The organism is Bacteroides sp. GM023 (assembly GCF_014750685.1).
Lineage (GTDB): Bacteria > Bacteroidota > Bacteroidia > Bacteroidales > Bacteroidaceae > Bacteroides.
This window is the reverse complement of the sequence record NZ_JAAXGE010000004.1, coordinates 1-57,671: the sequence shown is the minus strand read 5'-3', so window position 1 is coordinate 57,671 and position 57,671 is coordinate 1. Positions and strand designations below refer to the sequence as shown.

General features: G+C 42.0%; 36 protein-coding genes and 1 tRNA gene (1 of these 37 running past the window's edge). 9 read left to right on the top strand and 28 right to left on the bottom strand.

Features of this window, described 5'->3' with window-relative positions:
* A protein-coding gene (gene secDF, locus HC965_RS10450; RefSeq protein WP_191031449.1) for a protein translocase subunit SecDF crosses the window boundary here: on the top strand, positions 1 to 797 show its final stretch. It extends 2,221 nt beyond the left edge of the window; 797 of the gene's 3,018 nt are visible here — the last part of the coding sequence; its start codon lies beyond the left edge, outside the window; the stop codon is at positions 795 to 797.
* A gap of 176 nt (positions 798 to 973) precedes the next feature.
* Here secDF and HC965_RS10445 read toward each other — a convergent pair.
* Positions 974 to 1,045, bottom strand: a tRNA-Arg gene (locus HC965_RS10445).
* A gap of 203 nt (positions 1,046 to 1,248) precedes the next feature.
* Between HC965_RS10445 and HC965_RS10440 the strand changes: the two genes are divergently transcribed.
* Entirely contained in the window at positions 1,249 to 3,099 is a 1,851-nt protein-coding gene (locus tag HC965_RS10440) for a 2-oxoacid:acceptor oxidoreductase subunit alpha (protein WP_191031448.1), read from the top strand.
* Between the two features lie 3 nt (positions 3,100 to 3,102).
* Positions 3,103 to 4,113 (top strand): 2-oxoacid:ferredoxin oxidoreductase subunit beta, encoded by a 1,011-nt coding sequence (locus tag HC965_RS10435; RefSeq protein ID WP_191031447.1) that lies wholly within the window; start codon positions 3,103 to 3,105, stop codon positions 4,111 to 4,113.
* 174 nt (positions 4,114 to 4,287) lie between these two features.
* Here the strand turns inward: HC965_RS10435 and HC965_RS10430 are convergent, their stop codons facing one another.
* Genes HC965_RS10430 through HC965_RS10390 form a run of 9 tightly spaced genes read right to left on the bottom strand, consistent with a single transcriptional unit; the run spans position 4,288 to position 18,859 of the window.
* On the bottom strand, positions 4,288 to 5,478 hold the full coding sequence (locus HC965_RS10430; protein ID WP_191031446.1) for an AGE family epimerase/isomerase: 1,191 nt from the start codon (positions 5,476 to 5,478) through the stop codon (positions 4,288 to 4,290).
* A 12-nt stretch (positions 5,479 to 5,490) separates the two neighbouring features.
* Positions 5,491 to 6,864, bottom strand: coding sequence for an MFS transporter (locus tag HC965_RS10425; RefSeq protein ID WP_191031445.1), 1,374 nt, complete (start codon positions 6,862 to 6,864; stop codon positions 5,491 to 5,493).
* Positions 6,865 to 6,893: 29 nt separating this feature from the next.
* Complete coding sequence (locus HC965_RS10420; RefSeq protein WP_191031444.1) at positions 6,894 to 8,066, bottom strand: glycosidase; 1,173 nt, start codon at positions 8,064 to 8,066, stop codon at positions 6,894 to 6,896.
* Positions 8,067 to 8,109: 43 nt separating this feature from the next.
* A complete protein-coding gene (locus HC965_RS10415) occupies positions 8,110 to 10,320 on the bottom strand; it encodes an alpha-galactosidase (protein ID WP_370539972.1) in 2,211 nt (736 codons plus the stop codon).
* Positions 10,321 to 10,326: 6 nt separating this feature from the next.
* A complete protein-coding gene (locus HC965_RS10410; RefSeq protein WP_191031443.1) occupies positions 10,327 to 11,427 on the bottom strand; it encodes a glycoside hydrolase family 26 protein in 1,101 nt (366 codons plus the stop codon).
* A 17-nt stretch (positions 11,428 to 11,444) separates the two neighbouring features.
* On the bottom strand, positions 11,445 to 12,527 hold the full coding sequence (locus HC965_RS10405; protein WP_191031442.1) for a glycosyl hydrolase: 1,083 nt from the start codon (positions 12,525 to 12,527) through the stop codon (positions 11,445 to 11,447).
* Between the two features lie 19 nt (positions 12,528 to 12,546).
* Positions 12,547 to 13,722: a glycan-binding surface protein gene (locus HC965_RS10400; protein WP_191031441.1), complete on the bottom strand. Its 1,176-nt coding sequence runs from the start codon at positions 13,720 to 13,722 to the stop codon at positions 12,547 to 12,549.
* A 50-nt stretch (positions 13,723 to 13,772) separates the two neighbouring features.
* A complete protein-coding gene (locus HC965_RS10395; protein ID WP_191031440.1) occupies positions 13,773 to 15,584 on the bottom strand; it encodes a RagB/SusD family nutrient uptake outer membrane protein in 1,812 nt (603 codons plus the stop codon).
* Between the two features lie 26 nt (positions 15,585 to 15,610).
* On the bottom strand, positions 15,611 to 18,859 hold the full coding sequence (locus HC965_RS10390) for a TonB-dependent receptor (protein WP_191031439.1): 3,249 nt from the start codon (positions 18,857 to 18,859) through the stop codon (positions 15,611 to 15,613).
* Between the two features lie 254 nt (positions 18,860 to 19,113).
* Between HC965_RS10390 and HC965_RS10385 the strand changes: the two genes are divergently transcribed.
* A complete protein-coding gene (locus HC965_RS10385; RefSeq protein ID WP_223854816.1) occupies positions 19,114 to 23,121 on the top strand; it encodes a hybrid sensor histidine kinase/response regulator transcription factor in 4,008 nt (1,335 codons plus the stop codon).
* A gap of 101 nt (positions 23,122 to 23,222) precedes the next feature.
* Here HC965_RS10385 and HC965_RS10380 read toward each other — a convergent pair whose 3' ends face one another.
* Positions 23,223 to 23,717, bottom strand: a complete 495-nt coding sequence (locus HC965_RS10380; RefSeq protein ID WP_191031438.1) for a hypothetical protein — start codon at positions 23,715 to 23,717, stop codon at positions 23,223 to 23,225.
* 10 nt (positions 23,718 to 23,727) lie between these two features.
* Here HC965_RS10380 and HC965_RS10375 point away from each other — a divergent pair, with 10 nt between their 5' ends.
* Entirely contained in the window at positions 23,728 to 23,871 is a 144-nt protein-coding gene (locus HC965_RS10375; RefSeq protein WP_223854814.1) for a hypothetical protein, read from the top strand.
* Positions 23,872 to 24,960: 1,089 nt separating this feature from the next.
* Here the strand turns inward: HC965_RS10375 and HC965_RS10370 are convergent.
* The 17 genes from HC965_RS10370 to aroQ form a co-directional block, all read right to left on the bottom strand.
* The gene (locus HC965_RS10370) at positions 24,961 to 26,091 is read right to left on the bottom strand and encodes an ATP-binding protein (RefSeq protein ID WP_191031437.1); all 1,131 of its coding nucleotides are present in this window, start codon (positions 26,089 to 26,091) and stop codon (positions 24,961 to 24,963) included.
* A 189-nt stretch (positions 26,092 to 26,280) separates the two neighbouring features.
* On the bottom strand, positions 26,281 to 28,734 hold the full coding sequence (locus HC965_RS10365) for a glycoside hydrolase family 3 protein (RefSeq protein WP_191031436.1): 2,454 nt from the start codon (positions 28,732 to 28,734) through the stop codon (positions 26,281 to 26,283).
* A gap of 115 nt (positions 28,735 to 28,849) precedes the next feature.
* Positions 28,850 to 31,057, bottom strand: coding sequence for a glycoside hydrolase family 3 N-terminal domain-containing protein (locus HC965_RS10360; RefSeq protein ID WP_191031435.1), 2,208 nt, complete (start codon positions 31,055 to 31,057; stop codon positions 28,850 to 28,852).
* Between the two features lie 74 nt (positions 31,058 to 31,131).
* A complete protein-coding gene (locus tag HC965_RS26855) occupies positions 31,132 to 33,201 on the bottom strand; it encodes a DUF4886 domain-containing protein (RefSeq protein WP_191031518.1) in 2,070 nt (689 codons plus the stop codon).
* Between the two features lie 21 nt (positions 33,202 to 33,222).
* Entirely contained in the window at positions 33,223 to 35,019 is a 1,797-nt protein-coding gene (locus HC965_RS10350) for a glycoside hydrolase family 2 protein (protein WP_191031434.1), read from the bottom strand.
* Positions 35,020 to 35,032: 13 nt separating this feature from the next.
* Positions 35,033 to 37,111 carry an alpha-galactosidase gene (locus HC965_RS10345; RefSeq protein ID WP_191031433.1) on the bottom strand — a complete coding sequence of 693 codons (2,079 nt, stop codon included), beginning with the start codon at positions 37,109 to 37,111 and terminating at the stop codon, positions 35,033 to 35,035.
* A gap of 155 nt (positions 37,112 to 37,266) precedes the next feature.
* Positions 37,267 to 38,850, bottom strand: a complete 1,584-nt coding sequence (locus HC965_RS10340) for a DUF4832 domain-containing protein (RefSeq protein ID WP_191031432.1) — start codon at positions 38,848 to 38,850, stop codon at positions 37,267 to 37,269.
* A gap of 64 nt (positions 38,851 to 38,914) precedes the next feature.
* Positions 38,915 to 40,150: a SusE domain-containing protein gene (locus HC965_RS10335; protein WP_191031431.1), complete on the bottom strand. Its 1,236-nt coding sequence runs from the start codon at positions 40,148 to 40,150 to the stop codon at positions 38,915 to 38,917.
* 28 nt (positions 40,151 to 40,178) lie between these two features.
* Positions 40,179 to 42,113, bottom strand: a complete 1,935-nt coding sequence (locus HC965_RS10330) for a RagB/SusD family nutrient uptake outer membrane protein (protein WP_191031430.1) — start codon at positions 42,111 to 42,113, stop codon at positions 40,179 to 40,181.
* 11 nt (positions 42,114 to 42,124) lie between these two features.
* Entirely contained in the window at positions 42,125 to 45,526 is a 3,402-nt protein-coding gene (locus HC965_RS10325; RefSeq protein WP_191031429.1) for a TonB-dependent receptor, read from the bottom strand.
* A gap of 156 nt (positions 45,527 to 45,682) precedes the next feature.
* Entirely contained in the window at positions 45,683 to 46,798 is a 1,116-nt protein-coding gene (locus tag HC965_RS10320) for a FecR family protein (RefSeq protein WP_191031428.1), read from the bottom strand.
* A 162-nt stretch (positions 46,799 to 46,960) separates the two neighbouring features.
* Positions 46,961 to 47,509: an RNA polymerase sigma-70 factor gene (locus HC965_RS10315; RefSeq protein WP_191031427.1), complete on the bottom strand. Its 549-nt coding sequence runs from the start codon at positions 47,507 to 47,509 to the stop codon at positions 46,961 to 46,963.
* 124 nt (positions 47,510 to 47,633) lie between these two features.
* Positions 47,634 to 48,860, bottom strand: a complete 1,227-nt coding sequence (locus tag HC965_RS10310) for an FtsX-like permease family protein (protein ID WP_191031426.1) — start codon at positions 48,858 to 48,860, stop codon at positions 47,634 to 47,636.
* Between the two features lie 17 nt (positions 48,861 to 48,877).
* Positions 48,878 to 49,210, bottom strand: a complete 333-nt coding sequence (gene rbfA, locus HC965_RS10305) for a 30S ribosome-binding factor RbfA (RefSeq protein WP_191031425.1) — start codon at positions 49,208 to 49,210, stop codon at positions 48,878 to 48,880.
* A gap of 12 nt (positions 49,211 to 49,222) precedes the next feature.
* On the bottom strand, positions 49,223 to 49,861 hold the full coding sequence (locus tag HC965_RS10300; protein ID WP_191031424.1) for an O-methyltransferase: 639 nt from the start codon (positions 49,859 to 49,861) through the stop codon (positions 49,223 to 49,225).
* Between the two features lie 12 nt (positions 49,862 to 49,873).
* Entirely contained in the window at positions 49,874 to 51,331 is a 1,458-nt protein-coding gene (pyk, locus tag HC965_RS10295; protein WP_191031423.1) for a pyruvate kinase, read from the bottom strand.
* Positions 51,332 to 51,360: 29 nt separating this feature from the next.
* A complete protein-coding gene (gene aroQ, locus HC965_RS10290) occupies positions 51,361 to 51,783 on the bottom strand; it encodes a type II 3-dehydroquinate dehydratase (RefSeq protein WP_191031422.1) in 423 nt (140 codons plus the stop codon).
* Positions 51,784 to 51,855: 72 nt separating this feature from the next.
* Between aroQ and xerD the strand changes: the two genes are divergently transcribed.
* The 4 genes from xerD to HC965_RS10270 all read left to right on the top strand — a co-directional run bounded on the left by xerD (position 51,856) and on the right by HC965_RS10270 (position 57,381).
* On the top strand, positions 51,856 to 52,815 hold the full coding sequence (gene xerD / locus HC965_RS10285) for a site-specific tyrosine recombinase XerD (RefSeq protein ID WP_191031421.1): 960 nt from the start codon (positions 51,856 to 51,858) through the stop codon (positions 52,813 to 52,815).
* A 136-nt stretch (positions 52,816 to 52,951) separates the two neighbouring features.
* Positions 52,952 to 54,646 (top strand): tetratricopeptide repeat protein, encoded by a 1,695-nt coding sequence (locus HC965_RS10280; RefSeq protein WP_191031420.1) that lies wholly within the window; start codon positions 52,952 to 52,954, stop codon positions 54,644 to 54,646.
* 112 nt (positions 54,647 to 54,758) lie between these two features.
* On the top strand, positions 54,759 to 55,826 hold the full coding sequence (locus tag HC965_RS10275) for a thioredoxin-like domain-containing protein (RefSeq protein WP_191031419.1): 1,068 nt from the start codon (positions 54,759 to 54,761) through the stop codon (positions 55,824 to 55,826).
* A gap of 16 nt (positions 55,827 to 55,842) precedes the next feature.
* Positions 55,843 to 57,381 (top strand): YifB family Mg chelatase-like AAA ATPase, encoded by a 1,539-nt coding sequence (locus tag HC965_RS10270; protein WP_191031418.1) that lies wholly within the window; start codon positions 55,843 to 55,845, stop codon positions 57,379 to 57,381.
* Positions 57,382 to 57,671: the final 290 nt, after the last annotated feature.

Here is a 57,671-nt window from a genome sequence, read left to right as displayed (position 1 = left end):
TCGCAAGCAAATTCGGTGATGCCAACGTTAGCGTTATCGCTATCGGTACAGACAAGAAAACGGTTCGTATCAGCACAAACTACCGTATCGAAGATGCTGGTAATAACGTTGACTCGGAAATCGAATCCTATCTGTATGAAACACTGAAACCGGTATTGACTCAAAACATTACACTGGCTACTTTCATCGACCGTGACAATCACACAGGTGGTAGTATCGTAAGTTCACAGAAGGTAGGTCCGAGTATCGCAGACGACATCAAGACAGGCGCTATTTGGTCAGTTGTTCTGGCACTGATCGCTATCGGCCTGTATATCTTGATCCGTTTCCGCAATATCGCATACAGTATCGGTTCTATCGTAGCCCTGACATGTGATACAGTCATGATTATCGGTGCTTACTCACTGTTCTGGGGTATCTTGCCGTTCTCTCTGGAAATCGACCAGACATTTATCGGTGCTATCCTGACAGCTATCGGTTACTCTATTAATGATAAGGTGGTAATCTTCGACCGTGTACGCGAGTTCTTCGGCTTGTATCCGAAACGTGACAAGCGTGTGTTGTTCAACGACTCTTTGAACACGACACTGGCTCGTACCATCAATACATCATTGAGTACATTGATCGTGTTGCTGTGTATCTTCATCCTCGGTGGTGACTCTATCCGCAGCTTCGCATTCGCGATGATTCTCGGTGTGGTTATCGGTACATTGTCTTCATTGTTCATTGCATCTCCGATTGCATACAACATGATGAAGAACAAAAAAGTAGTAGCTGTCGCTGCTACGGAAGAATAATATATTCCTGAAATAGAAAAAGCCTCTTCCGAACATTCGAAAGAGGCTTTTTCTATTGATTATTAAAACAAATAGAAGCTATAAGACGTTAATCTTTAAAGAAGCCATTGTAAAACTTAAAACTTGATACAGCATGAAAGACTACAACACAACTTCCCATAGATTCTTCTTCGTAGTAGCCCCGAGGGGAATCGAACCCCTATCTAAAGTTTAGGAAACTTCTATTCTATCCGTTGAACTACAGGGCCGCTTCAAATTTGTTTGCAAAGATAACGGTTTCTGTCGATTTAACAAGAATAAAAATACAGGTTCCTTTCATATAGGCTTAATATTTTGCGTCAATAGGACAATAAAGTACGTTTTATTTTGATAATTCGATTAACTTTCCGACCTTTGCGCTCACAAATTGAAAGTAAAAACAGTTTTTAAATTAAATATAGTAATTAAAGTTATGGCAGACGAAATGATGGTTAAAGAATTGGAGGAAGTCGTAGTACGTTTCTCCGGCGACTCCGGCGATGGCATGCAGCTGGCCGGCAACATCTTCTCGAACGTGTCGGCTACGGTAGGAAATGACATCTGTACATTCCCCGACTACCCGGCAGACATCCGCGCCCCGCAAGGTTCGCTGACCGGTGTTTCCGGTTTCCAGGTACACATCGGCGCCGGACAGGTTTACACTCCCGGAGACCGTTGCCACGTATTGGTAGCAATGAATCCTTCCGCACTGAAAACACAAATCAAATTCTGTAAACCGCAGGGACTTATCATCACCGACTCCGACTCATTCGAAGCCAGAGATTTGGAAAAGGCACAATTCAAGACTGACAATCCTTTTGAAGAACTGGGCGTTAAACAGGAAGTACTCGAAGTACCTATCTCTTCCATGTGTAAAGAGAGCCTGAAAGACTCGGGACTGGACAACAAATCAGCGCTCCGCTGTAAAAACATGTTTGCACTCGGACTGGTTTGCTGGCTGTTCAACCGTAACCTGGCAGCAGCAGAAAAAATGCTGCGCGAGAAATTCGCCAAGAAACCCGAAATCGCAGAAGCTAATATTAAGGTATTGAACGATGGTTTCAACTATGGAGCCAACACTCACGCTTCTGTCTCCACTTATAAGATTGAAAGCAAAGCTCCGAAATCCAAAGGGCTTTATACAGATATTAATGGTAATAAGGCAACGTCATACGGCTTGATAGCTGCTGCCGAGAAAGCAGGGTTGGAACTCTACCTGGGTTCTTATCCTATCACTCCGGCTACTGACATCCTGCACGAATTATCCAAACATAAATCACTGGGAGTAAAAACCGTGCAGTGCGAAGACGAAATCGCAGGTTGCGCTTCTGCCGTTGGTGCCGCTTTTGCGGGTGCTTTGGCGGTAACTACGACTTCCGGCCCGGGTGTTTGTCTGAAGAGTGAGGCGATGAACCTTGCTGTAATCGGCGAACTTCCGTTAGTGATTGTCAATGTACAGCGTGGTGGCCCGTCTACGGGTCTTCCTACCAAATCAGAACAGACCGACTTACTGCAAGCTCTCTACGGACGCAACGGCGAAAGCCCGATGCCCGTTATCGCTGCAACGTCACCGACCAACTGTTTTGACTCCGCATACATGGCAGCCAAGATTGCCCTGGAACATATGACTCCAGTTGTATTGCTGACCGATGCTTTCGTAGCAAACGGCTCCGCTGCCTGGAAACTTCCTAACCTGGACGAATATCCTGCCATCAACCCGCCATACGTAACTCCGGACATGGCCGGCAACTGGACTCCTTACCAACGTAACGAAGAAACAGGTGTACGCTACTGGGCTACTCCGGGAACGGAAGGATTCACACACCGTATCGGTGGCCTTGAAAAGAGCAACGAAACAGGAGCTATCTCCACTGAAGCGGAAAACCACGATAAAATGGTTCACCTGCGCCAAGCCAAAGTAGACAAGATTGCCGACTATATCCCCGAACTTGAAGTGATGGGCGATGAGGACGCAGACTTACTGATTGTGGGTTGGGGTGGCACTTACGGTTATCTCCGTCTGGCTATGGACCATATGCGCGAACATGGAAAGAAAGTGGCTTTCGCACACTTCCAGTACATCAATCCGCTGCCAAAGAACACGGCTGACGTATTGCGTAAATATAAGAAAATCGTGGTTGCTGAACAGAATTTGGGACAATTCGCAGGTTACCTGCGCATGAAGGTGCCGGGACTGAACATCAGCCAGTTCAACCAAGTGAAAGGACAGCCTTTCGTTACGAGAGAATTGATAGATGCATTTACTAAATTATTGGAGGAATAAGAGATGAGCGATAAAGTATATACCGTACAAGATTATAAATCAGGCCAGCCCCGCTGGTGTCCGGGATGCGGTGACCACGCTTTCCTGAATTCACTGCACAAGGCTATGGCCGAACTGGGAACAGCACCGCACGATATTGCCGTAATTTCCGGTATCGGTTGTTCTTCCCGTCTGCCTTACTACGTAAATACGTATGGTTTCCACACCATCCACGGACGTGCTGCCGCTGTTGCCACAGGTGCAAAAGTAGCTAACCCGAATTTGACTATCTGGCAGATTTCCGGTGACGGTGACGGCCTGGCAATTGGTGGTAACCACTTCATCCACGCTTTACGCCGTAACATCGACTTGAATATGATTCTTCTGAACAACCGTATCTATGGTTTGACAAAAGGACAATATTCACCGACTTCGGAACGCGGGCTCGTGACTAAATCTTCTCCTTATGGAACAATAGAAGACCCGTTCCACCCTGCTGAACTTGCTTTCGGTGCCCGTGGACGCTTCTTTGCCCGCTGCATAGCAGTGGATGGCGCCGCTTCTATCGAAGTATTGAAAGCAGCAGCCAACCACAAAGGTGCTTCTGTTGTAGAGGTTCTGCAAAACTGCGTTATCTTCAACGACGGAACTCACGCTTCTGTCGCAACTAAAGAAGGACGTGCCAAGAATGCTATCTACCTGGAACATGGCAAACCCATGTTGTTCGGTGAAAACAAGGAATTCGGATTGATGCAGGAAGGCTTCGGACTGAAAGTGGTGAAACTTGGTGAAAATGGCATCACAGAAAAAGATGTCCTTATCCATGACGCACACTGTCAGGACAATACGCTTCAATTGAAACTTGCCTTGATGGAAGGGCCTGACTTCCCGATTGCACTCGGTGTAATCCGCGATGTTGATGCTCCGACTTACAACGATGCAGTTACAGAACAAATTGAGGAAATCAAAGCCAAAAAGAAATATCACAATTTCCAGGAGCTGTTGATGACGAATGATACTTGGGAAGTGAAGTAATTCACTGCTCATCAATAATATAAAAGCTGGAGGAAGGACGAAACATCTCTTTCTCCAGTTTTCATTATAAATACACCTCAAATTTGCCAAAAGGCCATCTTCAGTCATCCCACAGTATACTAAGTGTCACACCACAGCTTACTGGTACACCCACACAAACCGGCTGCAATGAAATCAAAAACGCTCCATAATCTCTATACACATACGCCCGTTATGGTAAGGACATTTCCAAAATCCGGCTTTATCATCCTCACGGTTGACAGCCCCATCAGCCGAAAGGCTCCAGTACCATTCTCCGTTTGCATAATCAATCAAATGCTTTTTGATGAACTCCCAGCACCGGACAGCGCGTGACAAAGATAACTTGTCACCGAAATGCTGATATAGATTCATGAATCCTACCACTGTTTCAGCTTGTACCCACCAATGCCGGTCAGCATCAATAGAAGAACTGTCAGTCCGCAACTCATAAATCATTCCACCGTCGGAAAGAAAACCTTCCGCAGCAGCCTCAGCAATCTCGACGACGTACATTTCTATTTCGGACAATAGCTGGCGGTCAGCAAGTACGAGTGCCGCCTCATGGATGAGCCACGACGCTTCAATATCATGACCGTAAGATATAATATGGTAATTGCTTTGCCAGTTGTCATCAAAGAAAAGCTGTAGATGCCTTGTGTCCATATCCATAATCTCATCAACGAATAAACGGATAAGATTATGTAATCGGCTTTTCAGTATTTCATCCTTCCATACTCGAAAAAGATTGGTGTAAGGCTCAAGAATATGCAAATGAGTATTCATTGTCTTACGTTCATTCGCATCCTTGTCACTGAGACGCATATCCGCTATTTCTTCCCATTCTCGGGAAAAAGCTTCATAATACCCATTTCTTCTTTCGTCAAAACAATGCAATTCGATGTCATGAAAAAGGCGGATAGCATACTCCAAAGCTTCGTTGTCTGCCGTTGCCCGATGATATTCACTCAGTCCATAAATAGCAAATCCGATAGCATAGACCTGCTTCTTTGTATCCAAAGGCTGCCCATGAGCATCTATGCTCCAATAAATTCCCCCAAATTGTTTATCATAAAAACGGTCGATTATTTCACGTTTGGCACGAGTGGCAATTTCCAGATATTCGGGCTTATGCAACAGACGGTAAGCGGCGGAAAATGTCCACAAGATGCGCGCATTCATGACAGCTCCCTTCTCTGCTTCTGCAACCAAGCATTCTTGCCCTGTGATACGACCATAAAATCCTCCGTTCCCTCTGTCCTGCATTTTCTCTATCCAGTAAGGGAGAATATTAGTGGTAAGCACTTGTTGTACTTCCTCTTTCAGGCGTTCAATAGTGGTTTCCATAATCCTAAATGTTTAATGATGATTTCTTTTCTGTTCCAGTTCCCCGATGATTTCTTTCATTCTTTTTTCGGACAGCGGATACATACTGATGAACAAAATGCTCAATAAGGTACCTATGGCAGGCAAAAAACTGAGAAACATCCTGATACCGTTAATAGCCTGGTCGTTTTGCACCACATTCGCCTGGAAACCGAAGTACCCCAACAACCATCCAGTGACAGCACTGCCGATTGCCCAACCAAACTTCTGACTCATCGACGAAGAAGAAAATATCAGTCCGGTAGCCCTGTTACCCGTTTTAAGTTCGGAGTAGTCTACACAATCGGCATACATGCTCCATAAAAGAGGGAAAATACTGCCGGCACAAATACTGATAAGTATCTGGAAAATAAAAATGAGTACAAGATTCTCTTTCTCGAACCAATAGAAAACGATACTGAGCACCGTAGCAACTACCATAGCCCACATATAAGTTCTTTTTTTTCCGATGCGGTTGCTGACCGGAGCGGCCAAAATCACTCCGATGATATTAGCCGCTTGTCCAATAGCCAGATACAGTCCGCTTAGTACAAAGGGGATACCCAGAAGGGTAACCGGTTCATTACTATTTTCCACAATAAAGTACTTGAAATAATACACAGTGGCACCATCACGAATGGAATTGAAAATCAAGGCAGCAATACCCGCTCCCAACAAAATCCACCAGGGGCGGTTGTGCAGCAAATCTTTCAAGTCATCTTTCAGCGGTGCCTGCTTCTCCCTGATAGGTTTCACACGCTCACGGGTCAAAGCAAAACAACCGATAAAAAAGACGGTACACATTACAGCTATCACGGTTACAGCCATTTCCCAACCGTATTGCTCACCATGCCCTTCACTAAAAGCATTCACCATAGGCATGAAGAGCAGCAATGCGATGAAACTGCCCAAATAGGCAAATACCATGCGGTATACAGACAGCACATTGCGATCATGCGGTTCGGCACTCATCACGCCCAACAGAGAAGCATAAGGCACATTGATAGCCGAATAAACCATCATCATCAGTGAGTAAGTAATATAAGCATATACAATCTTCGCCGTCATGCTCCATTCGGGAGTAGTGAAAGTCAGGATTCCGATGAAGGCAAACGGAAAAGCAAGAAATAGCAGATAAGGGCGGAACTTTCCCCACCTCGAACGAGTGCGGTCGGCAATGATTCCGACAATAGGGTCGAATGCCGAATCCCATACACGAGTGACGAGGAACATAGTCCCCACAACGGCTGCCGGCATTCCGAACACATCCGTATAAAATATCATCAGATAAGAGCCGAACAACTTCCAGAACATGGAGGAAGCCATGTCTCCCAAACCGTAGCCAATCTTTTCTTTTAGTTTTATCATGGTAGACCGTTATTTAAGGATGCTGGGCATCAACTCATCAATTTCAGGTTTTTCGCAATTTGCCGTTTCAGTGTTTCGACAGAGGCAGATGAACAATAACCGTCTTGCGGAGTATTCAGACAATAATCCACCAGCCTGTCTATGGTAGAAGTTGCCACATGCATACGTGTATCACTCGAAGCGTAATAAATGAATACTTTTCCGTCTTCATCTGCAATCCAGCCATTGGAAAACAGTACATTCGAAACATCTCCCACACGTTCCCCGCCTTCGGGAACCATGATTGCCCCGGCAGGAGAAGCTATCACACGAGTCGGGTCTTCAAGAGAAGTCATATACATATAAAGAACATATCTTAACCCGGCGGCACATCCGCGAACCCCATGTGCCAGATGCAGCCACCCTTTAGGAGTCTTGATAGGATGCGGCCCTTCTCCGTTCTTCACCTCTTTGATTGTATGATAATAGCGCCGGTCGATAATCGTTTCCTCTCTTACCTCCGCATGAGTCATATCGTCCACCAATGCCCAGCCGATTCCCCCTCCGCTTCCGGCATCGATGAATCCGTCCTGCGGACGGGTGTAAAGTGCATATTTCCCATTGACGAATTCGGGATGAAGCACGACATTGCGTTGCTGGCTTCCGGTCTTCAAATCAGGCAGCCGCTCCCAGTTCACAAAATCTTTGGTGCGAGCTATGGCAGCAGTGGCAGTTGCCGATGACAAGTCGCCCGCCGGCGCTGCCGGGTCATGTCTTTCCGCGCAGAAAATGCCGTACACCCAGCCGTCTTCATGCGCCGTAAGGCGCATATCATAAATATTGGTAGCTGGAATCACATCTTCGGGCATCGTAATAGGATAATCCCAAAAACGGAAATTGTCAATGCCATTAGGACTCTCGGCTACTGCAAAAAACGATTTACGGTCGGCACCTTCCACACGTACTACCAACAGGTACTTACCGTTCCATTTAATGGCTCCGGAATTCAATGTAGCGTTCATGCCGATACGCTCCATCAGATAAGGGTTGGATTTGGGATCCAAATCATAACGCCAGAAGACGGGAGTATGGGCAGCCGTCAGTATCGGATACTTGTAACGGGTGAAAATGCCGTTACCATCTTCCAAAGGCACATTCTTGCGGGTAATCAGTTTATTGTAATCATCAAACAGAGTATTCAACTTCTCTTTAAATGTAATCATATCAATCGTCAAACTAAATATCGTTATTCTCTTATATATATATTCACTTAACCTCTTCCAGATAAAGTATCCGGCTGGAATAATCACTCAACTTATGGTAATCCACTTTGTGATTATAAGGCATTTCCAGTCCGTTCGCCATCAGATACGCGCCGCTAAAAGCTTTTCCTTCGTAATCCAGAGGCTGGTTGTCTATCCGGTTCAATTCAGTCACTTTATAAATTTTATCAGGATGAAGCCCCGCCATCCTGATACGAGGCAAATGCTGGTTGCAGAAATGTTCAGTCTTCCACCAATAGAACACAGCTTTCTCTTTTTCCGGAGAGACGTACATCAGTGAAGCTACTCCCAGTCTGTCATACGGAGAAAGTAACCGGTAAATATCTCCCAATTGTACCACAGGACGAATCATCTTATAGTCAGCAATAGCCTTACGACATAGTTCTTTCTCTTCGTCCGTCATATTCTTAGGCTGTATTTCCATTCCCAAACGACCGCTCATAGCCACATCGATACGATATTTCAAAGGAATGGTGCGGAAAGTCTGATGATTGGGCGCAGCACTGATATGTGAAGCCATAGCTATAGCCGGAAAGAAATAAGAGGCTCCCCATTGCATATAAATTCGCTGCAACGCATCTGTATTGTCACTCACCCAAAACTCGTCAAAGTAAGGAAGCACTCCATAATTGGCACGCCCGCCTCCACTGGCACACGCCTGTATGGTGAGTTCCGGATATTTGGCACGTATCCGGCGGCACACATTCTCAAATCCCCGATGATAGGCAATATACAGATGACTTTGTTCATTCTTCGGCAGATAGTTCGACCCATGATTCATGATAGCCATGTTCGCATCCCATTTGATATAGTCTATTTCCGGATAATTGGTCATCAAAGTGTCTACAAGATTGAATATAAAATCCTGCACCTGCGGATTGCCCAGGTCAAGCACCACTTGCGTCCCTCCACGCCCCAATACCGGTTCGCGCAAGGGAGCTTTCAATATCCATTCCGGATGCTTTTCGTAAAGCTCACTAGTGGTATTGGCCATTTCCGGTTCAATCCATATACCGAACTTCACCTTATGTTGGCGGGCATCGTCCACCAATTTGCGAATACCGCCGGGCAGTTTCCCGGTATCCACCTTCCAGTCGCCCAATGAAGAATTGTCTGAGTTACGTTTGTACTTATCACCAAACCATCCATCGTCCATCACAAACAGTTCACCACCCATAGATGCGATATCTCCCATCATCTGGTTCATACCGTTCTCGTTGATATCAAAATACACTCCTTCCCAACTGTTCAACAATATTTTGCGGAGAGAATTTCCATGCGCCAGTTTGTATTTGCGTGCCCAACGATGAAAGTTACGGCTGCATCCGCTCAGTCCCTCGGCGCTGTAAGTCAATGCTAAAGCCGGAGTGATGAAAAGCTCCCCTTTCTTTAAGTTATAAGCTGAGTTCTCTTCATTTATGCCGGCATAAAATTGATGATATTCACTGTCATCCGTATCAATGCGTAGTTTGTAGTTTCCGCCATAACAAAGAGCTGCACCAATGACATTGCCGTAGTTCTCCTGTGGTTTGCCATCAAGAGAGAACATCACTTCGGCATGCGCCGTATGCGAATTTCTCACGCCATCCCTATTCTTTATCACTTTCATGCCCGGTTCGAGAGGTTCCTGCACAAGTTTCCCCTCGTTGGCCCATGAACCGTACAAACTTGACAACCATACATTCCCCCTCCTCACAGGCAGAAAAGCCGAATCAAACTTACGTAACGTAACATTCTTTTTCTCCGCATGGGCTATTTCTGTCCAAGTCTCTATGATATCTACATCAGAGTAGGCCTTGTAGCACACATTTACAGAAAACGGATAGACCTTGTCTTTCAGTTTAATGACGGCAATAACTGCTCCGTCGGTGTTCTTGATTTCCGTACCGGTCACTTCCATTTGCAAAGTCATGTTTCCGTCGGCATGAGTCACTGCCAACGCCGACTCACCCGGACAGTTCATACCATATACCGGATAAGCCGTATGTTGCATGACAGGTGCATTATAAACTTCGCGATAATCGTTTTCAGTAAGCTTACTGCCATAATATACATACTTCAATTCTCCTCCCACCGGAGCCGAGAGTACCAGTGAAGTACGAGGGGTTGACACATGCACATTTTGAGCAACCAAGTCTCCTGTTACAAACAAAAGAGTAGTAAACAGGCAGATTCTAATCAGATTCTTCATCATGTTTCCTTATTTATAGAGTTCAAAATTGTCTCCGACAAACAACATTTTCGGAGACTGACTGAATTTCACGAAATCATCGGCAGATACTTGTCCGGGATAGGGAGCATAATAATGAGTGGACTTTTCGCGCGCATTACGCCAAACCAGTACATAACTGAGGGGATATTTCTCGATGACCGGCAACAGCGTCCCTGTCCACCACAGGGAATCGGGAATGCCTTCCAATCCCGTTTCGGTCAGGGCAATAGGCTTATCGTGCTTCCTGCCCGCTTCAGTCAGAATCGTCAACATCTTGTTCAATTGCCTGATATACTGAGAACGTTCATACTGATAGACATCCGTACCAAGAACATCTATAATATCATCCCCCGGATAGCGTTCAAGATATTCTTCAACCGTATCAGATTCCATTCCCGGCGAGTAAGCTAACAGCACATTATTCACTCCCTTCAGACGCAAACGGTCGTTGGTCATCCGCCAAAGGGTCTTGTATTGTTCCGAAGAACACAAATCCTTGCCCCACCAAAACCAGCTTCCGGTATGTTCATGCCAAGGGCGAAACACCACAGGAACGAGTGTCCCCTCCTTTGTCTTCAGTGAAAGCAGGAAATCGGCCACACGGTCTATCCATCCGAGCATTTTCTCATGATTCTCTCCTCCCTGCATAACAGAAGCCACTACAGTGCTATCGGTCACATCCCATGAGTCACCACCCGTTTTCGGATTACGTGCATGCCAACTGAGCGAAATCATGCCGCCACGGGCATACTGCTCAATAATATATTCACGAAGATGCACAAAGGATACTTTGTCAAGATTATGTGTTCCTCCGAGCTCAATCTCTCCCAAATCGAAAGACATCACCCCCGGATAAGCACCGCAGACACTCTTGACATCGCTACGTCCCTTATCACCTTCCCAACCTATTCCGTAAGCAGTATCATCATGATGCCCGAAAAGAATGCCTTTCCGTTCCGCCTGTTTCAAACTCTGGAACAAGGCGACTGTTTCCGGCGTTTTTCCACCGGCTTCTCCTCCACCACTGCACGCAGTCGGTAAGAGGATGCAAAGTATCACATTAATAGTCAGAATTATATATTTCATCATAAAAGTTGAATAGTCTGTTATTTAAACGAAGGCAAATCACTACGGCAAATCACACCAGGCTGACTGAAAGCGTTGCTCCACCATGCCTTGTCGGCATGTTCATGCCGACCGGAATTAAAAACAGGCGCAGTAGTATCCTTTGTCACTTCATAGTCATACCAGGTCATGAACCACGCCCATTGAGCTCCGGCTGCCAATTGCTTGTCTATGGTTGCCACATTACCACATTCGCTAAGTGCAATCAGCTTGTCCGGGAAAGTTTTTTTCAGCACATCAAAATCTATGGCCAGTCCGGCAGCGTCGGTCTTGTGGTACACGTCCCGTCCGATAATATCCACGTATGCATCACCGGGATACCAGTCCTTGTCGTTCGTTTCGCTCGTCCATACCCAGATAAGATTGTTCAGTCCTTTCTGCTTGAACATCTCATATACAAGTTTCCAGAGCCGTTTGTATGAAACTGCGTCTTTCCCCCACCAAAACCATTTGCCTGCCGCTTCGTGCAACGGTCTCCAGATGACAGGAATATTCTTTTGCTTCAAAAGCAGCAAGTAACTTGCCAATTCTTCCAAATCAGCTTTAATGATCTCATTTTCCCTGGTTCCCTCCTGCAATGCCTTGACAATATCAAAATCCGTTTCGCTAACCATACATTTATACTCACTGCTGTTTTCCGTGACCGGCACATTCCAATGCCAACATGCAGCAACCAATCCTCCGGCATTCCACCAGTCTTCAACAACCGATGTCTTATTATAATCAATCCAGTCGGCCGGCGAAGCGGGAAGGTTCATGTAATCGAAGCAGACAATGGCGGGATACTTCCCGGTCTGACGGTTTACCCATACTGCTTCATTGACGTTCCATGCCACATTCGCCATTGTGCTGCTCAAAGTTTTTTTCCCCCAGCAGTTTCTCAGATATGTATACACTTTCTTAGCTTCGACGGATGCGTCCACGGTGCAAAGTTCTTTCTTTATCAACGAATTGTCCACCGGTTCCGGCTCCGTAGCCGGAAAGTCTTCCCCGGACGAGGAAGAGCATCCCGCTCCTATACCACAAAAGATGAAATAAATCAAAAAGTTATATATATTCTTCATACCTATTTTCTATAATCATTTACCTGATTTTCTTCTCAATACGAATATTGGCAAAACTGTGGTCTACGCTCCAATCCGAATTGGGTTGGAGGATGAATGACAACCCTGTCCATCCTTCCGAGAAAGCATTACCCGACACGCTCTGCAAATCAATTGAAACAGTACACCACTTCCCGTATGTATTGAAACTACCATTCGCTGAAGGATTCCACGGATAATTGCCATTATTAAGCTGAATCAAATAACCATATTCAGCCGAATCATAGAACGGATGCCCCGTCGGAGAGTAAACCTCAAACTTAAAGTTGTAATCGGCAGGATTTGCCGCCACATCAGCCGGGCAATTAAATCCTCCGCAAACAAGATTCGTCCAGTTCCATGCACCATAACTGCCATTCACCCTAAAATAAGGGCCATAGAGAATTTCAGGCTCGTTGTCGCCTGCTTCATTGACGATAAGTTCTTTGCCTGCCCAGAGTCCGTAATCATCAGGACGAGAAAGGTTCCAGATAATCGCATCCGTCATACGATAAGGGATTCTCTCGGTATGGGCAACAGAACCCGCTCCCACATAACTCACTTCGATGACAGAGTTATCCTGTGCATTCTCTGGAATGACAACCGACATATATTTGTCCGAGATAGAATCTACCTCAAGTTCTACACCGTTCATTTTGACAGTAGAAGTAGAATTCCCGCCTCCGAATCCATAGAGGTCGAAGTACTTACCTTTCAACTGTACAGATGTGCCGGGAAGAGCAAATTCGTTATATAGACCGTCCACCTGAACCAAGGGTACAGACACCGTGAAATCATACGTGGTACTTCCCAACTCCGTTTCATAATAGAGTTTATTATTCACTTCCAACGGAATCTGACGGGGAATGGGAAGATAGGCACTGCCGGCAGTCGCATATACCTCACCGACAGGGAGTTCGACATCATTGAACATCACTTTCCTCACACGGCTTAAATTGGAACCGTCAAGCACAATCATCTGCTCCAGATTTCCGTCAGTGATTGGTAACAATTTATCCCTGTCTTTGGAGTCATATACAGCGTCAATAACGGGGGCACCGCTTGACGCCATTTCGTCGTCATAATTATCATTATAGGTCACTATGTCCTGACAAGCACTAAAGCTCAACGCCATACAGCACATAAGAGTTATGGATTTGAAAGATAATCTTTTCATGAAATATTGATTTTAAATTTCTGACTTTATTCTAGAATAGGGAAGGTACTTTAACTCCAACCCGGATTATTGCTGTCAATCGCTTCATTAGTAGAGACCTCATCAGAAGGCAATGGGAAAAGCAAATGACGCTGTTCACGATGTTTATTCACACCGGCTTCATCATAGTGAGTTTGAGAGCCGTCCTTGTTGATTCCACCAATAGAGTTCATCACTTCCACATAGATTCCCCAACGAATCAGATCCCATCGCCTGTCTCCTTCCAGCGCAAGTTCTTTGGCACGTTCTTCAAAAATGGCGGAACGCAGGGCTTGTTTGGAAGCAATGGCTCCATCACCGGAACTTGACGCAAGAGTGGCGTTCGAACGGTTACGTACCCTATTCAATGCACTGATAGCCTCGGAAGATACTCCGTTATCCAATTCACATTTCGCTTCTGCGTAAATCAGCACGATGTCAGCCAGACGAAGGAAAGGCCAGTAGGCATCCGATTTTTTCTGTGTGGCGTCTGTAACGTCTGCATATTTGTTAGTAAATGCCAGACACTCGTTCGATACGTTAAAGTAATAGTTACGTCCGTCGTTGTAGGGAGCTTCCGGTTCCGCTACATAATTTCCATTAGCATCATAGCCTGTGGCTTTCAGCACATACTCCGGTGTGTTCGGATAGAAAAAGCCGCTCTTCGGTTTTCCCTCTTCGTCCTGATAGCTTACTATAAAACGATGTTTCACTCCTTGTGTGACACGGTAATCCTGAGAGGTGAACAGAGTATACCAGTGATAACGGTTGCCGATATACAGACCGCTGGCTACTACACCGCGTCCATTGTCGATGCCATTGTACCATTCAAAGATACTGTTTCCATAAAGCTCGTCACCGTTGGCACCTTGCAAGGCAAACAGATGTTCGGTACTTTGCCCCAGTCCGGAGCGCTTCCACAGTTGGTCATAAGGAAGCAAGTCATGGCTGCCGTAGTTGTTGTCCGGAGAAGGGTACACCAGATATCCGGCCCATTTGGCAGCTTTTTCATAGCAATCCCTCCAATCGAAACTTTCGTAACCTTTCACCTGAGTCTTCACAAACTCCCGTCTTACAGGCATGTCCAAAACCTTATCGTCCCCATTGTATGAATAAGACGAGCCGGTCATTACTGTCATTTTCTCACCTGCCGGAAGTGCACCGGAAGCCATGGTTGCATACACTTTAGCGAGTAGTCCGACAGCTGTTCCCGCACATACATGTCCGGTTTGATATCCCGCATCCGTATTCTTATAAAGACGTGGAATGGCTTCCTCTTCCAAAAGACGAACTATTTCAGCATAGACATCGGCTATCGGACGGCGAGGATTGTTGTATCCCGCCCCGTCCGTGACAGCCTTGTTAAACAACGGAATCTCACCGTATGCCTTCACCAGCATAAAATAGGCAAAAGCCTTTTGGAAATACACCTCACCCAGACCGTTAGTCTTTACCTGTTCGTCGGCACCCGTGATTGCATTGATATATTTGATAGCCACATTAGCGCGATTAATCAAGTTATAACAACCTTTCCAAATGGTGTTGGTCACATCATCTCCCTGATAATTGCCGGCACCTGCGTTGCTGAATGCCCAGTCAGGACCGGAAGCATAGTCACAGTCCATATCAAGCACGCGGGGGAAATTCCCCCAACGGAACATATCGTCCGCCCATTTACTGTACACGCCGGTCACCCATTGGCTGACTGCAGCATCATCGTTGCCCACCTCTTCCGGGCCCACAAAAGAATATGGCTTTTCGCTCAAGAAATCCTGGCAAGCGGAGAAAGTTGTCATACCTGCTAAAGAAAGAGATAACAGGATATATATTTTTTTCAGTTTCATGGAGTTACATTTAATTGTTTATCATCTTAAAAATCTACTTTTATACCCAATGAGAATGTGCGGCTGCTGGGATAGGAATACACATCAACACCACGCCGGGAGGCATCCGAACCGAAAGCATTCACTTCGGGGTCGAACCAGCTATAGCCGGTAATGGTGAAGAGATTGGTTGCGCTGGCATACACATTGACATTGCTGATACCCTTGAAATTAGGTTTCCAGACATATCCGATATTCAGGCTTTTCAACTTCAAGTAAGAGCCGTCTTCCACATAACGATTAGAGATGAGCATATTACGCTCGTAACCCGAAACCGCTTTCGGCCATTTTGCCTGGGCGGCATTGGTTTCTGTCCAGCGGGTATTATAGGCTTCACGGGTGATATTACCCACATTCCCCATCTTCATATCCATCAGGTTGCCATTGAAAATGTCGTTTCCCTGACTTCCTTGCAGGAAAAAGCTCAATGTAACACCTTTCCACTCGAAGTTGCTGGTAAGGCCATAGACAAAATCAGGATTCGTGTCTCCGATAATCACACGATCGGCCGAAGTAATATCGGGATTATCATCAAAGTTCCTGTATTTTATTTCACCAATCATACCGGCGCCTTTTGCGCGGATATCTGCACTGGGCGAAGCCATCACCTCTGCCAGATTATCATAGAATCCATCTTCTACATAACCATATATAGCGCCGATAGGACAACCATTGCGCTGTATGAACACCTCATCAGCCGAACTCCATAATTTCTGCGCAAACTGGTCAGCTTTCAGTCCGCCGATCCTGTTGCGGTTGAATGAGATATTCGCATCGATATTCCATTTCAGCGGTGTATTCTGCAACACATAGAACTTACCGGTCAGCTCAAGCCCTTCATTAGTGATGTGTCCGCTATTGACCATCATGCTACCAAAACCGGTACTTGAAGGGATTTTCACATCCTGAAGCAAATCGCGTGTTTTCTTATGATAATAATCCACCGTCAGGTTAATGCGGTTATCCAAGAATCCCATATCGATTCCCACATTATACTGGGCAGTCGTCTCCCAGCGCAAGTCGTCGGACACCGGGCCTCTCCAGTCCACTTCGGCAAAACCGCTGTTGATAGCCCCGCCAAAAGGATAGTTTGCCATATTAAGCATCGGCAGCGTACGATAACTTCCGATACCCTGATTACCCGTTTCACCATAGCTCAGGCGCAACTTCAAGTTACTGAATATCCCCAAGTCTTTGATAAACTTCTCTTCCGATATACGCCATGCGATAGCTCCGGAAAGGAAACTAGCCCACTTGTTTTTATCGGTAAACTTACTCGAACCATCAGCACGACAGGAAGCGGTAAAGATATATTTGTCCATAAGAGTGTAATTGACACGTGCCAGGAATGAAGCTAAAGCTGCATCTCCCCTGTCAGACCTCAATTTGCCCGGATTGGCTCCTAAACTCATATCGAAGTCCTGAGTGATGTCGTTGGGAAATCCCGTGGCCGACATCGCTTTGCTTCCCCAACTGTTTTTTTCTGCCGTAAAACCTGCCACCGCATTAATGCCATGGATACCGAATGTTTTATCAAACGTCAGCAATGATTCAGTGGTAATTCCCAACCACCAGTTGCTTGACTGTTCGGCCTTGCCATTGATATTAGTAGTGGACGAACCTTCCTGCGTTTCGCGACCATAGTACATGCCACGGTCATTGTTGGTGTAACTGATACCCAAATTCTGTCTGAACTTCAGAAAAGGCAGCAGTTTAACCTCCATATAGCTTGAATTGAACACGTTTATGCTGCGCAAATTATCCTTAGTGTTGGTAATATAAGCCAATGGATTGGAGGCAAGCCAGCTCAATTCACCAGTTTCCGCCTTATTCTTCTGCGGGTCATACGTTGAGGGAAACACCAATGCAGAACGGATAACACCACAATCAGAAGAGTTGGTCTTCGAGAAATCCGTATCAGTATGTGTGAAACTGGTATTCATGCCCATTTCCAACCATTTGGTTACATACCTGCCTATATTGGAACGCAATGAATAACGGGTAAAACCGGAATTCTTGATGATACCGTCCTGTGTGAGGAAATTACCGGAGAATGAGTGCCAACCCTTGTCCGAGCCGCCCGATACACTGATATTATATTCCTGCGAAAAGCCGTTCTGATAAATCAAATCCTGCCAGTCGGCCACGCCTACATAGGAAATGTTACCATATTCATCCACATAATCACCCGGTCGGAGGAAATCTTCCGGTGCCGGCAGGTATTTGCCTGCAGAAGTATCGTTTCCGCCCCCCGGCAAAGCCGGATATTCCCAAGCTCCGGGATACGGCAGCTTGCCATAAGGCTTATTACTATATTTATAATCATTGAGCACTTGCTCGTTTTGATAATTGGCATAAGTGAATGCGTCGAGCACATCCATACGTTTCGCTATCTTTGAGAATGTAAAGTTGGCACTGAATTCCACCTTTTCATTTCCCTTCTCACCCCGTTTGGTAGTTATGATAACAACTCCGTTCGCACCACGGGAACCATATATGGCAGTCGCGGAAGCATCTTTCAAGACATCAATGCTCTGAATGTCGTGCGGATTGATAAATGCCAATGGGTTTGATTTATTCTGACTGTTATTCGTATCGCTTGCAGGAGTATCTCCCGTATCAAACGGTACGCCGTCTACAATATAAAGAGGTTGTGAGTTGGTAGAGAAAGAGTTCGTACCGCGAATCTGAATACTGATGCCGCCGCCCGGAGCGCCGTCACTTTGATTTACCTGTACACCGGCAATCTTGCCCGCCAACCCCTTACTCAAATCAGTAGGATTGCCTTTCATCAGATCGTCACTTTTTATCTGCGAAACGGCGCCACTCAAATCACGCTTCTTCATTGTACCGTAACCCACTACGACAACCTCGTCCAGTAGTTCCGTGTCATCCTTGAGAATAACAGTCACCCGGGTCTGTCCATTCTTTAAGGATACTTCCTGCTGCTTATAGCCAATAAAGCTGACCTGCAAAACCGCCCCTTGCGAAACGGTTAATGTAAAATCACCGTTCAAATCAGTGATAGTTCCGTTTGTCGTACCTTTCTGTACTACATTTGCACCAATCACCGGTTCTCCCGAGGCATCTGTCACCCGTCCTTTTATTTTAACGGATTGCTGTTGTATCATTTCTGCCGTGTCGGCAGACGCATTAGCGGAAAGAGGAATACCACTAACCAGAGAGGCCAGGCAGAGCCCTGTGATAAATACTGTTTTTCTGGATCTTAGATTCATAATATAAATATTTGATAGGTTTTTATTCTGTCGATTTAAGGACTTCCTTTTGACTGTGGCAAATGTACGAATAAAATAGTACCACCTGTTTCTCATTTGATTTTCAAACTATCCGGTTTGTATCCCGACCGGAGAATAATCGATTTGGGATAGAAAAAGATACAAAAGACACATACCTTCCCTTAAAATGATACATTCGGGATAAAGGATTTATGAACGGAATTCTTAACTTAGCAACGTGAAAAGATACAGTTATGAAAAGACACTTACAAATTCCTTTGTTTCTTCTTATCTCCTTGCTGAATAGCCTGGCATCATACGCTTCAAACGAAATGAGTTTTCACCAGTTGGGAGTAAAAACAGGTATGTCCGACAATTATATTCAGGCGATAGAACGAGATAAATATGGGTTCATGTGGTTTGCCACCCGCGACGGACTGAACCGCTATGACGGTTATCATTTCAAAACTTATACCACCCTCCGGCAGGGAGCATACAACAATAGCGTAGAATGGGTAGCAGAAGATGCAGCCGGCAATATATGGATAAAAACTCCGGTTAACTATTGTTTTTATGACCGTGAAATGGACGAACTGGACAACAGGACGGACCTTCTTCTACACAAGATAGGTATCTTTGAAAGCCCCAGGCAATTATTCGTAGATGACGACAAGAACCTGTGGTGCGTTGCAGACAACACATTGTATTACTACATATTCTCCGACGAAACGTTGTACAAACAGTCACTTCCGGGCAGCGTAAACATTGCCGACATGGCTTGCCGCAACAAGAAATGTTATATTCTCATGGCCGATGGAAATGTGATTAACATAGACTGGATGCATAAATCCATAACAAAACTGTTTCATACGGAAATACATACCACTTATGTGCCTCACATTTATCTGGACTTTTCTTCCCGGCTTTGGATATACGCCCCGCACAGCGCGGATGTTAAATGTTATTCTCTGACGGAAAACAGCTGGATTGACTTTGCCGCCCGAACGGAACTCAGTAGAGAACGAACCATGATTACCACTATAACCGACGATGGCAAAGGGAATATCTGGATGGGTACCGATGGCAGAGGAATATTCATATGTCCGTATGATAAAGAAAAGGGCAAGGTGACACGGCTATTCAAGGATGTCGACAAATTATATTCCCTACCAGACAATCACGTGACTTATATCTATAAGGACAACCGCGACGTGATATGGATAGGAACCGGCAAACAGGGCGTAGCTTATTCAGGATTGAACAATCTAATATTCGAAAACCATTATTGTCCCCAACTGGAAGATGTCAGTTGTTTCTACGAAGAGCGAGAGGGCAAACTATGGTTGGGATTTGACGGTGAAGGCATAGCCAGTTACGACAAGGATAAAAACACCTATACTTATTATAAATCAAAGAATAAAGAGATTCCTTCCGACTTGATTGTTTGTTCCTTCCATGACAACAAAGGCAGAGTGTGGTGGGGAAGTTTCGGTGGTGGAGCGTTTTATTATCAAAACGGTCAGTTCACCCCACTCAAAGCACCGGAAAATAATCCGGTGGAATTGCCTCAGTACATACGTCGTATTACACAAGATAATGCCGGTAACTTATGGTTTGCCACTTACTCGCAAGGACTCTATTGCCTGGAACCTTCCGGAACGCTTAAAGACTACACCATGAGTAATTCGACTTTACTGACCAATTACATTGCCGACCTGGCATATGTTGAAGGTTATTCTCTCTATGTGGCTACCAGTTCGGGAGTGTACCACATGAATACTTCCACCCGGGAAATGACGATATTGGAACAAACAGCCGATGGTGAAGAAGTGATACAAGATAAATTTGCCAATTGCATCTATCAAGATTCACGCGATCTGCTATGGATAGGCGGACGAAAAGGGGTCAACGTGTATAGCCCGAAGCAAAATAAACTAATCAATTTGAATACCTCAAACGGTGTTTCCCATTCATATATACGTGCCATTATCGAAGATGCATCTCACAATATGTGGCTCACTACAGACCATGGCATCACTCACGTGGAAGTAGTGAAATCCGATGATGCCGATATGCCCGATTTCCGTTGCCACCCTTATTATGAAGAAGATGGAATCGGTAACCTTACCTTCAATAATTTTTCAATCTTCTGCAATCACAGGAATGAAGTAATTGCCGGAGGCGGAGGAGGGTATGTAAAAATCATCGCACGCGGCAATGACTTGTTTTACTTTGACCGCCAAGTGATATTCACTGATTTATATATTGACAATGAGTGTGTCAATGCAAACAGACCTGCACACAACGGACACATCATTCTCACAAAAAACATACAGTTGCTTAACAACCTTAACCTGAACTATTCAGACAATAGTTTCGCTGTGGAAATTTCGGCTATGGACTATGGAAATCTGCACAAGTTGCAATATGAATACAGGCTCAATAAGAACGAAGAATGGACAAAGCTGGAGGGAAACCGGATTTATTTCAATAAACTGGCTCCCGGAACTTATCAACTTCAAGTACGGGTAATGAAGGTTCACGATTATGAAAACGATGCAAGTGCTACACTTTCCATCAATGTGTATCCGCCATTCTGGCTTTCCAACTTAGCTTACAGTATCTATGCATTACTGTTGGTGAGTGCCATATCACTTATCTTTATCCATATGAAACGGAAGCACCGTCGATTATTGCTTCAACAAAAACGGGATATGGAAACGGTACAGCAGCATGAAATTGACGAAGCCAAATTACGATTTTTCACTAACGTAAGCCATGACCTGCGCACTCCTTTGTCTCTTATCATCACTCCCCTTGAGCAAATACTGGCTACTAATACAGCACAAGACATAAAAAAAGAATTGAAGTTGATTCATCGCAATGCATTGGCACTTCTGGACGTTATCAACCAACTGCTTGATTTACGCCGGCTGGACAATGGTAAAGCACAACTCAATCCTTCCCACGGTGATTTGGCAAATTTTATCAAAGAGATATGTGATTCTTTCTATTCGTACGGCGACAAAAAGGATATTACCTTCAGTCTTTCATTGAAAACCGATAGTCTGGAAACAGACTTTGATAAGAATAAAATGCAGCGCATAATGCTTAACCTACTATCGAATGCGTTCAAATACAACGTGAATCACGGAAGCGTGAACGTAGTGCTGAATCGTATCATACAAGATGAGAGAGAGTATGCCTGCATCCAAGTGGCGGATACCGGAATCGGTATACGTGAAGAAAACAAAGCTAAAATATTCGACCGTTTCTATCAAGAAGAACACTCGTCCACTGATTATATCGGCAGTGGCATAGGTATGCATATAGTCAAAGAATATGTTACTCTCCATAATGGTGACATTCAAATTCGCGATAATCATCCCCAAGGTACTATCTTTGAATTTATGTTCCCCATACGACATGAATGTAAGAACATAAATACCACGGCAACGCCAACTGAAAGACTAGACATTCGGGAAGAACCGGAGCAAGCAAAAACGCCAACAGGTTGTTCACTACTTATTGTGGAGGACAACGAAGATTTCCGACAGTTCATTGTTGACTGCCTGAAAGACCGATTCACTGTTTATGAGGCCGAACAAGGTGAAAAGGCAATGGAGATATTAGCCCTACATGATATCAGCCTTGTGATAAGCGATGTCCGTATGCCGATAATGAACGGACTGGAGCTATGCAATAAGATAAAGGGAGACATCCGTTACTCACATATCCCTGTTATTTTACTGACTGCACGAACCGCCCAGGAACATATGCTGGAAGGATTGCGTGAAGGTGCCGATGACTATATCACCAAGCCTTTCAACCTGGATATTCTTCTACTCCGTATCCAAAAGCTGCTAGAATGGAGTAGCCGTAACCATCAACGATTCGGAAAAGTAGAAGTGTCTCCTGCCGAAATTACCATCAGTACTATTGATGAAAGACTTATTGAGCGAGCCATACAAGCAGTGGAAGAGAATATGGACAATACCGATTTCTCTGTCGAAGACCTAAGTACGGCCGTCGGAATGAGTCGTGGTCACTTATACAAAAAACTAATGACGATAACAGGTAAGTCACCCCTTGAATTTATACGTGTCTTGCGCATAAAAAGAGGAAAGCAATTATTGGAACAGAGCCAGGAAAGCATTTCTCAAATCGCTTATCAAGTGGGACTGTCACCCAAACAATTCGCTAAATATTTCAAGGAAGAGTTCGGATGCCTTCCTTCAGAGTTCAACTGTAAAAAGGATTGATTCCCTATAAGAAAGCATACTTTTGTTATAATGAAAAATTAAAGATGGAGAAAGGGAACTGAGTCTCTTTCTCCATCTTTTTTATACTTTGAAACTCATTACTATATCTTTGGATAAGTATCAGGGTTATTGAGCTGATTCATCTCTTTTGCCATTTGTTTAAGCAAACCTTCTACACGGTTGTAATGTAGAGAGTAATTCTTATACATCTGTTTAAGCATAGGACTATCCATAGTTGTTTGAATGAGAAACTGTAAATGTTTTCCCATAGAAATATTCATTTGCATACGCTCTTTTTTACCCAAATTATCCTGTATGGAGTAAGCACCACATAAGGTTTGAATTTCTGCTATGCCTTCATGCCATACATGCATATTGAGACGATTCAGTACTTCCATGTTTTTCCTTAGGTCTTTCAGTAGAATGTTCAGCATTTCAAATTCAGTGCGATTTGCAGAGCAGGCATCCGGATTCAGGAAGTGAGCGAATTTGAGATAGAAGTCTTTTAATTCTTCAACAGGAACATAAAATACTTTTTGGGGAGCTGTTACCATACCTCCCACCGTTGGTTGAACGGTTACTTGGGTTGTTTCCATAATAATGATTATGAGTAATGTGGCAGGCGAAGATTTTCTGAATAACAAGAGCGGTTTCGCCTTTCCCGTTACTCTTCACCAACCAGGCAGTGGGTGCATTAACACTCCACACGGGGGTACGAAACCGCCTTATGGAGTATCTGGACAGGCATAAAAATGCCCGCCACAAAAAAGAGGCAGGTTTCCTGCCTGGTTGTAAGAAGAGTACTACAAAGGTACAATAAATTTCTTCTTTGCCAAGAATTAAACAAAAAAACAAACTGACAGAGGAGAAGAATTATAATGCTTATATATTTGCTTCGTCGCTTCGCTCGTCTGAGTAATTAATTAAATCGTTTGATTCATAGCGGTACCGATTTGAATCAAACGAACATCAGGAATGATTGGTTATCGAGAGGATATATAGTTCCAACGTGCAGATCATATAGACCCAATGTACAGCGTATATAGATTCAATGTACAAGGCATATATAGCTTGTGTCTTGGATGTTAATAGCTGATGTATCAAGTATTAACACCTGACGCATCAACTATTAATACCTGACATCTCAACTATTAACAGTTGATGGGCAGTTTATAGCATTTCTTTTTAACTCAATGATACTCAGATTATTAGCTAAATCATAACTTATTTATGCATTTCTTCTATAGAGTTTAAAAACGAGAAAGTATCTTACACCTTACACTATATGCAACTATTATATTGATATACAATTGATTACTACTGTGCAAGATATGGTTGCAGATGCGTGCAAGATACATCTATCTTGCACTAACTTTTTCATCATTGCTTGCTGTTTTATTTCCTGTTAACAGCAGGTTAAATTAGTTTCATGCGCTTGAAACAAAGTGTTTAGTACCGGGAAACAAAGTGTTCAAAGGCGCGAAACAAAGTGTTTCAAGGCACTAAACACTTTGTTTTCCCGCATGAACAAGTCATTCATACGTGGTATTATTAATTACTCAGTGTACTTCTATGGATATGACACGATTCTTACAGATAAGACATAGTGCAAGATAGATGTATCTTACACACATCTGCAACTGTATCTTGCACTATGGTAAATCACTATATATCAACGACATATACTCAACAAGTGTAAGGTGCAAGATACTTTCCCATTTTCAACTTTATTGTAAGCTATCTAAGTTAGTTATTATTTGGTTCATTCCCGTGCCGTTTTAAACAAAAATCATACTATTCTATTGGTAAATAAATTAGCATTTGTACATGAAAAGGGCATCAGATAACTGTATCTTTCAGCCATTTCCCAAAAAAACGATCGTAGACAATGTAGCCATCGGGAGTATTATATATCAGTTCTTTATTTAGTAGAGATTTCAATGCAACATTTACACTGCTGGGTGTTTTCAAATGATGCCTTTTGATAAAGTCGCCAGCATTGATACTTTTTACGCAACCTTCTGTTGCAATGGCTTTTAGTAGTTCCACCTGGTTGTTGGTCAGTAGCGTCAGGTTGCTTTGATATACGGTTTCCTGCTCATCCAGAATGTCATTTATGCAGCTATCTACCAGTTGGTTGTCAATAGGATTGATTCTTTTCTCATACAATCGGTTGAGTATACTTTGAATGTACCAGGTATGTCCGCTCTCAAGTTGGTAGAGGTAAGAGAATGTCTCCAACGGTAACTCTCTTTTTTCCTTAGCAAAGAATGAATGTGCGAATGAATAATAATTTTGCAGTGGAATTTCTTTTAATACAATGAGTTGGGTACTTTGATAAAAAGGCCGTTTGGCAGAGGTGAACATTTCTTCCATCACATGCTTTTTACTTCCTGAAAATATAAAGTGGACATTAGGCATGAACTGGATATGAGAACGGAGTAATGCTTCTACACCTTTTTCCGGATACTCTGTAATTTGTTGAAATTCGTCGATAGCAAGGTAGCAATGTTTTTTCGAAGCTACCATATAGTCGAGTATTTCTTTCAAGGTTTGTTCGGCATGGGCGGGTGCAAAGTCCAACGACACGATAGGCATACCACTTCTTTCATCGGCACTAATGATGGGACGACATGACTTGAAGAAAGCGGTCATTTGCCGGAGTATGTTTTGGGACAGAGTGTCCAGTTCTCCAAGAACATTTTGGGCAAGTAGCTGTATGAACGCTCTTAAATCACGTGTAGAGTAGATGTCCATATAGAAATAGGCGGCATTCGGATTCTCTTCCCGCTTCATCCGGTAGAATACATTTTTGATAAGTCCTGTCTTTCCCATGCGTCGGGGAGATATTAAAGTCAGATTGCGTTCATTTAGCAAAGCTGAAATCATTTTATCTGTTTCTTTCTCCCGGTCACAAAAGTATTCAGGGCTATTGTAACCATACACAAGGAATGGATTATAGGGCTTCATGGCTTATTACATATTTTACGTTACACATTTTATGTAATACAAAGAACGTAATAATTTCGGGATATTCAATAAAAAGACTCATAAAATTATCGACCCCACAGAACCGGATAGCATAGAGTTCGCTCCGCATTTCTATGGGGTCGATTAAGTCTTAATGATTCAGTTATTTGCTAGCTGACCATTCAGTAGTTATAATTCAACCGTAGCTTTTAAAGGTAATTGGTTGGAAGCCGGACCGATGAGAATCTCAAATTTCCCCTTCTCTACTACAAAGCGATGTTGATTCATATCGTAATAAGAGAATGCGTCTTCATTCAGCACAACGGAGAGACGTTGGGTTTCTCCTTTCTTCAAGAATACCTTCTCATAACCTTTCAACTCTTTCAGAGGACGGGGAACGGAAGACTCTACATCATGCACATATACCTGGGCTACTTCCGAAGCGTCCATCCTGCCTGTATTCTTGACATCAAAGCTAACTTTCACCTGATGCTCACCAATTTTCTCCGCAGACACATTGCTATAAGCGAAAGTGGAATAAGACAAACCATAGCCAAAGGGATAAAAAGGTTCTTTTCCTGAACGGTCATAACCCCGATAACCAACGAATACACCTTCTGAATAGTCTACACGTTTGATTTCCGCTTTCAGGTTCTCATAATAGCTGTCATGTACCGGATTATCTTCCCATTTCTTTTCAATAGAAATAGGTAACTTGCCGCTCGGGGAAATCTTACCGGTAAGGATTTCAGCAATAGCCTGTCCACCTTCCTGTCCGGGATACCAAGCCATCAAAATGGCTTTTGCCGCATCAAACCAGGGAGTAAAGTCCACTCCACCACCGGCATTCAACACCACAACCAGGTTAGGATGCATGGAAGCAATCTTCTTTATAAACTGTTCCTGATAATGTAACAGACCAAACGGACGGTCGAAGCCTTCTCCTTCCGTATTACTGTTGAAGCCTGTGCAGAATACCACATTGTCAACCTTTGCCAATCCCTGACGCAGCTTATCTTCATTCAGTCTGAAAGCATTGAAGCGGATAATTGCCGAGGATATATTATCGAAAAATTCTATACGGAAGCGATATTCCTTACCTGCTTCAACAGGGAGTTCAACTTCACGGCTCGAGTAAGAGTGATTACCCCAGTCACCTGTGATATGCTTGTCATTCACAAAAAGGCGGTAACCGTCATCACCGCCAATGTGGAGTTTCAATTGGCCGTCCGATTGGGAGATGTAGCTGGCTGCCCAACGGATAGAGAAGCCGTCTTCCGGGAAACCATCCAGTGGGGCGCCATATTGCCAGTCATAATCTATAGAAGGCTCTACACGGGTCACTTCCGGCGCGCCGGAAAGTGTCTTGTTCTTAAAGTATTCGGCTTTGAAGCCTTTCGTCTGACGGGTGGCGTCGGTATAGAATTCATGGACGATATTTTCATAAATCACATCGTCAGTCAGCATGACAAGGTTCTTCTTTTTCAGTTCCTTCAGTCCCTGACTGACGGATACTGTAGAGAACGGAGTAACGAAACCACTACCCCCACCCGTAGGGATACGGTCTGCGTTAGGGCCCATTACGGCGGTCTTTCCTTTCAACGGGAGAAGATTTTCTTCATTCTTCAGCAGGACTACGCCTTCGCGGGCAAGTTCTAAAGCGGTTTGGCGGGAGAAAGGATTATCCTCAGCGATGCTGCTGTCTTTCTGTTCCTTATCAAGCATGCCGTAAGCAATCAGTGTTTGCAGGATATGCTGTACTTTAAGGTTGATGGTTTCTTCTGTCACCGTACCCGTCTTGATAGCGGGGATAAGATTGTCGGCATTCATGAAACGCCCTTTCGGCATTTCAAGGTCAAGTCCGGCGTTAGCCGCGCCGACGGCGGAATATACGGAAGTCCAGTCAGACATAAGGATGCCTTTGAAACCCCAGAGATTACGCAAGATGTCAATATTAAGCCATTTATGTTCAGTAGCATGGACACCGTTCAGTAGATTGTAGCTGTTCATTACGGCGCTTACATTGGCTTCCTGCACGGCTTTTCGGAAGGCGGGGAAATAGATTTCATGTAACGTGCGCTCGTCTATATCAGAGCTGGCGTGGTGACGGCTCCATTCCTGATTATTGGCGGCGAAGTGCTTGATTGTGGCAATCACGCCTTCCGATTGTACGCCCAGGATATATTGTTTGGCTGTTTCACCTGTTAGATAAGGGTCTTCACCAAAGTACTCAAAGTTACGTCCACACAGGGGGGCACGGTAGATGTTCACGCCGGGGCCCAGCAGGATACTTACTCCACGGGCTTTGGCATCCTGTCCCAAGCCTTGACCTAATTTGTAAAGCAAGTCACGATTCCAGGTAGAGGCGGAAAGGATACCCGACGGATAAAGGGTGCTTTTAGGGGCATGGTTACGGATTCCCTGAGGACCGTCAGCCAGTCGTATTTCAGGTATACCCAAACGGGGGATAGCACGAAGGGAAAAGCTCGTATATCCGGAGATATAATCTATTTTCTCTGGCAAAGTCATTTTGGATACAATTTCCTTTGCGCGTTGTTCAGCCTGGGGAGTGATTGTCTGTGCACAGGTCAGGATGCTGCATGCAAGCATGCATAGGCTTATGATACCTATTTTCTTTTTCATGGTGGTTATGTGTTAATATAGAATGTGTCAAAAGCCAATCTGATTATCAACTTTGGTTATTAGCTTTTGACACACTTTCGTTCTTTATATCTTTAATCTGTCAGTTCTACTTTCTTTAGTCTGTCAGTTCCACTTTGACCGTTTGTCCTTGCACCAGAATATGATATTCTCCTGCTTCGAGGAAACGTTTGCCGTCATCATTGACAAAGCCGAAATCACGTTCAAGATCTATGTCGAAACGGAATGTTTTCGTTTCTCCGGCTTTGATGAGTTGTTTCTCGAAGTGCTTCAATTCTTTGACAGGACGCGTGATTGAGCAATACGGGTCGGAGATAAACCAGTGGACTGTTTCTGCTCCGTCACGGTCACCGATATTGGTGACGGTGACTTCTGCTGATAGTTTCTCACCGCGTTTCACTTTTGTAGCGGAAGGGGTGAGAGTGCCATACTTGAATTCTGTGTAGCTCAAGCCGTGGCCGAAGGGATACAATGGGTCACTGGTGATGTCTTTATAGAATCCCTGGTGTCCGCGGCCGCTTTTACGGCGGTTATAATAGATAGGAATCTGTCCTGTTGAGTAAGGGAAAGTCATGGCGAGTTTACCCGAAGGGTTGATACGTCCTGACAATATGCCCGCCATCGGAAGAGCGCCATTTACGCCCGGTTGCCAGATTTCCAGTATGGCATCAGAAACAGATTCCAGGCGGTTCAGTTCCAATGGACGTCCGTTTACCAATACCAGTACAATAGGTTTATCGGCTTTCTTCAGTTCTTTCGCTAGTTCTTCCTGAATCTGTGGCAGTGCGATGGAAGAGCGGGAAGCGTTCTCACCACTCCAGGTCATCATCTCACCCAGGCAAAGAACTACTACGTCAGACCAGCGCGCAGCTTCCAGTGCTTCAGCAAATCCGTCCGTATTGTCACCTTTCGTAGTACAACCTAATGCGTAGCGAAGTTCGGCTTTTCCGGCAAATTCTGTTGCCAGTCCATCATAAAGCATGGCGACGTCCGTATCTTTTCCATGACCGCACCAAGAACCTAATAAATCCCATCCATTTTTTGCCATAGGGCCTATTACAGCAATCTTCTTTTTATCGGTCAGTGGTAAGGTCTTGTTTTCGTTTTTCAGCAAGACCATGGATTCAGCCGCAAGTCGGGCGGCAATATCCATGCTTTGCGGACGGAAGAAACGTTCTTTCTCACTCGTAGCAGGAGTATAAGGACGCTCGAACAGACCGAGACGAAACTTCACACGTAAAACACGACGAACAGATTCATCGACCTGAGCCATTGATATTTTTCCTTCCTCTATCAGTTCTTTCATGTGACGGTCGTAGGCATGAGACATCATATCCATTTCAAGACCGGCATTGAAAGCATACACTGCAGCTTCTTTTTTGGTCGCTGCCAGTCCCTGATTTTTCAACTGTTCGATAGCTCCCCAATCGGAAACAATAAAGCCATCATGTCCCCAACGTTTCTTTAATATCTCGGTCATGATATAGGGGTTCGCTGAGCCAGGTACACCGCTGATATCATTAAAAGAACTCATCAAAGTTGCCGCACCGGCTTTCACGCCCATTTCATAAGGGAGCAGATAAGTATCCCAAAGAGTCTGTTTGGAGATTTCGGTATAAACATAGTCACGTCCTGCCTCGGATGCTCCGTAGCCTACATAATGTTTCAGACAAGCGGCTATACGGTCTTCCGCAGACATGTCGTCACCTTGGTAACCACGTACTGAAGCTGCAGCAAACACCCCATTTGTATAAGGGTCTTCTCCATATCCCTCAGCAACACGTCCCCAACGAGGATCACGTGCAACATCAATCATTGGCGAGAATGTCCAATCAACTCCTGACATACGGGCTTCTTGTGCAGTAACAGCACACGCCTGTTCTACCAATTCGGGATTCCAGGAACAGGCTTGTCCCAGTGAAATAGGATATACAGTACGAAAACCATGAATAGCATCATAACCAAAAATAATAGGAATACCCAAACGGGACTCTTCCACTGCTTTCTTCTGAACATGGTTACGTAGTATAGGATTTATATCATAATAAATTAATGAACCGATTTCAGCCGGTACTTTCTTAACCTCCTCTCCTATATTATTTACATTATTATTCCGCCCCATGGTATATTGGTTTAATTGCAGAATTTTCTCTTCCAAAGTCATGCGTGACAACAAATCATCGATTCGTCTTTCAATTGGTGCTTTGGCATCTTTATACAAAGGAGCAGTCTTTTTGTCTTTTGCCGAAAGGGTACATGCAATTCCCAATAGACATACACCAAAAGTAAATACTTTCTTTCTCATTGCGTTTTCATCGGTTAGTTATTATTTCATTAATCAAATATAGCTTTTCAAGATAGACATACCGCCTACTACTATTATTTATCTTTTTTCAAATGTTTATCAGCAAACTTCACATACTGCGTCCAGTCATACAGGTTTATATCATGCTGTCCCGAACGGATATGATAGCCAATAGTACCGGATAATACAGGCTGATTGACAATCGGCATTTCTTTTACAGGCAATCCAGGCAGACCAAACAATTCATAAACAGGAGAAGCATATAGTCCAGAAAGAAATTCCCCTTTGGGATCGGCCCAACGATCTTCTTCCGCACTTGCAATATAAACAGGGCGGGGAGCTATCAGAGCAATTAATTCATGTTGGTCGATAGGAAGTTTTTCTTCTTTATCATTATATTGCCAAAAGTTCCGACAGAACCAATGTGTAAACTGACGGTTTACCGCCCGTACTGTTTCCCCTACTTTTCTTCTGGATAACGCTGCGCCACCGCAACCCGAATTATTGGAAATGACCAAAGCAAAACGCGGGTCTATTGCACCGGCCCATAAGGTCGTTTTTCCAAGGCGTGAATGCCCGAGAATAGCCACACGCTTTGCGTCAATATCTTTGTCTGTTTCAAAATAATCCATTGTACAACTCATCCCCCATGCCCAGGCAGCCAAGGTTCCCCATTCATCTTCAGCCGGTCGAGTCTGTCCCTTTTTATAAAATAACGGATGAACTCCATTCCGAAATGCATCATCAAAATCAGGATCAATATCTCCACGATAAAATGTAGCCAAACCGTAGCCATGTTCCATCAACATTTCCACCGGCCACCTAGAAGCTGCATTACCACGCGGAAACATGCGTTTTCTACCATAAGCAGCCAATTTTTCTTCCGATGGTAAAGTTATACCTTCATCCGGATGAATAGCATGATTCCCCTTGAAGTTTATCCCGAAAAATAGAGGAACTGCTCCTTGTCTTTGATTAGGCAGATAGATCAATACTGTTATAAAATATTTTTCGTCTTTTGTAAGATAAATAGCTACTTCCTTACGCGTAGCCAAACCATTCAATGCGTTTTTGTCTTCAGTCAACACGCGAAAGTGTAAATCCTTCGGATGTGCAGGAGCCTTGCCATACATTTGTGTTTCAAAAAGGTGAATCAATTCCGGACGGCGTTTTTTCAGCCATTCTTTTGCAGTAGTCACCTTTTTACCATTACCCAAAGTCAACACATCCGGAAGTGTATAATCAGGAACTTTGCTTTCATCGTAATTAACTCTTGCTGCAGGTGTTTTTAACTCCGTCAGTTCCGTAATCCGATTCGGATGCCGTACAGCTTCATGAGCAGCTTTTTGTGCCACTTCCCGCTGATCATAGTTCATACCTTTCGGATAATATGGATTCCCAATAACATTACGTTCAAATATTTTCTCAAACCATGTACAGGCAGCTGTATAACGTCCGATCTTCAAATCGAGATGATATCCGTCACGATTCATATGATCGCCGATAAATGAAGTACGTGCATTTTGGATAGCTGTCCCCGTAGGAATTATCATTTTTATCTTCGACAGTGTTGATGCCTTTTTCACAGCATCCACAATAGAATGATACATCATCAGTTGATCCCGTCCATAATTCTTAAAGCCTGAGTTTGTCGCATTTGCTGCATATGCCCATGTCTGATGCAGCATCAGTTCCGTTTTATTGGGAAGACGTGCTTTTACATACTTTACAAGCTCCGGTAATGACGCTTCATATGTCTCAAACATTCCAGAAAAAGAACTAGCTTGTTGAAGACTCACATAATCCCAATCTTCGTCTGCCAACGCAATTTCTAACGTCACATTCTTTTGTTCTACCTTCTTACCATCCAAACCTATCTTTCGATAAGCATAAGCCGGATCATTGTTACGAGCATTTTTCACATGACGTTCTAAAGAACATCCACCGATAAACATATCGCCGATGATCACAGGAATACCTTCCGCATCTGCCAAATCATGTAAATATTGTTCTACCGCATCTTGCGAGAAACTATTACCGATAGCCAATATCTTAATAACCTTTTGTTGTGCATACGCTCCACCCGCAAAAAATGAGAGCAATAAAAATAAAGTACCCAACAAAAATTTACACCTCAATCTCATAGATTTCATAACAGTTAGTTGTTAGTAATTTGCACCTTTCTTCCTATAATAAGCCTTCATTATGTACCAAGCCTTTTTACGCATTCCCTGATCAGAAACCAATCCTTTACGATTCCAGCCATCCTGATTTGTCGGATGAAAACGAAAAGGAGAACGGAAATCAAATAATATCCATGGTGACACTCCACGCAAATTGGGTATATTATCAAACATCCTTATATTATCTCTATACAATCGCGCCTGATACTCTTCACTCCAAGAACTTGCCACATTTTCATCACCTGATTGCCCATAAAGAGCTTCTCCACCAAATTCAGAAATAATCAGTGGTTTATCTGTCACAACCTCCCAAATTGCATCTTTGGGCTCAACAGGCCAGGGATGATACCAACCCATATATTTATTAATTGCTACTACATCTAATTGAGATGTGAAAGAGTCCTCCATGACAAAACGTTGTTTCTCATGATTGAAGTGTACCAAATCAAAAGCAGCTACATATAAACGAGTAGTATCTAATTGTTTCCCCACTTCTAACAAGGAAGTAAGAAATTCATTACGTTCCTTAGAAGGTTGTGTTTCATTCGCAACACCCCAATAACCCACTGCACAACGATTCTGGTCACGTTTAATCATCTCAGACAGCATCCTCTGAGCTTTCTGTTTAGTAGTACTGTCTGTAAAGTCTATACCTTGCCAAATAGGAATTTCCTGCCAAAGAATAAATCCCATTTTTTCCGCCAGACGAACTGTATATTCATTTTGTGGATAGTGTGCTAAACGAATCATATTCACTCCCAATTCTTTTGCCTCATTCAGCAACATTGCTGCATCCGCTTCTGAAAAAGCACGCCCCATCCGTTGCGGTATTTCCTCATGGAAAGAAATACTAAACATAAATGTAGGTCTCCCATTCAGATAAATATCTGTTCCTTTTACTACTATATTACGAAAACCGATTTGTTCTTCCGCATAATCGCTACCAGTAGAAAGACCTACAGTATAGAGCTTTGGATTTTCTGGTGACCAGCGTTGCAGTTTCTTCGCATTTAATATAGTTTCTGCCCTTCCTTCTGCATCTGTTATCAACTCAGTATTAATCTTCAGTTCGGGAATAGTAACAATCACCTTCTCACCCGCTTTTTTATCAGAAAGATGCACTTTAGTGATTATTCGGTCCGGAGCATTTTTATCTAATTGGATAAAATAGTCCTGTATAAATGTCTGTGGAGTTTTCACTAACAGTACATCTCTCGTGATACCACCATAGTTCCACCAATCAAATGCCATCGCAGGAATCGCATCTTTAGTACGACGATTATTGACTTCTACTACCAAAAAGTTATCGCCATCTCTCAACAATTCTGTTACTTCCATTTGGAAGGGAGTAAAACCACCCTCATGCTCTGCTATCTCCTTACCATTCAGATAGACCTTGCAACGATAGCTAACAGCACCAAAATAAAGAAACTGACGCTTATTAGCCAAACGCTCAGCTACAAAATGCCGGGCATACCATACTGTTCCTTCATAATATTTCAGTTCCGGTAATTGTGAATTCCAATCCCCCGGTACATTAAGACGTAATCCGCCCTCGAAAGCATACTCAAAGAAATCCGCATTTCCTTTCGGCTGTTGATTCTCATAGATTTTCATCCGTTGTCCCTGATCATATAGATCAATAATAGCGTTCCATTTACCATTCAGTAAACGTATATCACGACCATATATGTTCGTAATCAACTCCTGTGCTGCAACGCTTCCTATGAAAGTGAGTAACAACAATAGGCATATTAGTAGTCTTTTTCTTTTCTCCATGTATTTCTCTGTTTTATATTATTTCATACCGATACATAGCAAAATCATTAATTCTAGTCAAAGAAAAATTTATTATCCCTTTCCTGCCAATGGTAGCTTCCATTGCCTTCTTACCGTTACCAAGTACTAAGCTACATCTTACTTTTGCACCCTCGGGCAACCATGTTTCCACACACATTTCAGACTGCTCATTATCCTCTCTATAGATAAGTAGATATCCACTACCAGACTGCTCGCGTGTTTCTTGATTAGTGATAGACTGAAAGCCTGTCCAAGAACGTCCCGAAGGTTCGTCTCCAATCGGAAGAATAACCCCCTGATGAAAATCATACTGTACCTTTTTATATTGTTCGATGAGTGCTTTCAAAGAAAAAGCTTCGTCGGGCAAATTAGAGGCTTCCATCCAAGCTAGCGGTTGTCCCGCCATAGTCGTTGCAAAAAGATATTCAAATGAATAGTTACTCGGAGCAAATGGTTCGTTGGCATACTTTTCTGTATTTCTCCATTTATTCAGAAATTCAATCTGTAATTTCTCAGCCGGAACATACTTTGACAACAACCATACATTACGGAGTGTCCAATAAGGATAGTAATTTTGCCAATCTGTATAGCGATTTTCGAGGAAGATATTTCCGTATTCATTAAACATATGATAACCTCCACGACGACCAGCAGTTGCGTCCAAATTAAACATTACTTTATTATTAGTCTCCACTAATACTTTATCAAACATATTACGAAGATTTATCTCCGCTTTCTTGTTCGGGATTGTCAGACCATCAATTTTAAAAATACGAATTCCATATTCGCGATAAAGCCCAATCAATGTCTCAGCATCTTTTTTCCAATCTGCAAAGTCGTTCTGTACACTTGGATTAAACCATAAGCCAAGTTCTATGTCAAGTTCTTTACCTTTCGCTACAACAGGAGCCAAACCGTGTGGATATTTCTCTACATCCGGCTTCCAATAGTCTTTATTATCCCAAATATTCTCGAAAGAACCTTTTGCTACAGCAGAGTTCGGACTCTTACCTGTTTGCCAGCCATCATCTATCTGAAAATGAGTTATTCCCAGTTTCGCTGCGCGTTCCAATTCAGTCAAACAAAAAGATTCATTCACTTTAGCATCCTGACTACGATCTCCCCAAGTGTTCATCATAATCATCTCATCACGATCACGAAAGTGACAACGAATATTTTTTTGGTAACTACGAAGTGCAGTCAAAGCTTGCAATTCATCGCCACCATATACTCCGGTCACACAGCTATATGTTCGTGTCCATTCGTGTTGATGGATATCTTTCTCTGTTATGCCCAAGCCCGTAACCATAAACTTTCCAAACTCAGCCATAAAGTCGACTCCTTTATAAGCTAACTGTACACTTGAACAAGGCGCTTCTTTCAAAAAGAAAAAGCCACTTCCATTTTCTCCATTTTGTGCAAAGAAGAGATTACCCCGATAGTTATTTTTACGGTAGGTAATAATATTCCGTTCTGTCACCAGATTATTATTCCAATCAGTCACATCCCAAAACTCAACAGCCTTAGCATGCCAGTGTTGTCCTTCAAAGCTCAATTGATCCAGAATAGCAGTTACTGATTTAGACTTCATATCTTCAGCAAACTCTATATTCTTGCGGTCAGCCGCATTTTCTTCACGTCCACCAAAAACACTATTCACTATACCTTTCAAATAGGTATCACATGCAATAGCCGGACAACCATCATAAATACGATAAACCCGTTTTATATCTAACGTTCCTAATGAAAAAGTAACCGTTGTTTTTAAATAGCCAGGATAAACATCAGTTGCCATAACTTCTTCCACTAAACAAGCTCCCTTGGGAGCAACCGTAACATCTTTAGATATAAAAAAATCAGCAGTTTGTTTTATGGTGAATGTTATCTTTTGGTTTATCTTATCACTCAGACTATGCGTGATAAGATTTCCTTCATTCCAAGCAAATTTACGTTCAATACACTCATTACCAATCACTAAAGTATCACCTTGCAATTTACTGTAACATGTTCTTTGAGCATAAAGTAAGTTTATAATACAGGTTGTAACCAGTATGACAAATAGTCTTTTCATGGTAAATAAATCGTTATTATTTTTTCAAAGCACGTGAAACCGATAATAATTCATTAAGTGTTAAATTCAAATTGTATTTCATATGTGTAGCCAGCCCTTCTCCTTAGAAAGGAGAGAGCTAACTTTTTCACAAAAATATTCAAAACAGGAATACATTAATTAACCTTTACATCCAGCAATTCCACCCAACCAGATTCCAATAAATTATTCTTTACGGCCATTTGTAAACCAATAGCATTATTTTTTGTTGTATCAACAAGACCTACCGCCCATTTATACGCACCTACAGAAATTCCTTTCAATGTCAAGTCAAAATTATAAGTGGCAGGTTGACCTTTCAACCACGTTGACAAGTCTGTTTGCTCATCCACAAAAACTTTTTTCACTTCTTTCTTATCATCTAATAATGCAAAAGCAACTTTGTAGCGTTGATTCCATTGTGGAATATTAGTCGGACAATATCCCCATCCCATGTTATTCCAACGATGAACAATGGTTACCTTTTGTCCACCTTTCACTTCTTTAGGCAATGATATCATATCCGGATACAAACGATATCCACCTTCAGAAACAAAACGCTGCACCAATGCAAAACATTTAAACCAAGAAGCCGTTTCATCTCCTCCACGAAAATCCATCATATTGACACGAGCCTCCGCAGAAGCATCAAATTCTCCCTGACGCACGTCTTCCGGATGTCCTTCCCTATACTTATTACTTGGATCAATCCAATAACGATGTTGGTTAATAATCCAACCACCTTCCATTATAATTGGACGCTTATAATTCCATCTAGATGCAAATTGCTTTTCCCAATCCTGATAGTAACCGTTCATACCAAAAGCATCATGGCGTAAACTGTATCCTTTATCAATTGCACTATTTAAGAGTTGTTCAGTATCTGAGGCCACTGCTCCCCATCCAGAAGTATTGTTTGCTCCTACCAAACGATGATAATTAATAACTAAAGGTATTTTAGTAAAACAACGTGCATATAAACTCGTAATCCAATCAAAAACCTTAGATTTATTACCATAATCCTTGTAGACCATAGTATGAGCCTCTCCCCATTTTCCTAATCCATAAGCATCAATAAAGTCTACCTTATCCGGATCATTAAACTTCTGTGCAAATGCTTCAATGAATTTTTCATATTTTTGTTGAAAAACAGGGTCATCCGGATAAGGAGACTTCCGATTAGCTCCATTACTTCCGTTAGGGTCTGGATACCAGTCTGCACCAGCATCAAACACATATTGAGGAGTATTCAACCCTTGATCACGTCCATCAACCACAATGCGAAAAGACAAACGCATTCCTCTATCCAAAGCACTCTTAAGCAATCTAGTTAACCGGGCATTTGGATCATTCCAAATATATTTACCTTCCTCTGGTTCGAGAGAACTCCAACTAGTGCGCAAATAGCATGTACTCGCATAATCAGATACTTTTACCGGTTCGGATAACTCTGGAACATTTACATTATCATATCCTGTTTCAGTCCAAAAATTTTCATCCCACCCACGGTTAAAATAAAGTACCCAACCATTTAGCGGATTACGCAAAACTGTTTTCTTATCCGGAGTAATTTTTATCGTTACATTACCAACAGGCAGTTCACCATTATCATCATTACCACCATCATTATCTCCTGAACATGCAGACAAGTTCCCAGAGCAAATGAGTAAAATAGCCAGGGTCCAACCTCTAAAAATAGACCTTGTTTTTTCTATTCTCATAATTTTTTAAGATTGAGTTTAATCACTACTGTAGCAATTAGACTACAGTAGTGATATTCTATATTTACTTATTAACTAAAATCTTCTTATTTCTCAAATCAAGAGCTATAAGTGTCGTATTACCAGGAATTTTAAAGTTTGAATCACGTTGTGCCCTACTTGCGCTTCCTGACATATCGGAATAAACTCCATGCACAAGGGTTCGTGTAATAGAAGCACCATTGTTCAAAACAGGACCAAATGCATATACATTATTGGGACTAGCAGACTCTATAATAAACTTAGCGTCACCTGAAAGAGCAGCCCCTTTACGTACCAATACCTGTGGGTCCGCTAAACTTGCTGTAAAGTTTCCATCTATAGGAGTTCCCCAACTATTAATAGGTCCATGCAACCATAGATTTGTCACTGTAGTTGTTCTGATATCCCCTGTTTCAGCACCATTGTAAATCCAATCAATAGTTAACGGCTCCAGCTTCTTACTCGGTGGATAAATAGCCACGGTCTTTGCCTCCATGTTAACAACAACACGATGTTCGCCTGTTTCAGTAATCTTCCATCCAATAGCTGCTGCAGGTTTTCTCATCGCCACCGTTAAAGTATCAACTTTATCATCCGATAAGGTTACATCACTTTCACCTTCTGGAGAAACATAGTTAATTTCACCATCAAACTCAACTGGTATCTTCAATAATCCCGGTTTCAAATCTAATAATGCAGCATACAAGTGTTCGTTTTCCAATGTTCGTGTCATTTGCACCTGCTGTTCCCCAATAGCATTACCTTCCAAGAACACTTTGTCCGCATCAAACACAATTGGTTTATATGGACGTACATCAACACTAATGGTACGCACTTCAGGCATAACATATCTAGAGCCACCATCCCATTTTGCCAATACCCGGAATTGCAAAGTTGCCGGTTTAGTATAAGTACGTCCCCATTTTTCCACCAGCAACTTCTGTAACTGTTCAGTTGTATAGCTTCTGGAAAAAACGCCCTCCTCTTCTTCTGTTCGTACACAGGATGCAAAATCATTACCTTCAATATCTAATTTCGTGATATAAGAAATCACATACTCATCCGGCATTTGGCGAGCTTTCGTCCACTCAAATGTTAGAACTACGTCATTTAAATTATTACCATCTAATTCAATATTAGTAGAAGAAGGACGTAATTCCATCGTTTCCGTAGCTGCAAAAAAATCACTATTATCAATATTATCATCATCGCTGCATGCACTCATACAAGCCAATACTGCTAGCGATAACATTTTATAGAATGATATAAATTTTCTCATATTTATCATTGTTTACTTAAATAAAACATTATCTCCACCATCCCGGCAATTGTCTCAGATTAATATTCTTATCAATATCGTCCTGAGGTATCGGCCACCAATAACTAATAAATCGTCTAGTCTGATAGAGAGTACGTTTGTAATATTCATCTCTTTCTGTATTCTTGGCCAAAGCATTCATACCATAGAATTTTCCATTTAATGCTGTTTCGGCTTCCTTCCAACGACGTAAGTCATCAAAACGCACACCAGCTTCACAATTCAACTCCACACGTCTTTCACGACGAATCAGTTCGCGTAATTGAGCCTCTGCAACAGGTATTTGATTCTCCGCATTTCCATATTGTGGAATACCTGCTCTATAGCGAATTCTATTAATATAATCCAAGATTTCAACCTCATTATTAGTATAAGTACCCATTGCTACGCTGTATTCATATAGTGATTCTGCATAGCTCAGATAAGCTTCAGCCAAACGATAAAGGACACCTTGACGTTTTTTATAAGTACCACTACTAGAAGCAGGAATAGCCGAAGGATCTACACGCTTACGTATCAAATATCCTGCACTTGGCGAGTCATGTGAAGGACCACCGTCTTCACCACCAGAGAAGAAATTAGCAAATTTATTTTTTGCATTCGACTTATCTTTCCCCCAATGATATTCTTCGTTATAAAGTACAGAAATATAGAAACGAGGTTCACGCCCACAATACATTTTATACGTGTTTTTGGGAACAATCACATGTTCTGTTTCTTGCTCAGTACCACCTTTTGTAGCATACATCCACGTAGTCTGATGTTTTTCGTCAGTAGTGGAATATCCTGACTCACTATATCCTGATTCCGGATTAATAATAGGAGCAGCCCCATCATTTGTATACCCAGTAATAGGAACTAATCCATTATTCATAAAGAACGCGTCCACCAAAGATTGAGTAACTCCGATAGCACCTGCACCACCCATACTACGCGGATTAGCTTGACGATCAAAATAACCAGCATCATCATATGTTCGTGGGAAAAGAATCTCCATATTCCCTTGGTTATAACGTAGCATCAATGCATTCTGATAAGATTGAAATGCATCTACATCATCTCCGATTTTCTCAATATATAACTGATGCCCTGCTTTTTCAGCTTCGTCAATTAATAACTTATTAGCGTCAGCAGCAGCCTTCCAACGTTCGGGTTTAAAAGTAGAATCAAAAATTGAAACGCCATCACAGTTTTTCATATTCACCATGTCAGGATCTTGATTTCCATTTACCAAAGGACTAGCAGCAAATGTTAACAGGCGAGCACGCATAGCTAAGCAAATGATAGAAGTAATACGTCCGTATTTATTATCTTCATCATAGTAAGCAGGCAATAATTTGGATGCCTCCAATAATTCTTCTGCTGCCCAATCCACTACTGTATTAAACGGTTCTTGCTTCAGCAACAATGTTTCACCAGTAATCTCTTCTGCTGCATCGCGAATGATAGGAACTGCCCCATAAGTCATAGCCATCATAGCATGAAAGTAAGCAATAAAAAAGCGGCACTCAGCTTTCATATAATTGACTTCCTTTTCTGTCACATCCGGAAGTGCATGCGCATATTTAATAAAAATATATGCCTGACGAATACGCATAGGAAAATCATTCCAGTAATTAATTACCCCACCACTAGCAGAGGTCCAGTTACCATTTTGATAGAGAATAGCCTTAAATCCCTGTGACTCCCAACCAACGGAAGGCGCCAACTCATCTGCTACTGCATCTGCACCATCATAATTATAAAACTTAGGAGTAGCATTGTATATATAAGCTAACCAACGTTCCATATTTGTTTTATTTTCAAATACAGTTTCTAATGTCAGCTGATCGTCTGGTTCCTTGTCTAAATAGTCAGAACAAGAAGATAAAGAGAATATGGCAACTATGCCTAATACTATAAATTTTCTTATTTTATTTTTCATACTATCAATTCTTAGAATTTAATTTCAAAACCTGCTGATATAGATTTCATTGCTGGATAAACTGCACCGGTCTTTGAAGCACCAGACGTTGATGTTACTTCCGGATCCCACAAATCAAACTTTGAGAATGTCAGTATATTAGAGCCTCTAACAAAGATACGAGCCCCTGAGATCAGCATATTTTGCATCCACTTCTTCGGGAAAGAATATCCTAATTCAATATTCTTCAAACGCAAAAAGCTCATATTACGCAACCACCAAGTAGAACTTTGGCTATTATTGGCATTTGTACCATAATCCAAACGTGGATAAAATACATCCTGACTTGGGTTATCTACCGTCCAGCGGTCTTGATAATTAGTAAAGATATTATAAGTTGTACCTTTATTCGATGCAGGAATGATATTACCAGAAAGTACGTTCCACGTTCTCCCTATGCCTTGAAATAATACGCCAAAGTCCAAATCTTTCCATTTCATATTTAAACCAAAGCCATAAACTATTTCCGGATTTACCGGTCCTCCAATTGGAGAAACATCGAACGCGTCAATTTTTCCATCTTGATTAACATCTACATACTTTATATCACCAGGACGCAACTTAGCTGTAAAAGTCTGCGTAGGAATACCCTCTTTTAACGTTCCAGCTGCTACATCAGCAAAGTCATCATTTGTGAATAATCGCTCTGCAATATATCCTCTGTTTTGCCCAGTCGGATATCCTGTTTGCGCACGATTTGTACCAACAACAGCAGCAGGTTCATCCCTCTCTGTGATTTCATTATGAGCATATGTAAGTGTTCCCATCAAACTCACAAACAGATTTTTATTAAACTGCTTATTAATATTTAATGTAACTTCCGCACCTTGATTCTTCATTTTGCCATAATTATCCCATGGTTGTTTTATAAATCCGGCAGTTATTGGAATAGATTCACGGGGCATAAATATATTATGACGACGTTCGTCAAATACATCCAACTGTAAATCTACCATACCATTAAACAACCCCAATTCCAGTCCGACATTTGCTTTATTTACAATTTCCCAAGTCAAATTTGGTACTGCAAACTCACCTTCAGCCATACCATTACGGCTAAACCCGCCTTCAGTTCCCCAATTATATTGTTTCAAATCATTCCATGAATCATTGATAGTAGAAAGATATGCAAAACGTCGCCCGTCCAAGCTTGCATTACCTGTTTGCCCGTAAGATGCACGCAATTTCAATTTAGAGATAGTCTTACGAAGTGGTTGCATAAATGATTCTTCTGATACAATCCAACCAATAGCACCCGAAGGGAAGAACCCATAACGTTTGCCCTTGGCAAAATTCTCAGAACCATTATAACCGAAATTGAACTCTGCTATATATTTCCCAGAATATGTGTATGATGCACGTCCAGCCATACCTTGTGTTCGATACGGCAACTTCTCTCCCTTATCAAAATGCCGACGATTAAATAACACCATGGCAGCCAACGCATGTTTTTCTGCAAACGTACGGTCATAAGCCAAAGTCGCTTCCATATAAAGACTTTTAGTTCCATAAGTTCCCGTAGATTCATGTGCCAACGTATTACTTCCATTCGATTTCTTTGTCAACATCAATTCACCTTCTTCAGTTCTTCCGGAAGCTGCATTATAAATATCCGGGTTTGTCTTACGCATCACAGTTCCTGTTGAATAACGGTCAAAAGAAAATACGCCCTTAACCTTTAGACCAGGAGTGATAAACTTCAAATCCTGTTCCAAAGAGAACAGTGTCTCAATCTTACTTGCACTGGTACGCTGGTATCCCATCTGAGTCGCCATCGCCCACACATTAGACTCTTCAGTTCCTGCAATCTGTCCCGTAGAATATTGTGCTGGAAATTGAAATGGAACAGAACGGAAAGCTCTATTAAATATTTCACTAATGCTCTGTGTTGTAGAATTACGATCCTGCAAATATCCTCCAATATTAAAACGTAACTGGGTAGTAGGAGATAATTTCAAATCAACATTTGAACGAACGTTATATCTTTGCAATTTAATCGAAGGGTCCCATTCACGTTTTTTATCACGTTCCAAAATACCACGTTCATTATAAACAGCGGCCACAAATGAATAGCGTAGAATCTCTGTACCACCAGAAATATCTACCGTCACACGTTGATTGGAAGCATGATCCTTAGATATTGCATCAACCCAATCCACATCCGGATACAAATCCGGATCATAATTAGCCCGAGTTTTCGCAATCTTATCTGTATATAGAGGTCTCTGTCCTGTATCAACTAGAACATCATCCAATAGTTGCATATAATCAGCAGAACCAATATATTCTGGTAGTTTTATAGGTTGTGTAGCAGCAAACTCAGCTTTTACAGTTACACGTGGTTTACCAATCTGTCCACGCTTCGTATTAATCAAGATAACACCATTCGCACCACGTACTCCATAGACAGCACTAGCAGCAGCATCTTTTAAAACTGAAAAAGATTCAATTTCTTCCGGATCAATATTGTTCAATTCACGTTCAATACCGTCAACCAATACCAATGGGTCACCACCTACATCCTGAAAAGTACTGATACCACGAATCCAGAAAGTAGAATTGTCATATCCCGGTTCACCCGAGCGCTGAACAGCTAATACACCTGCAACCGTACCAGCTAAATTATTACTTAATGAACGACTGGTAGATACTTTTAATTTTGCGGGTTCAATTGTTGTGATAGAACCTACGACAGATTCTTTCTTTTGTGCACCATAGGCAACAACAACTACTTCGTCCAATTGGCCTACGTCTTCTGACATCTGTATATTGACAACTTTTCGGTTATCAACAACTTCTTCTCTGGGCACAAAACCAATATAACGGAAAGAAAGTACAGACTTTCTTGCAGGAACAATAATACTATAATTACCATTCATATCTGTCAATGAATGTACAGTAGAATCATTCTTCAAAATAATTGTCACACCGATTAGCGGCTCGCCTTTCTCATCTGAAACGTTACCTGTTACCTTTATACCTTTTTGCTGTGTAGCTTGTTGTACCTTAGGAGCTTCCGGAACTGAAATCGTAATTTGTCTTCCCGACACTTTATAATTCAGTCCAGTCTCTGAGAACAACTCTTTTAAGACAGCATCTATTTTCTTATTGGAAACTGAAATGGAGACTTTATTATTCAGATTTTTTTGAACATTTGCTGAATAAATAAAAATGTACTTACTATGTTTCTCGATATAATCTAAAACATCTTTAACAGTAGTATTCTCATATTGTACCGAGAATAAATCTTCTTCGGAATTCCAACGAATAGAATTTGCACCGAACGAAGAAAGAGGAATCATAAAAAAGACATTTATAATGCAAAAAAGCTTAAGTCTTTTCTTCAAGTGTAAAAAAATACTTTTCTTTACCATAAAAATTTCTTTTTAGGTTAACAATTTTGGATTTATTGATTTAACTAAGGAATTAATATCGGGTAAATACGGCAATATTTATCCGATTTTTTTGTGTGTCACGTTGATTATCTGTTCTTCATAGGCAGCATGTTTAAAAGATTAATTAAAAAATTATTATTTATTCAAGTATATACTAGTATCTCTTTTTTCTATCGTGAATGACAGTGTTTGCTGGATACATTCAATTACTTCATCTATATCATCTTTCAAATCAAGTTTTCCATAAACCTTTTCATTACCCACAAGCGGATCACACTGTATGGATATACCATAATAAATACTTAGTCTTTGGATTATATGTGACAAATCATTGCCATTCAATAGCATTATTCCATCTACCCAACTAATATATTCAGCTACATCGACTTGCTTTTGACTGGCAATTGCACCATCAGCTATATTCAACAAATCACGTGGAGCCAATTGTGCTTTCTTCTCATTTCTATCAGTTACTTCTACTGATCCTTCTACCAATACAATATTGGTCGTACTTCCTTTATAATTGGAAATATTAAACTTGGTACCAAGTACTCGCAAATTAAAATCCTCAGATTCGACAATAAAAGGATGTTTTTTATCATGAGCAACCTCTAAGAAAACCTCCCCTTGAGCATATATCTTACGAATGTCACCTTTAAAACGACGAGGATAAATGACTTTAGACTGAGAATTTACCACTAGACGAGTTCCATCTGACAACTCTATTCTTGCCCTCTTTCCAGGGGGAACAAGTAACTGATTATATTCTTCTTCATCCTTGACTTTTTCCTCTTCTTCTTTAATAAGCTGAGAATTAACCGCTACTTCTCCTTCTTTTGAATATTTGATAAAGGCATCTTCGTCTAAATTCAATTGTTCTTTAGCAGTTATAAGAGTTACTTCATCAACAGCCTGGCTATCCATTCCTTCTGCAATAGCCTGTAAATCAACATCAACAATAGTTGTTTGATTCAGAAAATAAATAGTTGATATACAAATCAAAACAGAAGCAGCAATAGAAGCGGAAGTTATCAATAGGTAGTTCCTTCTGCGCTTCATTGCACCTTTTTGTATTTTTATGCGCGTTTTCTCTATAATGGAAGAAGCATCAATTTTTTCTTGTTCGCAGCTTTCCCAAAAGAATCTCAGCGTCTCACCTTCAGGCGTATTAGTAAAATCATCCTCAAGTTTTTCCTGAGAATTCAATTTACCAAATAAATTTGCAAGGCGAAAGTATTCTTTCAAGTTCATAATCTTTTTAATGTTGTTCTATTATTAAAGACGCAACTTAAAAAAGAATCTCCTAGTTAAAAATGAACTTTTTTTTCATTTCCCGCAAAAAAGATATTTGAAGCAGGTTTATTTTACCATTAATTTATTGATACACAGGAAAATAACAAAGAAGTAGAAATATTATTTTCGAGAGCGAATATTTAGTTTCTTGGCTATTTCTTCCAATGCAAAAGCTATATGATTATTTATGGTCTTCACAGATATATCTAATAGTACCGCAATATCTTTATAAGGTAAGCCTTCTATTTTTGCCAAGAAAAAAACATGTTTACATTTCGGTGGTAGCTGTTGGATGGCATTGTTTATTTTCTCCATTTCCTCTTTACTAATCATCGCCTCATCCGGTGATTGGATTGGATCAAATATAAAATCCCCTATATCATCAAGCAATAAATCTGCTTTTCCCGTTTCTTTTCTCAGATAAGAAATGGCCTTCCGGTAAGTTATCGTTTGTATCCAAGCATTCATATTTTCTATACCAGCCAACGTTTTTCTATTTTTCCAAACTTCATAAAAAACATCACTCACAACTTCTTCGGCTGGTTCCTTTTGACCAATCAAAGCATAAACATAGTGATATAAACGTGAGGAATAATGCTCCATAAAACGGTAAAAAGCCGTCTCATCACCGTTCACTATTCTGTCTATGTCATTACTTTCAGGTTTCACGGAAGTGTTTTACAGATTATTTCTAATTAACAAAATTGCGCCAAATATAGTGGTATATTAGGAAATATAAAAATAAAAAGTGAATTAAAAGTTATCAGTTATAGAAAAGTATATACAATAAATATTACAAAAGTCTTTTACTTAAATAACGCACCGGATACCATACGGAAAGGAAACCGACAGCAAGAACTGTCACAAAAACAAGTACTACATCCCAGGCATGAACACTTACAGGATAAGCATCTACGACAAAAGTGCCACCACCGCCACCCAACGAAATTAGACCGAACTTCTGTTGAATAAAGCATAGAATCAGACCTAGGATAATACCGGAAACTGCACCGAAAAGAGAGATCAAACGACCTTCAAACAAAAATATTCGAGAAATGAGTTTATCATCCGCACCAAGGCTACGCAATGTTACAACATCATCTTTCTTGTCCAGAATCAACATAGAAAGAGAGCCAATTACATTGAAACAGGCAATCATCAAAATAAAAGTAAGAAATAAATATGAAATTAATTTTTCTATCTCCATGATACGGAAAACATCCGCTTGTTGCTGATAGCGGTTCTGAACTATGAAATCATCACCTAGTATTTTTTCTATTTTAGATTGCACAGACGAGACACTGGCACCTGGCTTTAGTTTCAGCTCCATGGCAGAAACTTCGGTTGTATAGTCCAGTAGTTGACGAAGAAAATCAATAGATGTCAAGATATATTTTCCATCGTATTCTTGTTGATTCACTACAAATACGACACCGGGAGAATAAAGATAATCACGGTTAAAAGAAGCACCGGGATTTGCCATATTCACTTTAGCATTCCGCTTCGGTAGATATATTTGAAGAGGGTCTACAAATTGTAGTCCCGTACCTAAAGTGGCTACCAGTTCAACTCCCATTACTCCATAATTTACAATCGAATCATGAAGAAGAAATTCACCGGCACCATAGAGAATACTATCAATAGCAGTCAGTTCTTCAAAATTATCCTCTACCCCTTTCAACACAACCATAGCCTGGCGGTCTTTATACTGCACCATCGCATTCTCTTCGAGCGTTTCCGTGAATACATCAATTTCGGGAAGCGCACAGACTGCGCGTATCCGCTCGTCCTGCCCATCGAAGACTTTCCCTTCACGTACAGTGATTTTTAGTTGCGGGTCGAATGCAGTAAAGAAACTAGCCACCATATCCTGGAATCCATTAAAAACGGAAAGCGTACATACCAGTGCAAGCGTAGCAAGAGCTACTCCGCACACAGAAATGCCGGATATGATATTAATAGCATTATGCTTCTTTTTCGAGAAAAGATAACGCTTGGCTATATAGAAGGGCAAATTCACCTCTGCAATGAATTATTTCACTTCAGCAATGAGTCAATCTTCTCGATATAATCCAATGAATCATCCACAAAGAATTTCAGTTCCGGGATAATACGCAATTGATGACGCACACGAGTTCCAAGTTCATAACGGATGGACTTCATATTGTCATTTATATTCTTCACCATTTCTTCTGCTTTCTCTGACGGAAAAACACTAAGATAAACACGGGCAATACTCATATCAGGACTGATACGAACTGTACTAACAGATACCAATATACCCGGCATTGCTTTTGTCTGAAGCAGGAATATCTCGCTTAATTCCTTTTGCAACAGGCGAGATATCTTATTCTGTCTTGTTGTTTCCATAATTCTACTCCTTTATTTTTTTCTTATAATCGTTAGCCCGTCACGCAAAGGCAATATCACTTTCTCCACCCGTCTATCTTCTGCGACAAAGTCATTAAAAGCTTTTATTCCAATCGTCTGGGCATCGTTGCTACGAGGTTGTTCCAGCACATGACCATCCCACAGCGTGTTATCGGCAATGATATATCCACCTTCGGAAAGATGTGCCAGTGTCATTTCGTAATATTCAATATATTTGCGTTTATCACCATCGATAAAAGCCATATCAAAGGTAACACCTAAATTCGGAACAAGTTCCAGCGCATCACCAATATAAAAACGAATTTTGTCGGCATACGGTGATTTTTCCAGCCACGGACGGGTGAAGTCCTCTTGTTCATCATTTATCTCGAACGTATGCAACATCCCTCCTTCCGGCAAACCTTCTGCCAGGCAAAGGCCGGAATATCCGCTGTACGTTCCGATTTCCAATATCTGGCGAGGCCGAATCATCTCTACAAACATCTTCAACATCCGCCCCTGCAAATGCCCTGAAGCCATACGGGGACGGAGTAATTTTACATGTGTATCCCTGTAAAGTGACTTCAGATAGTCACTTTCGGGATCAATATGTTGCAGAATATATTCATCAATAGATTCAGTCTCTTGCATAAAGCACAGCTTTTACAGATAACGGTTATTGTTGGGCAATACGGTTTCTTCCGCATGCTTCAATGCATCCTCTACTACATTAATTTCGAGGAATGAAGTTTTTGTTCCCGCTTTACCACTACTCAAATATCCTACCATGTCAGACGGCTGCAAACGTTCTTCTTTCAACAAGCGACGCAATGCAGCGAAATAATATTCCTGTCCGTTTGACAATTCCGGCATATAGATCGCTTCAACTCCGTAAGAAAGAGCCAGATGGCGCATTGTCTTTTCCTTATAACAGATAGCCAGCACCGGATATTTACCACGGAAAGCAGCCAGGTTACGGGCAGTACGTCCGCTATAACTATCAGTAATAATAGCACGTATCTTCAGCTTAGATGTCGCTTTCACAGCCTGCTTGGCAAGGAATGCAGTTACATCATTGCTGTTTTCATCCAATGGGATACGGATATCATTCTCTTCCAGTTTATCCATTTCAGCCTGAGCAGCGATTTTAGTCATTGTTTTTACAGCATCCACCGGATATTTACCGTAGGCAGTCTCACCGCTCAACATCAAAGCATCTGTACGATAATAAATCGCATTCGCAATATCAGTAACCTCCGCACGAGTCGGACGAGGGTTGTTTATCATTGTATGAAGCATCTGTGTGGCAACAATCACCGGTTTCTTAGCCAGGATACATTTACGAATCAGCACGCGTTGGATTCCAGGGATACGTTCCTGTGGAACTTCGATACCCAAGTCACCACGGGCAACCATCACACCATCAGCCACTTCAAGAATCTCGTCAATATTATCCACACCTTCCTGATTCTCTATTTTAGCAATAATCCTGATATCACTGTTGTGAGCATCCAGGATTGCACGAATATCAAGCACATCCTGACGGTTGCGCACGAAGGAGTGGGCGATAAAGTCTATATCCTTCTCAATCGCATAAAGGATATTATTGCGGTCTTTCTCTGTCAATGAAGGAAGATTGATACGAACACCCGGTACATTTACGCTCTTACGGCTTCCCAAAGTAGCTTCGTTTTTCACTTCACAAAGCAGGTAATCTGCAGTCTTATCAATGACTTCCAGTTCCAAGTCACCATCATCAATCAGAATCGTACCACCAATATTCAGGTCATGTACGAAATCCGGATATGAAACGGCGATACACTCACGAGTGGTTTCAAGTTCAGGATTGCCAACAATCTTCACTTTCTCACCTATTTTATATAGAATCGGCTCAGCATTAGCTGTCGTACGAACCTCCGGGCCTTTAGTATCCATCAGAATCGCAATACGGTTGGACACCGTACGCACATTGGCTATCAAAGCTTCAAAACCTTCACGGCTAGCATGCGCAGTATTCATACGCACCACATTCATCCCTGCTTCAAACAACTGTTTTATAAAATCTACATCGCAACGTCTATCCGAGATGGAAGCCACAATTTTAGTCTGTTTCAATAACATAGTCTTTCTACCTATTTATATATTATACCTTATTTATTCTCTAACAATGCTTCCAAAGCCAAACGATACGAGTTCAACCCGAAGCCACAAATAACTCCCTTGCAAGCGCAGGCAATCATAGAAACATGCCTGAAAGCCTCACGGCTATGCACATTGGATATATGCACCTCGATCACCGGAGCTGTCACCGCACGAATCGCATCCTGCAAAGCAATAGAAGTATGCGTATATGCGCCCGCATTCATGATAATGCCATCCACATCAAATCCTACCTGCTGAATGCAGTCTATCATTTCTCCCTCAATGTTCGATTGAAAATAGTCGATCTCCACGTCAGCGTATCTTTTGCGAAGCTCAGCCAGATAATCTTCAAATGTAACGCTTCCGTAAATGGAAGGTTCACGCTTACCCAACAGATTAATATTCGGGCCATTAATAATTTGTATCTTCATCGCGCAATCCTGTTTTTTTATACCTTTGTATCCAAAGAACAATATTTCAGGCTACAAAGGTAGAAAAAAGAAATGGAAATCAACGAAAAAAAGAAGAAGAAGGAGCAACAAGCACTGATAATCAGGAAGTATCAGCAGTATCTCAAACTCGAAAAGTCCTTATCGCCCAACACGCTGGATGCCTATCTCACGGATCTGGACAAACTGATGAGCTTTCTGATGCTGGAAGAGATAGACGTACTAGACGTATGCCTATCTGATCTTCAACGTTTTGCAGCCGGACTGCACGACATCGGCATCCACCCCCGTTCACAAGCCCGCATCTTATCGGGAATCAAGTCATTCTTCCGTTTTCTCATCATGGCAGATTATCTGGAAGCAGACCCCAGCGAGCTACTGGAAGGCCCTAAGCTTGGCTTCAAACTCCCTGAAGTACTAACAGTAGAAGAAATAGACCGAATCATCTCCGCCGTTGACCGCAGCAAAGCCGAAGGGCAACGGAACAGGGCCATCCTGGAAACACTATACAGTTGCGGACTTCGCGTTTCGGAACTTGTCAACCTCAAATTGTCCGATCTTTACTTCGACGAAGGCTTCATCAAGGTGGAAGGAAAGGGAAGTAAACAACGCCTTGTCCCTATCTCCCCCCGGGCCATTAACGAAATAAAACTTTACATTACAGACCGTAACCAAATAGAAGTAAAGAAAGGGCACGAAGATTTCGTTTTCGTCAGCCAGCGGAGAGGCAAAGGACTTTCCCGAATCATGATCTTCCACATGATAAAAGAATTAGCGCAAAAGGCAGGTATCACCAAGAATATCAGTCCGCACACTTTCCGGCACTCCTTTGCCACTCATTTACTGGAAGGTGGCGCCAATTTGCGAGCCATTCAATGCATGCTCGGACATGAGTCTATCGCAACCACCGAAATTTATACGCACATCGACCGTAACATGCTTCGTAGTGAGATTATTGAGCATCATCCCCGAAATATCAAGTATCGGAAAGAAAAAGAGTCGATATTTCATTAAATTATGATAAAATCGCCCTCCTATCTATATAATTATATTAAGAATTAATATCTTTGCGTTACTTTTTCCGTGCTGAACAGAAAGAGGTTTGCGAATAGGCGAAATTTCAATTACAAACATTTAATTTATACCTAAAATGACTAAGAAGTTGTACTTGCCTTTACTCATGGCAATGATTGTTGCATTATTCTCTTCTTGCAACAAAAAAATGGGTCCACTGTCAGCTGATTACTTCACTGTTACTCCGCAAGTGTTGGAGGCAGTAGGAGGTAAAGTTCCTGCTACCATCAATGGTAAATTTCCTGAAAAGTATTTCAACAAGAAAGCTGTTGTAGAAGTTACTCCGGTTTTGAAATGGAATGGCGGCGAAGCTAAAGGCCAACCAGCTACTTTCCAAGGCGAAAAAGTAGAAGGTAACGACCAGTCTATCTCTTACAAGATGGGTGGTAGCTACACAATGAAAACTTCTTTCGACTATGTTCCAGAAATGGCTAAGTCAGAATTGTTCCTCGAATTCAAAGCTACTATCGGTAAGAAAGTAGTTACTATCCCTGCTGTGAAAGTAGCTGATGGTGTAATTTCTACTTCTGAGTTGGTGAACAATACATTAGGTAACGCAAACCCTGCACTGGGCGAAGACGCTTTCCAACGTATCATCAAAGAAAAGCACGATGCTAACATCATGTTCTTGATCCAACAAGCTAACATTCGTTCAAGCGAATTGAAGACTGCTAAAGAATTCAATCAAGAAGTGGCTAACGTAAACGAAGCTGCCAACAAGAAGATCAGCAACATCGAAGTATCTTCATATGCTTCTCCTGATGGTGGTGTAAGCTTGAATACAACTCTTGCTGAAAACCGTGAAGGCAACACAACTAAGATGTTGAGCAAAGACCTGAAGAAAGCAAAAATCGACGCTCCGATCGATGCTAAATATACTGCACAGGACTGGGAAGGTTTCCAGGAACTGGTTTCTAAATCAAACATCCAGGACAAAGAGTTGATCCTCCGCGTTATCGCAATGTATCAGGATCCTGCTCAGAGAGAAAGCGAAATCAAAAACATCTCTGCTGTATACAAAGAATTGGCTAACACTATTCTTCCTCAGTTGCGTCGTTCTCGTTTGACTTTGAACTACGAAATCATCGGTAAGTCTGACGAAGAAATCTCTAAACTGGCTTCTTCTAATCCTTCTGAACTGAACGTTGAAGAATTGCTGTACGCTGCTACACTGACTAACGATCCTGCTAAGCAAGAAGCTATCTATGCTCAGGCTACAAAACAGTTCCCGAACGATTACCGTGCTTACAACAACTTGGGTAAATTAGCTTACCAAGCAGGTAACATCGACAAAGCAGAATCTTATTTCAAGAAAGCTGCCAGCGTAAACGCTTCTCCTGAAGTTAACATGAACTTAGGTTTGATCACTTTGATGAAGGGTGACAAAGCTGCTGCAGAAGCTTACTTCGGTAAAGCTGCCGGCACTAAAGAACTTGGCGAATCTATGGGTAACCTGTACATCGCTCAAGGTCAATATGAAAGAGCAGTTAACTCATTCGGTGACTCTAAGACTAACAGTGCTGCTTTGGCTCAGATCCTTGCTAAGGACTACAACAAAGCTAAAAACACGTTGGCTAACGTAGAAAGACCGGATGCTTACACAGACTACCTGATGGCAGTTTTGGGTGCTAGAACTAACAATTCTTCTATGGTAACAAGCAGCTTGAAGAGCGCAGTTGCTAAAGATCCTTCATTAGCTAAGAAAGCAGCTACTGACCTTGAATTTGCAAAATTCTTCACGAATGCAGATTTCATGAGCATCGCTAAATAATAGAATTACCACTCTATTTGACATATTAGGAATTGCCTGTCATTATAAATGACGGGCAATTCTTTTTTTTTATCCGTAAAAACCGTACTTTCGCAGAAAAGAAATCAAAACAATGAAAAAGAGTAGCATTTTAATCCTCATAGCCATCTGTTTATTCGGTTGCCACAAGGCTTCCAAGGAAGTAAGCATAACCGGAGAAATCAAAGGATTGGGTACAGATACGCTTTATCTGTATGGAATGGACGAGTCACGCGACCGGATAGATACTATTTTCGCGAAAGACGATAAATTCTCTTATTCAACCCCAATAGATACCATTACTTCCGCTTTCCTGCTTATCAAGAACGAGACAGAATATCCTATCTTTCTCGATAAAGGGAACAAAATCAAGATTAAAGGAGAAATCAGCAACCCCGAAGTCCTGACCATCGACGGAAACATATACAACCAGGAATTTACAGCTTTTCAGAAAGAATTGGAAGACTTGGATAACCCATCCGAACAGGTCTTGGAACAAAAGGCAGAAGAATTCATACAACAGCATCATTCTTCCTTTGTCAGTCTCTATCTATTAGACAAATACTTTGTCCAAAAGGAATCTCCTGATTTCAACAAGATAAAGAAGCTTATTGAAGTCATGACAGGTATACTACAAGACAAACTATATATTGAACGGCTGAACGAAAGCATATCACAAGCTGAGAAAATGGAAATTGGCAAATATGCGCCGTTTTTCAGCCTGCCCAATACAAAAGGGATAAAGATCACCCGTTCATCCGATGACTTCAAAAAGAAAAATCTGTTAATCAACTTTTGGGCTTCCTGGAGTGACAGCACTGCCAACCATCGCAGCAACAGAGAACTGAAAGAGCTTTATAAAAAGTATAAGAAGAACAAGCACATAGGTATGCTTGGCATTTCTTTCGATTTGGACAAGGAGGAATGGAAAGATGCCATCAAACGTGATACGCTGGACTGGGAACAAGTATGTGACTTCAGCGGACTTAATTCAGAGATTGCGAAGCAATACACCATCAAACAAATACCTACCAATATCCTTCTTTCGGCAGATGGTAAGATTCTTGCAAAGAACCTTAATGGGGAAGAATTAAAAAAGAAAATAGAAGAAGTAGTCTCTGCAGCAGAAGAAAAAGAGAAGAGAGACAACAAAAAGAAATAATAATCAGCAACCAAACGTGTTAATTAAAGTATTCGGAGCGGCTGTTCAAGGTATTGATGCAACACTCATCACAATCGAAGTAAACAGCTCGCGCGGCTGTATGTTCTATCTCGTCGGCCTTCCAGATTCCGCGGTCAAAGAAAGCCATCAACGTATTATTTCCGCTTTACAGGTCAATGGTTACAAAATGCCGACCAGCAATCTGGTAGTCAACATGGCACCTGCCGATATTCGCAAGGAAGGTTCAGCCTACGATCTCCCCCTTGCCATCGGATTGTTGGGTGCCAGTGAAACCATATCTTCCGAGAAATTCTCCCGCTACTTACTAATGGGGGAACTAAGTCTCGACGGAAGCATACAACCTATCAAAGGAGCACTTCCAATTGCCATCAAAGCTCGTGAAGATGGCTTTGAAGGACTAATTATCCCACAACAGAATGCACGGGAAGCAGCCGTCGTCAACCAATTGAAAGTCTACGGAGTCAGCAATATCAAAGAAGTCATTGAGTTCTTCAATAACGAACGCGAATTAGAACCGACCCTTGTCAATACGCGGGAAGAATTCTACGCCCAACAAAGCAACTTTGAATTTGATTTTGCCGATGTGAAAGGACAGGAAAATGTAAAAAGAGCATTGGAAGTAGCTGCAGCCGGTGGACATAATATAATTATGATAGGTGCCCCGGGAAGCGGGAAATCAATGATGGCTAAACGATTGCCATCTATCCTGCCCCCACTCTCGTTGGGAGAAAGTCTTGAAACGACCAAAATACATTCAGTAGCCGGAAAATTAAATCGCAACTCTTCGTTAATTACCCAACGTCCATTTCAATCTCCCCATCACACTATTTCCCAGTCTGCCATGGTGGGAGGAGGAAGTTTTCCTCAACCGGGAGAAATAAGCCTGGCTCACAACGGTATATTATTCCTGGACGAGTTGCCTGAATTTAATAGAAGTGTGCTCGAAGTACTGCGGCAACCATTGGAAGACAGACGAATCACGATCTCGCGTGTAAAAAGCAGTATCGATTATCCTGCCAGCTTCACATTGGTGGCATCCATGAATCCTTGTCCTTGCGGCTACTATAATCACCCGACAAAAGCGTGTGTATGCAGTCCCGGACAGGTGCAGAAATACCTGAATAAGATTTCCGGCCCCTTACTCGACCGAATTGATATTCAAATCGAAATAATTCCTGTTCCTTTTGATAAGATATCCGACCAACGACGGGGAGATTCCAGTGCAGCCATTCGCGAGCGTGTTATCAAAGCCCGGCAAATACAGGAAAAACGTTATGCTGAATATCCTGGTGTATACTGTAATGCTCAGATGAGCAGCAAGTTATTATCAATCTATGCACGCCCCGACGACAAAGGACTGTCTTTATTAAAGAATGCAATGGAGCGGCTCAATCTTTCCGCCCGTGCCTACGACCGGATATTAAAGGTAGCACGAACTATTGCCGATTTAGAAGGAAGTGAACAGATACTTTCCTGCCATTTGGCAGAAGCTATCAGCTATCGGAATTTGGATAGAGAGAATTGGGCAGGATAGAGAATACCATCTTGTAGAGTTATATTACCCCGTTATTTGTATACTATAATTATCATCTACAAAGTATATTCCAAACTAAAGAATAAGGTGACATAAATATGTTTACAGTTTATCACATAAACGCACATCACGTTTATAACAAACTTTTGAGTAGTTTATTAAAAACGGTATTCGAGTTTATTAAAAACGATAAAATTGTAAATTCATCTTTTTCCATTCATTTTTCGCAATCGAGTAGGAGGAAAATAAAAGTAGTTTTCTTCCTACTTTCATTTTCCGACCTCTCACAC

Excerpts from the sequence above, each read along its gene's own strand:
- HC965_RS10440 (WP_191031448.1), top strand. The coding sequence starts at position 1,249 with ATGGCAGACGAAATGATGGTTAAAGAATTGGAGGAAGTCGTAGTACGT.
- HC965_RS10435 (WP_191031447.1), top strand. The coding sequence starts at position 3,103 with ATGAGCGATAAAGTATATACCGTACAAGATTATAAATCAGGCCAGCCC.
- HC965_RS10430 (WP_191031446.1), bottom strand. The coding sequence starts at position 5,478 with ATGGAAACCACTATTGAACGCCTGAAAGAGGAAGTACAACAAGTGCTT.
- HC965_RS10425 (WP_191031445.1), bottom strand. The coding sequence starts at position 6,864 with ATGATAAAACTAAAAGAAAAGATTGGCTACGGTTTGGGAGACATGGCT.
- HC965_RS10420 (WP_191031444.1), bottom strand. The coding sequence starts at position 8,066 with ATGATTACATTTAAAGAGAAGTTGAATACTCTGTTTGATGATTACAAT.
- HC965_RS10415 (WP_370539972.1), bottom strand. The coding sequence starts at position 10,320 with ATGATGAAGAATCTGATTAGAATCTGCCTGTTTACTACTCTTTTGTTT.
- HC965_RS10410 (WP_191031443.1), bottom strand. The coding sequence starts at position 11,427 with ATGATGAAATATATAATTCTGACTATTAATGTGATACTTTGCATCCTC.
- HC965_RS10405 (WP_191031442.1), bottom strand. The coding sequence starts at position 12,527 with ATGAAGAATATATATAACTTTTTGATTTATTTCATCTTTTGTGGTATA.
- HC965_RS10400 (WP_191031441.1), bottom strand. The coding sequence starts at position 13,722 with ATGAAAAGATTATCTTTCAAATCCATAACTCTTATGTGCTGTATGGCG.
- HC965_RS10395 (WP_191031440.1), bottom strand. The coding sequence starts at position 15,584 with ATGAAACTGAAAAAAATATATATCCTGTTATCTCTTTCTTTAGCAGGT.
- HC965_RS10390 (WP_191031439.1), bottom strand. The coding sequence starts at position 18,859 with ATGAATCTAAGATCCAGAAAAACAGTATTTATCACAGGGCTCTGCCTG.
- HC965_RS10385 (WP_223854816.1), top strand. The coding sequence starts at position 19,114 with ATGAAAAGACACTTACAAATTCCTTTGTTTCTTCTTATCTCCTTGCTG.
- HC965_RS10380 (WP_191031438.1), bottom strand. The coding sequence starts at position 23,717 with ATGGAAACAACCCAAGTAACCGTTCAACCAACGGTGGGAGGTATGGTA.
- HC965_RS10375 (WP_223854814.1), top strand. The coding sequence starts at position 23,728 with ATGAGTAATGTGGCAGGCGAAGATTTTCTGAATAACAAGAGCGGTTTC.
- HC965_RS10370 (WP_191031437.1), bottom strand. The coding sequence starts at position 26,091 with ATGAAGCCCTATAATCCATTCCTTGTGTATGGTTACAATAGCCCTGAA.
- HC965_RS10365 (WP_191031436.1), bottom strand. The coding sequence starts at position 28,734 with ATGAAAAAGAAAATAGGTATCATAAGCCTATGCATGCTTGCATGCAGC.
- HC965_RS10360 (WP_191031435.1), bottom strand. The coding sequence starts at position 31,057 with ATGAGAAAGAAAGTATTTACTTTTGGTGTATGTCTATTGGGAATTGCA.
- HC965_RS26855 (WP_191031518.1), bottom strand. The coding sequence starts at position 33,201 with ATGAGATTGAGGTGTAAATTTTTGTTGGGTACTTTATTTTTATTGCTC.
- HC965_RS10350 (WP_191031434.1), bottom strand. The coding sequence starts at position 35,019 with ATGGAGAAAAGAAAAAGACTACTAATATGCCTATTGTTGTTACTCACT.
- HC965_RS10345 (WP_191031433.1), bottom strand. The coding sequence starts at position 37,111 with ATGAAAAGACTATTTGTCATACTGGTTACAACCTGTATTATAAACTTA.
- HC965_RS10340 (WP_191031432.1), bottom strand. The coding sequence starts at position 38,850 with ATGAGAATAGAAAAAACAAGGTCTATTTTTAGAGGTTGGACCCTGGCT.
- HC965_RS10335 (WP_191031431.1), bottom strand. The coding sequence starts at position 40,150 with ATGAGAAAATTTATATCATTCTATAAAATGTTATCGCTAGCAGTATTG.
- HC965_RS10330 (WP_191031430.1), bottom strand. The coding sequence starts at position 42,113 with ATGAAAAATAAAATAAGAAAATTTATAGTATTAGGCATAGTTGCCATA.
- HC965_RS10325 (WP_191031429.1), bottom strand. The coding sequence starts at position 45,526 with ATGGTAAAGAAAAGTATTTTTTTACACTTGAAGAAAAGACTTAAGCTT.
- HC965_RS10320 (WP_191031428.1), bottom strand. The coding sequence starts at position 46,798 with ATGAACTTGAAAGAATACTTTCGCCTTGCAAATTTATTTGGTAAATTG.
- rbfA (WP_191031425.1), bottom strand. The coding sequence starts at position 49,210 with ATGGAAACAACAAGACAGAATAAGATATCTCGCCTGTTGCAAAAGGAA.
- HC965_RS10300 (WP_191031424.1), bottom strand. The coding sequence starts at position 49,861 with ATGCAAGAGACTGAATCTATTGATGAATATATTCTGCAACATATTGAT.
- pyk (WP_191031423.1), bottom strand. The coding sequence starts at position 51,331 with ATGTTATTGAAACAGACTAAAATTGTGGCTTCCATCTCGGATAGACGT.
- aroQ (WP_191031422.1), bottom strand. The coding sequence starts at position 51,783 with ATGAAGATACAAATTATTAATGGCCCGAATATTAATCTGTTGGGTAAG.
- xerD (WP_191031421.1), top strand. The coding sequence starts at position 51,856 with ATGGAAATCAACGAAAAAAAGAAGAAGAAGGAGCAACAAGCACTGATA.
- HC965_RS10280 (WP_191031420.1), top strand. The coding sequence starts at position 52,952 with ATGACTAAGAAGTTGTACTTGCCTTTACTCATGGCAATGATTGTTGCA.
- HC965_RS10275 (WP_191031419.1), top strand. The coding sequence starts at position 54,759 with ATGAAAAAGAGTAGCATTTTAATCCTCATAGCCATCTGTTTATTCGGT.